This window comes from Pseudocoprococcus catus (assembly GCF_019734885.1).
Taxonomy (GTDB): Bacteria; Bacillota; Clostridia; order Lachnospirales; family Lachnospiraceae; genus Coprococcus_A; species Coprococcus_A catus.
Genome location: NZ_JAAXCM010000010.1, coordinates 1 through 57,671 on the forward strand (window position 1 = coordinate 1; position 57,671 = coordinate 57,671).

The window sequence follows — 57,671 nt, forward strand, 5'->3', positions numbered from 1 at the left end:
CTTTAAGACAACTGTTGCAGGAAGGACCGTTGCTGTCACACCCTTACTGTCAAATCCGCCCAAAATATTTTCTCCATTAGAATTCATATAAGCACGGACTGTGTAAGTATAAGCTGTTCCGATTGTACCTGTTGTATCTGTCCAGCTGTTGTCATCCGCACTCTTTAATTCGGTTACACGTTTCCAGCTTTCTTTTCCACTCTTTCTGTAAACAAGATAGCCCTCTGCATAGCTGACTTTCTTCCAGCTGACATCAATGCCACCTTTATCCTTTGCTTTTGCAGCTGTCAAAGGAGTGGTAACAACTGTATCCTTCTGTGCAGTAAGCACTTCTCCACACTCAGAACAATGACTACCTTCTGTTTTGCCTGGTTTGTCTGTGGTTGCCGCAACAGCTGGATCTGTGACAATTGTGTGCTCATGCTTCTCTCCACCAAGGCTTCCCAACTTCGTCGGTGCATTCGTTACATCCCATACAGAACCATCTGTACGGAGAGCATATACTTTATTCTTATCCGTCCAGTTAACCGTTACATAATCGTCCCAGATTGTCGTTACATGATCAAGGAATACTGTATCATATCGTACAAAAGCACCCTCATGACCATCATAATTGTTGTATAATCTATATCTATCACCATTTAATTGCATTATAAGAGCCGACGATACTTCTTTTATTTCGGAACCATTTGTTTTGTAATAACAATTTTCCTTCTGATACTGCCAATATTCATCAATTGACATCCAATTTCCTGTATCGCTGACATGATTAAGTGCTTTTGCACCAGAATCAATCTTCTTTAACTCCTCCTTGTCTTCATTATATGTATAGATATCCCCTTCTTCTGTCAAAATAAGATCATAATAATCTTCACCTTCACTAAACCAGCTCATATCGGCCACTGTTATTTTTCCTAAATTACAATCTAAATTTAATGAATGAAGATTTTCCTCCTGATCATAATAGGTACTTTTATAATTTCCAAACGACGTTGCAGTCACATTTTCATTGTGAGACGAACAACCACTTGAATAATAAGCCTCTACTACAATAGTTCCATCTGCTTTAATATATGCGCCTGTGTAGTAAGACCATTTTGTGATATCCAATACTTTATCACAAATTATCTCAAAAGATTCAGTATCTTGCCAAACATTTCTGCGCCATAAGGAACCATCTGCCTTCATCAAGTATGTGAATGTTGATCCAGCTACCCACTTTGTCACGCCACTAATCGGCTGCGGGTTATCACTATGTAAATCATAAAAATTACCTTCACTATCCATAGCTCCGCCGCTGGCTGCCTCTATGATATTTTCTGCAATTTTTATATCATTGTCTGACCACAGTGTATTATCCGCATCCAAATAATAACCCATAAACTTCTTTACAGCGCCATTAGAGCCATTTTTCTCATACACATAATCTGCGACATACTGCTTGACGCCTGTATGCGTTTTCTTCAATTCTGGTGTTGTCGTCCACAGATCTCCATTACTGTCCAGAATCTGAGATACATCAAAATCATCCGCGGACTTTACTTCTACCTTATTTTCATAATCACTGCCTACAGTCTGATCTTCCCCTGCATTGATCGTAATGGTAATATCTGTGCTGAACTTTTCTTTATAAACCAAATGCATCTTAACTGTTCCCTGTTTTAATGCAGTATATGAACCCCAGTCTGAATCAGATATGCACTCCTCGCCTTCTGAAATAGTAGTGTTCAAATCCAATAATAAGTTAGCATATCTTGGAATTTGAAATTTATCTCCAGGAACAACTGTCAAATCCTGAATATTGGCAAAATCCCATTTATCCTGATCAGAAACGCCTGATTCAGACAGTGTTAATGAATTTAATTTTTCTAACACAGCTAACGGCTTAATATTAGTTAAATTTTTTGTTTCATCAAGAGACAATTTCTCTAATTTCTGCATGCCGCTTAACAACTTTGCATTTGAAAAATTCGTTCTTCTTAATGAAAGTTTTTCGAGATTTGTTAACTTCTCTATGCCTTCCCATGACCCAACCTGGCAGCCATCCAAATAGAGCTGTTCAAGATTTGTGCAATTCGAAATTCCTTCCAAATTATCAATATTAATATCTAGAATATCCACATCTTTTAACTTTGAAAGCTGCCCCAAAACAGTAATGTCTGTAACATCAGAGCCCTCTGATAAATAAAATGACGTTGCATTTGTTATCTTTTCAAGTCCTGCCAGACTCTTAACCTGCTCACCATAATATGAACCACTAATTTCTATATCTCTTATGCTTTCTACTTCTTTAGTACTAAGATAACCATCTGAATTATTATCATAATCTTCAATCAACTGACCTTGAAGAGCTTCATCTTCAAATACAACAGCATCATCCGGCAGTTGTTTGACGGTAACATTACATTTAAACAATATTGAACCATCTGCATCCTTAACTGCAATGACTGCATTTCCTGGCTGAATGCCCTGAATTTTCAGACAAACATTCTGTTCTTCTTCATATCCATATTTTGGCTTTTCTCCATATACTTTTAAAATCTTGCATACAGATGAATCGCTGCTTTCTGCAGTTAACTGATCTTTATCTGAATATTCCCAATCAAACTTATATTCTCCTTCAGTTCTATCATAATATTTGTTGGAAATCATTAACCATCTGTTGCCGGTAGCTATTGTTTTCTCATAAGTTTTCATTTCTTTAATTTCGAAATTAACACTTACAGAACCTGTATATTTTCCAATACCTGTTACAACAACTGTACCTGTTCCAACTGTATGATTATTCTCATAAGATAATGTATAATCCGTTCCTTCTACCAGTTTCTCTGAATTAAATGCTACATAAACACCTGGCGTTACAGCATTGCCGTCATAAAAAGCATATTTCGGCACTGTTACATTACAGCTGCTTATTGGCACTACCGGATTATCCTTATCAATGAAATTAATATTATTTTCATTGGCATATGCTTCCGCTTTAGAGCCGGATTTTCCAATAATATAAAATGCATCTATCAAATTACCAGATTCATCATATCCTAAGGCACTTGAACCAATGCTTTCCACAGATTCAGGAACATCAATACCTTTAAATCCACACCTTTTAAAGGCACCACTTTCAATTGTTTTTAAAGAAGAAGGCAAAACAACATTTTTCAGTTTTTGACAGCCATTAAATGCATAACTACCAATTTCCAGCAAACCTTCTGGCAATTCTAAAGACTCCAACACTCTAAACTCTTCAAAAGAATCATATGGAATAGTTGTTACATTTTTTCCTATAATCAATTTCTTGGTATCACTCTGAAAACTTCTCCACAAATCTATTCCATCAACTGCTGCCTGTGTCAAATCTGTACCATCTATTGTAAGAACGCCTTCATCACTCAGATTCCATGAAACACCATTTATTTCACCTGTAGTTTCTCTTTTCTCAATCGTTATTCTTACAATTGTATCACTACCTATTTTCGATTGTACTTCTAAATCATATTTATCATCTGCATATAGTTTTTCAACTGGTACGATAACCTTAGTTGTATCCCATGAATTAGTATATGTAGACACCCCAGATGACCTGAAATCTTGTATAGTTTTATCACCTAAAGAATCCATTTTAAAAGTATAAAAGCCATCTTCCTCAGGTTTAAAAAAGACACTCGCCATATCGGTATTACTGTCACTGCCTATACTAATACGAACATAATTATCTCCAACTGTTAACTTATCCGAAATCTTAACAATCTGAAATTCAAGTTTTTCCTCTCCTGTATAGATATTTCCAATACCTGTGACAGTGACCGAAGCTGTACCAATATCCTGATTATTGGCATACTCAACCGAATAGTCTTCACCTTCAACCAGTTCTATATCTCCATCTCTAACAGTTACCTTTGGAGTTTTGGCTGTACCATCATATTCCACTGCTCCCTGTTCTAATGTAATATCACAAATCTCAATTGGAATTACAGGATTTGCAGCATCCACAAATCGAATATTATTTTCATTCGCATACCTTTCAGCTTCAGATTCCTTATACCCAAGAATATAAAAATTCTTCGCGCAATCTGCAAAAACATCGTATACACTAATATATGTCACAGTAGACGGTATCACAGCTTTCAGCAATGAAGAACACCCCTGAAAGGCCCAGTCATCAATTGATTCCACTCCTGCCGGTATATCAATTGTCTTTAAACTTCTACACCCTGCAAAACAACTTGACGGAATCGTTTTTATGGTAGACGGCCATTGAACAGAAACTAACTCTGTACTGTTTTGGAACGTAATATTATCCAAATCAGTAATTCCCTCTTCTATCACCAGCCTTCTTATAGTTTCTCCCTGCCATGGGGCACTCGTAACTGCGCCTTCACCACTAATGGTCAATGTACCCTCTTCATCCAGGGACCATATTGCATTATCACCACATCTGTTTGATAATTTTTCCACTGTAACATTTATTGTTCCTGTCTTGCTACTACTATAATATTGGGCACAGATATAATAAGTCTTACCCGCTTCAAATTGATATGATAATTTAAAGTTAGTATTTTCTCCCCCATCATCATCATCAGTCAAATATTCCATATCACTATCATATAAAGTTGCCTTTGTATCCTCATCCCCTGTAGAATAAATAAAATATTTTCCACTTTCTTCAGGCGTAAAAGACACTTTCACAGAACTGCCTTCCTCAGTAATTTCAACAGCATTTTTCCCCTCATTCAGTGCCATTACTGAATCGGCATACTCCGCTGTCATTGTTTCTGTTTTCTCTGTGACAGTTTCTATTTCCAGCTCCATCGATTCTACATCTGTTTCTGCTGTTTTCTCAGTTTCATTCTCCACAGTTTCTTCTGATACTTTAGTTTCAACTGCTTCTGTTGATTCAGCTAAGGTTTCTTCCGGCACTGTATATTCCTGCGCATAGACTGTTTGTCCAAAAATCATACTCAATGCCATCACAGCTGCAATGAATTTTCTTTTCTTCATAAACCTTTCTCCTTTGCATCATAAAATCTCTATCTTTATCCGAAAAGCTGCCCTTTTCGGTTATTTTTTAGTTGAGTTTAATTCAGCTGAATTCCTTCCAATTTTTGAATGTAATTCTGTATATTTTCATCTAATTCAAAAGATGGCTTTTCATACAATTTCCATGCCCGATCAGATGTCCGTTTTTTCAACTGATCTATCTTATCGGGAACATTCTGGATTTCAGCCAAAATAAGCTGTCCGTTTTCCAAATCTCCATCTCTGAGTGCTGTATCCAAAACATGACTTAAACAAAGCACTGCCTGATTATAATAATACAAATCATATCCCGCACACTTCAGCATCTGATTCTCAGCATCCAACGCTGTTTCATAATTATTCTCCTCTACAGCCTGCTGTAATCTTACCTCCCATGCCTCGGCAATCATTCCGTTTTCCTTAATGATTCTTTCTGCCGCCTGATAAGAAACATCACTTTTCATTGACAACAGCTCTTTTCTCGCCATCGTATTATAAGGATACATTGCTAATGACAAATTCACATTGCCGAAATAATCAGCTCCCAGAGCCACTGAAAAATAAACACAAATGCATCCTGCTGCTCCAATTACTCCACCGACTAATCTGGAGGAAATCTCCTTCTGTTTACCTTCAATTGGCAAACACATAACAAAAATACATGCCATTACCATAAATTCGAAATCAAAATCAAATAAACTATGGAGTACCAGAACCAGCAAAACCAATTTATTCCTTTTACTGTTCTTTTTACTATACAAGCCATACCCTACCAAAATTATCACAGAAATTGCAGCAGCCATTCCGTTATCCATAACACACTGCAGAAGATCATTATGAACAGTTTTGGTAAAATAGTATCCTGTCTGAATCTGCGGCTGTATGAAATAATAATTCATATAACCAACGCCCATCGGATGACGTACAATCAAATTCATGGCATCCTGCCAGTAAAGCAATCGACCATTAAATGTGCTTGAATTCATAGAAATTTCTGCCAATCTTCCTATATCAAGCCCCATCACCATCTGTACAACAACAAGAATCAAAACCGTCAAGCCAGCTGCCAGCAGCTTAATTTTCTTATCTGCTCTGCTTTTCAAAAAAATCCATCCGCCAAACACCACTGTCAGAACAAATACACTTCGACTTCCTGTCATGATAATGCCGACCAATAAGATCACGGCTTCAGCCCATTCCTGATAGGATACTTTTTCTTTACATAATAGAATAATGATTCCAATCAGCAAAAATAAAGCCCATGTATTCGCATACTGCATGCTTCCCCATAATCGGCCTGCACTATAAAAATAACTTCTTATTTCTGGAACAAACCATGCTGCAAAAGCAATGCTATTGATACATGCTCCTGCGAAGGGTATCGCATCAAATACATCATTTCTGGAATGATCTTCTAAATTCATCCACAGCAATCCAAAGATGAAAACTGCCGCAATTCTCACAATGCCCATCCATGCAGCTCCGTTATCAAAAGCAAATGCGCATGTAGCTAAGGCACTACCTCCAAAGAGGATGCCACTGTATAAAATGATATCTTTGGGCATCAAAATCTTTTTCTTCCCATGAGGCAGAATTAACAATAAACCTGCAAAAACAGCACCCATCGCCATGGCTGCAAAATCAAAAAAACCACCCCAGAATAATACACAGCAAAAAGTTATTCCTGTAATAACACACTTACTTTTCTTTTGGCACATAATATTGTCCATACATCTTTTCTATCAACTTTGAAATACCCACTGTTGTTATACCACTCTGGTAAAGATGAATAATCATTTCTTCCAATGGATCTTTCCTTTTTTGATTTACCGGAAAATTTTCATTATTATTTTGATAAATAACGCCATTCTGATCTTTGCACTGCTCTAAACTATCAAAATCACTTGTTTCAATCAAATCCCGTGCCCATATCACATTTTCGCGAATAATTTTTGCCGGACTGCCTGCCAGGACAGCGTTTGTTGGAAATTTTCCAGAGGTAACAGTTCTGGCTCCACATACACAACCATCACCGATTTCTGCCCCGGCAAGAAGTTCTACTTCACGGCCAATCCAAACATGATTTCCTACAACAATATCTTTCGGATAGTTAATTCTTTTCTTTGTTGTTCTGTCAAAAATTAAATGCTGATCGGACTGCATGAGCGAAACAGCTTTCGCTAACATACAATCTTTTCCAATTATAATTTTTCCATATGTATTAACAACAATAAAAGCAAAAACAACTGTCGTTTTTTCACCAATACTCAGATAACCATGATGCCCCAGCATTTTAATTTTCAATCTTTCTTTGACACTGATATTCTCTATATGAATATCGGCATTCTTACTATTTGAGACATCTATAAAAATGTTATCTGTTGCTCTTTGTGAAATAGAAATTGTATTCTGATTCCAATCTGTATATTTTCCACCAACAGCTTTTAAATACTTACTGCTTAATCCATTTTTATTAAACAAAAACTCCATATGGCAATACGGTATCTTCTTATCCCTGCACCATTTTGCAGCCATACTTACTTCAGAAACACTTGCCAGACAAATAATTACAAATGGATTTTTCAATTCTAATATTTTTTCCTTATCAGCTAAGAGTTTATAATCCTCTTTGTTTTTTATGTAATCCAGATTGCCAAAAATATACTCTACTTTGACCTTTTCACGAATCAATTCAATATGCTCATTAAAGTACTGATATCCTCCCCAAGCTACAATACTATAGTCTTTTAACATTTACTTTCAGCTCCTTTATTGTTCTACTAATGCTTCTCTGACCAGAGGAATATCTTTATAAGGGGATTGATTATAATAGGAATCATATAATTTAGAAAGATATCCCATATCATACTTCCATGGTTTTTCATGGCTTCCCAAATGAAGAATTCTTGCATAGTCAAAAGCCTCTCTTTCTGTATCCGGCAAAATCTCACCATAAAATACAGATAACTGTTTCACATCCCACCATTCATAAAACTTATTCAGAAAATTATATCTTGGTGAAACATAGACAAGCTTTCTTCCCAGCACAACATTCAATGCATCCTGATCCATAAAATGATTGATACCATGAATTCGATAATCTACCATCTGATCACTAACATTATCTTTACGCATTCTTGTCAGATTCATCAGCATCATTCCTGAATTAAAGTAATAGCGATGCGGATATTTCAAAAACTTCATATGTTTTGGATTTCTTTCCGGCAAAATGTCTTTAACAACTGCTGCATATTTTCCTGTTATATCTGTGTTATAAAGTTCAAGCAGATCTCCCTGTACAAGAATATCCCCATCCAAATAAAGAACCTTTCCTACTTTATTGAGAATAGATGGTATCTTAAATTTTAAAATAGCAGCTGGTGTAACATGTCTATCCCCATCACCTTTTACATAGTTTTTAAACTGCTCATCCTGTTTTACATCAATAATATCCAGTATAAAATTATCTGCCGCCAACGAATTAATTTTCTCTCTGCTGTCATCAGATATTTCTGATGCTAATATATGAATTTTGTAAACAGTTTCCGGTCGCTTATTAATTTTCAAGGATGTCAAAGCTACTGTAGTTGGCATACAATATCCTTCATCTGTAATAAATACAATATGACAAATATTGTTTTTCTTTAATGTCTGCTCATATTGTTCATCATATAATTGCTTATCCTTATTTTTTCTTGACATCCAGGTCAAGGCTCTTCCCAGTTTGTAACTCGTAGAATGCCACATTTCAAAATTATAATCACTCTGAGATCTTCTCTGATTTTCACACATATTCAGCAAATATTTTAAATCTTCATTTTTCTCCTTCAGTTCCCGTATCTCATCTTCATACTTTTTATGAATTTTATCTGATTCCTTCTTTAATACATCCTTTGCAAGAAAAGCAATCGGATTATTCAGAACGCATTCCAGTTCTTCTCTTTCTTTTTTTAAGAACAAACTCCAGTCTATCTCGTGCTTTTCATTTGCCTCAACTAATTCTTTATGAAACCGACTCAGATATTCCATTTTATATTCAGGTGCTACACGATTATATGTAAACATATAATTCAGAAATTTTTTTCTGCTGTAAGGATAAATATAGTCTTTTTCCAATTCCGGTTTTTGATTCATAATATTTCTGATAAATTCGTATTCTTTATTCATACAGTAAACCTTGTTTTTGCTGTAAACCGATGAATTTGGATTATCTCTACGATTGTAGTAATATGGTTTATTATAGAAATACACCCGCTTTGCATACATCATCGTCTGGAACCAAAAACCGTTGTCCTGATAACTAGCGCCCGCCGATTCATGATGCCGTATACAATTTTCTACAAGAAACTGCTTTCTGTAAATTCCGCTCCAAGTCTGCATAACAAGACTAAAAACTCTCTTGTCCTTCATTGGATCAATTACCTTGTTGTAGCAATCTTTTGCTCTGGCAGCTATATCAATATATTGACATTGAAATTTGCCATTCTCTTTAGCAAATCGATTAAAGTCTGCTTTAATAAAATCTACCTTTTCTTTTACGGCAATTTTGTAGAGATCTTCAAACATATGTAAGTCTACAAAATCGTCACTTTCAACTATGCCTATATATCCCCCTCTGGCATTATCTATGCCAATATTCATGGCATGGCCATAACCGGCATTATCTTTATCAATAATACGGACTCTTGAATCTTTTTTTGCATACTTCATTAATTTTTCCAACGAGTAATCTTTAGATCCATCATTGACGCAAATAAACTCTATCTCTTTCATTGTCTGATGTATCAGACTCTCCATACATTCATCTAAATATTGTTCCACATTACAAACAGGAACAATTACAGATACTTTAATGCCTGTATCTGATTCCTTATCAAAATTAACCCACTGATGCACAGTTACTTTACTTCTTGTTTTCTGCACCGCATTTTCCCATGTTTCTTTGCTGCTTACTTCCTGCTTCATAACTATCTTCCTCGTATTTTTTTTATTATATTTTTCAATCGTGAATCGTGATAGCGTTCTTCTTCTATTAACTGCTGTATTTCAAGCCACTCATTCGGTAAAAAATAGGATTCTTTTATGTCCCCTATTTCATAATCCTGCCGCCATTCACGTTTAATACATTCTTTATATTGATCTATATTCTCTGAAGTTGCTCTATTTAAGTTAAATTTATATGTCTGATATTTTTTTATGGCATATGCATCTATGAATTTTTCCATTCTTTTGTTTCCTCGAATGAGATTTCTAATAAACCTATATTCTTCATTCGCGCAATACAAATTATTCGGATTATTCACAGATGATTGCGGATTATCTCTTCTGTTCATGTAAAAGGGAACATTCACATACATTATGCTTCTACAAAAGCACATCGTCTGAAACCAAAAACCATTATCTTGAAATGACGCTCCCGGCGATTCATTGAATCGAATATTATTTTCTTCAATCATTGTCCTTTTGTAAATGCCGCACCATATGTTCATCAAAAATCTGAAACATATACGTTCTTCCTCCGGAATAATCAAACGATGATAAAAAGAATCATCTTCTGCCACTGACTGATATGCCTTTGCTATTTTACCGTTCTTTGTTCTAAATCGATAAAAATCTGACTTTACAATATCTGCATCATATATTTTTGCAATATCATAAAGATACTCTAACATCGGTCTTTTTATAAAATCATCCGGCTCCACAATAGCAATATACTCACCCGTTGCCAGATGAAGTCCCTCATTCATTGCATGTCCATACCCATAATTCAAATTTTCAATAATATGTATTCTAGAATCTTTCTCTTTCAAATAATTGAGTATTTTTCCTGAACTATCCGATGAGCCATCATTGATACATATTATTTCAAGCTCAGACAGCGTCTGATCTAAAACGCTTCTCAAGCATTGATACAAATATTTCTCTACATTATAGATTGGTATGATAACTGAAACTTTTGTATGCATTTACTTTCTTCCTAACTCAAGTAATATATTCTTCTAATTTCTTTCTATATATCTTTTTTGTAGATGTTTCTAAATATCTCTTTCTCATCATCAAACCTTCCACCAAAAGTTTTCTTCGGCTCGTAAATTGACTCATTTTTCTTGTTAATTGCGCTACATTTTCAACTTCATACAGGCAATCCGAATTATCTTTTAATACATATTGAGCACCTACATTTTCAGACATTATAACTACTTTTCCCAGCATAGCTCCCTCTAATGCAACTAACGAACATGCCTCATCTCGTGAGGAAACTACAAAAACATTCATCTTTTTATATAATTCCATTCTTTCACGTTCATTCTGAATTTCACCGTGAAAAATAATTCTTTTATTATTCTTTGGAACAACCTGCTCCCAATAATCATGCGACCATTCCGGTACTCTTCCAACAATATGTAGCGTTGTTATAGAACGAAGTATTTCCGGCATATTCAGAAAAGCCTGTACCGCAATATCTATCCCTTTCCTATATTCGACTGTTCCTGAAACTAAATAATGGATCATTGAATCTTTCACCCAATTCATTCTATGAAAAGATTCATCTTTCACCCAATTATGAATTACTCTTATGTTTGTAGAATGGCATTGCAAACGAATCATTCTTTTGGCATAATCACTCACACAAAATATTTCATTTATATTTCTTAACGTTTTTTCGCTTATACCGCATTCTCGAACTAATTGTGATATGTTTCCAGCCTCTCTTATAAAAAGAATGCTCCTTAATATGCATTGGGCTCTGACACACAATTCAGCCGTAAAAACAGTATTAAAAACAGCTACCTGATATTCCTTTAATTTATATAACCATTGACTATTTTCAAAATCTATAAAATCAACTCTATATCCTTTCTTGTTAAACTCCTCTTGAAACTCCCCCCTTTTACAAGTCCATATATCCACTTGCCATCCTAATTCACGCAATACATCCGCCATATTCAGCAAACTCCTTGGGGCTCCTGTATACGTTAATTCATGGGATACCAACAAAATTGATTTACACAACATTGGTTTCATCCAATATTTCCTCTATTATTTTTATAAATTCTGTGTTTTCGTTTTGTTCTAAAAGCTGCATCGGTGCATAAGCATCTCTGCCGCTTACAGTTCTTAATTCAGGAATATTATGTGTCATTTTTTTGTATGCCTTCACAAAATCAATTATTCCCCTTTGTATTCTTCTTATAGATTCTTTGTTTTTAGGCGGTGCATTCAATCTGCATTTTATTTTCCCAGTATGATCAGAATAAAATCCTCGGAAACTTCCATTGTACGAACTCATCAATGCCTCCCACAGCAAATTGTGCTTCTTATTCGGATTATGAAATTTCCATAAATCCCTATTCTTTTCCTGAGAATACATATAGCTTATTAACTCACCGCTTTTCAGAAAAGTTTCACTTGAATCAGGTTCTGCATTGTTAGCTGTATTCGTACCGGCAATAATACCGGTCACATCACAATCAAAATTCCAAATCTCTTTAAACAAATATGTTAATGTTATCGCTCCACTCCCTGCCCATCCAATATCAACTACAACAACAGCACGGCTATTTTCTACAATAGGTTTAAAATATTCCTTTCCAGCATCAACCTGTTCCTTATAACTGTTTAAAATATATTCCCAATTTTTTTGTAAATATGCTTTAATACCATCAACATTTTTATCAGTCAATATCGTTTTTGCCTGCATATTATTCTCTTTGCAAATATCCTCCAACATCCATGTCAAATCCATTGTCTTCAGAACATCCGCCAAAGTATAATCCTGATTAACTTTATGATAAAGAAACCTTCTAAAAAAATCATATTTGAACCTGCTGGACGCCATCTTGGTTGCTGCAATTCGAGACCAATAGACATACGCTATTTGATCCATTTCATCTGGATATAATATTTCCCATGCTTTTCTTAAAATATCTCCATCTCTTGCTAAAAATAATATTTTATCCACGTTATGATTGGCTACATATTGATGTATAAATTGGCAATACCCTACAATAAATAATCCTCCATAAATATATCCATACTCATAAAATCTTGAGTAATGGCATAATCCATTATACAAATGTGCATTAACTATCCCCCTGTACAAGCTTCCAGTAATAACTGACATGTCCTGACACCTGAAAAGATTTCCTAACTCATTTACATTCTTATAGTAGAAAGTATTAATTCCTCTTTTTCTTGCCTGTTCAATATCGGATATTTTATTATCTCCAATATGTATCCATCCTTGTCGTTTAACACCTGTTTTCAAAAGCCAATCATACATATCCCCCTGACTCTTTGATTTCAAACAGTCACAAGATATAAAGCTTGCCATTGGTTTAGGATAACCACATTTTTTCAGTAGTAATTCAATCACATTCTGATCCAGATACATATCTGAAACAACCATATACTTTTTCTCTTGTTTATCTAACTCACGAATGACTTCCAGCATATATGGATTTGCAAAACAAAATTCTTTCTCCGTATTTATCTCATTTTCTATTCCTTCCACTTTATCTATACCACATTCCTTTGAGATAATTGTATAGATATCATCTATATTTACTTCGTAGCTTCCTGTTTCTTTATATTTTCTTTTTCTGGCCGTTTCTTCCATTTCCTCACGAATACGTTTATAATCCGGATATTTCATTTTATATCCCAATATATAGAATAAATCTGATGGTTTGGAAAATGGTCTGAAAATCAAAGTATCAAAAACATCAAAAGAAATTGTTTCAAATTTCATTAACTTGTGTGCTAATGTTTTTGGATCTGGTAAAATTTCTAATGTTGACTCACTGTTTTGATCGCATAATTTCTTTATTTCGCTTTTGCAGGAATTTCTCTCGTTTCGGAATCCTTCGGGCAATAAATACCATGAGCAATTTAACCTCAGCAAATAAACCCAACAGCCTATTCTTCCTATGCCCGATACTTGTCGACGTTTTTCTTGATATTCTGTTCGAATTTCCGGCACTTGATTAACTAATAATTCATATAATTCGTTTTTCATTTTCTCGGTCCTATTCACCAAAAGCAATCAAATTTTATTTAAGCAGTTCCCATCTTTTCGTATGCATCACATACAGTTTTTGGATCTCCGATCATACGTAAATGACCTTTTTCAATCCAGATAGCTTTTGTACAATTGCTTTTTATAACCGATGTAGAATGCGATACAATTAAAACAGTAGAGCCCGCATGCATCATAGATTTTATACGTGCTTCACTTTTTTTTCTAAAAAACATATCTCCTACACTTAATACCTCATCCAAAATTAATATTTCAGGTACTTCTCTAACTGTCGCAATTGCAAATGCCAGACGAGAAACCATTCCCGACGAATAATTTCGCACCTTTTCATCCATAAAACCTTCTAGCTCTGCAAATTGAACAATTTCATCATAATGCTGATCAATATACTTTTTATCGTATCCTATGATGGCACCATTTAAATATACATTTTCTCTGCCCGTCAATTCATAATCAAATCCTGTTCCCAATGTCAATAATTGTACCTTATTTTTGTCAACAAATACTTTTCCTTTGGAAGGTATCAATGCTCCCGATATGATCTTCAGTATAGTACTTTTTCCGGAGCCATTTGTGCCTATAATTCCAACCACTTCTCCCTTATATATTTCAAAACTAATATCATCTAATGCTCGGAATTTTTCACACTGATACTGACCTGTTACTGAACGGATTGCTAATTCTTTCAAACTAGTTGCCTCATCTTTCTCTCTCTTAAAATCCATTGTTATATTCTGGACTTTAATTTCCAATTCAGGAACATCTAATTTACGTATTCTTTTTTGTTCATTATTCTTTTTTTGATTCAGTTGACTTCTTTGTTTTTTTCTATTTCGTCTACCATGCCATAATATACCTAACGCCGCACAAGAGACTACCAGCATTAATAAACCTAAAATTATCGTAATTTCAATCAAAAAATCCATGATTCTCTAACCCGCTTTATATTTTCTGCATAATTGTATTTTTATTTTTTTTGAATATGTATTGTCCAACAAGAAAAGTACCTATTCCCCATGCAAACATTTGTATCCATTGATAAACTGTTGGAAATTCAGCATTTAATACAATCGCTCTCATAGATCCAACATAAGCATAAATTGGATTATTTAAAATACATATTTTCACAATTCCACTCAATCCATCAACAGGATAAAATAAAGCCGACATATACATCCATAGCGTAAGTACGACTGAATAAAGATATTTTACATCACCAAAAAATACATATGCAGCCGCTAATACAAACGAAACCCCCATTGCAAATAGCAACAATAGAAAAACAACTATTGGTATACACAACATTTTATTGGTTATATCAACTTTAAACACAAACAGCATCACCACGTATGCAACTAACGAATACAAAAAATTAACTAATGCTGTATAAATCCTAGCCAAAATAAATATATCCATCGGAAATTTAACTTTTATAAGCATCATTTTATTATCTACCAGTGATGTCATTGCAGAATTTGTTGCACCTGTAAATAACTGCCACAATATATATCCAGAGAGATAGTATATTGGAAAATTCTCGATACTTCGTTTGAATATCTGGGAAAAAATCAATGACAACACAACCATTGTTAAAAGTGGATTTAAGACACTCCAAATAATTCCTAATTTTGAACGCGAATATTTTCTCTTAATCTCTCTTGACGTCAACTCTCGTATTACAAAAATATATTGCCTTCTTTTATTTTGTTCTGACATATCTGTATGCTCCATAAAATTCTTTTTTTATATATAGTAGTGATTTATATATAATATAATTGGCCCAATGTATCCATCTCCAATGACTTCTTACAATACTGCCTTCATACCACGCACTTTCGCAGCAAGACTTCTTAGATATTCCGTAACTTCTTAAAATCTTCTCCATTAAATGATTTTGAATTAATTCAATCTCATTCATTTTCCGCGCTAAACATACAGCATTATCGTCTACAATGTCATCTGAAAATTTCATTCTTCCTAAAACAAATGCTTCCTTTATTGTTGGACAGCTCATTAATCTGGTCAAATTTTTACTGATCACTCTTTTTTCTTTTTCAAAATCTATGTTTGAAAAATCTATGTTTTTCATTCTTCTTTTTATCTGTACTAAATAGGCATCTAAATTTTCTTGCTCAATTCTGATAATTTCTCTATTATAAATGCTGATCTTTCCACACTTTGGTATAATTCTTCCGTCTTTCTCTATATACCCTTTAGTCATTCCATACGGAGCACTAACTAGTACTTCAAACAGACAGTTTGAAAAAAATATTTTTCTTTTATATCCCTTTTCCGGTGTAAAGTAAAAGCTATGATACATCTCCCGTTTACTCCCAGAAGGGATCTCATACAATCCCCAATAATATCCGTCTACCTCTTCTTTTTTTCCCGATGCCTTTAATACCAAATTTAATGTCTCTTGAATAGACCCTGTCCAACCACTATCAACAAATGCAGCTGTCCCATCGTCCATCAAGCCAACCTGGCTCAAATAGGCCTGCATTATAGAATACTTTTTCTTTGAATGCTTTTTTACGCATTCAATAAAATATGCACAATCTTTTAATCCCTTTTTCACTTGTTTCAATTGTTTATAAGGTATAGGTTCAGTATACTCATACGGCAATTTTATATACTTTAATACAACTGCTATCTCTTGTTTACTTAGCCCTGTTCTGCCCATAATTTTCTTCAGATTAACATCTATTCCACCTCTGCAAATATGATCCAATGCAGAATCCATATCTAAGTAATAACTCGCCAAGCGTAATGAAAATCTAGAACAATATATATACTCACATTCAATTTGTAAGTTCCACAATGTACAATAAAATTCTGCTATACGATGCATAAAATAACCATCTCTAGCAAGAAAGTACAATTTTTGCTTTCTTTTTTTTATTGCATCATTCAATACCCAAAGTACAAACAAGTTAATCGATGGATGAATTATCAATCTGCTAATCTCTGATGTTAGTTCATCTTTCAATTCATTGTATTGTCGTGACCGTTCAACGAATAGCATCGAACTTCGACTCAGTTGTTTCTCGTACCAAACTAGTCGCTTCTTTTCCTTTATCCCAACCATTCACATTCTTCTCCCGTATTACATCGTGAAAGACTCTTATATAAGCCCGATTTTCTTCGTATGTCAAAGGATTTAACGATCTTAGCCGCATCTTTTTATACAATAAAATAACATTTCGCGGAATGCATATCGTGAATAATGGTCTTAGTATATATATACCTCTGCTTACTAACGGTAAAGACATTTTTGAAAAGTTATTCTTTCTAATCTTCATTTCATTACATCTGCTTTTTAAAGTTCTCTTCTGATAGCTATCTGATCCTTCTCTATACATAAATAAACATTTTTGAATATTGTATCCTCGGTATCCTTGTTGATATAATCTCATAAACAGTTCATAATCTTCGCACCGTAACGTTTTTTCATCTATATTATATTTATTATCTTTTTCAAATAATTCTCTTCGAAACATAACTGATGGATGAATAAATGGTGAAAATGGCAAGAAGTTATATTGATTTGGTATCTCAGCCATTCTTCTAACCCCCATAATTGTATAATCGGACACAATAACTGCATTGCATCCTACCCAATCATATTCACAATGTTGCTCAAGAAATTTCATTTCTTCTTCCAACCGTTCCGGAAAAGATATATCATCCGCATCCATTCTTGCCAAATACTTTCCTCTGGCCACATGAATACATTGATTTAAGGCAAATCCTAAGCCTTTATTATCCTTTTCTCTGATGACCCGAATTCGGCTATCCTTTTGCTTTATCCTTTCTATGACTTTTGCAGTCACTTCATCATTACCATCGTCATAAATAATAAACTCAAAATCCTTAAATGTCTGATTTAGAATTGAATTTACAGCTTCTTCCAGTTGATTATAATCGCTTGGATTATATACTCCCATAATAACTGAAATTAACGGTTGTGTTTTTGTTCCCATAAATCCTTTTCCATCTTTTTATATGCTTTCTTCATTATCTTATCTGTGTTTTTTAAATCATAATTTTTTACATTATGCTGACTCATAATTCCCATCTTTTCTCTTAATTTTTCATCGTTCCATAGACGCATAATCGCTTTGGAAAACGAATTTTCATCATCAGCCTTACAAATAAATGCATTTACATTGCGTATTGCATATTCCTTTGTTCCCCTATTATCACTTACAATTAAGGGTAACCCACAAGCCATTGCTTCAATAGCTGCCATTCCAAATCCTTCACGATACGATGGAAACACAAAACAATCTGCTGCCTGATAATAATCCAGAATTTCTGATTGATAGCCACACAATATAACATCTTCTTCTAAATTTTCTTTTTCAATCAATTTTTCCAGCTTTTTACGTTGCTTGCCCTCTCCGCAAATCAAATATTTTATTGAACCATTCATTTCTTTATCTTTTATCTTAGAAATAGCCCTAATAACTGTTGCATGATTCTTATTAGAATTTAGTTCCCCCACAGATAAAACAAAAAATGTGTTTGAATCCATCCCATATTTTTTTCGAATATGATTGCTCTTTTTCTTTATTGCCCAAAATTTTTCCGTATCTACTCCTGTACCCGGTATTCTCACCACTGAAGCAACTTTTTCATCTACAATTTTTCTTGCTATAACTGCATCCTCATTATTAATTGTAATAAATTGATCTGTATACCTAGCCAATAATTTTTCGACAGGATAATATATTAACCAATTTTTCAAAGGTGCACCTCTATAGAAATGAAAACCATGAGCAGTATACATAACATACAAAGACTTAACAAACACTTTGCTAAGCCTCCCTATTACACCTCCCATAGGATTGTGGCAATGAATTGCGGAAATATGTTGAAAATGCACGATGTTCAACACTTGCTTTAACGCTTTTAAATTTGATATTAAATATACAGGTGATTTTTTTATAGAAATATGATGGCATTGAATTCCTTTTTCTTTCAACTCATCAATATCACATTTATAAACTGGGTAATCAAAATTAGACGCATAATGAACTTTCCACCCATATGACTGCAAGATAGCCACATCATTCATTTCAAATTTTTGCAAAAATCCCCCAATGGATGTTAATATCAAAATATTCTTTTCTCTTTCCATGTTTCATCACCAACTTAGCTCTATATAACAAATCTATTTTATCATTAACTTGCTTTTACTAGTTTAGCTTTACATTATCTGCTCATTTTTTGTCACTTTTTGTTATTTTATAAAAAAAGGCCCCTAAATAATTCCGTTTTAGAATTATCTAGGAGTCTACCCTTACTTATCAGCTACTAACTTTTTAATATAACATTAGCAATAGATGCTTCTCTTCTTCACCCACTGCACATATTCTTTTTCTGCTTTTCCCCAATAGCTCCGACTGATATCAATCACCTGTCCATTTTTTAATATCAGTTTTTTCTTTGTACATGCCTTCACATAAAAGAAATTAACCAGGAAGCTGCTATGACACCGAACAAAATCTTCACTCATCATTCTTTCTTCAATTTCCTTGATTTTTTCATCAACGATGTATCGATACTCTCTTGTTACAACATTTGTCACCCGGAGATTTCTCTCAAAGTACATAATGTCCTCAAGCTTTAATCTTACAATCACCCCGCCATGGCACTGGAAAGCCATCTCTTTACTGCCGCAGGCTTTCAGCTGTCGAATTGCTTTATCCATAATACAAGGCAGTTTTTCTTCAAATTTTTCTTTCAGAATATAGTAGATATGCTTCGTCTCATAGGCATCCATGACATGATGAAAACCATCACTTACATAAACCACCTGGCATACAGGCCATTCTCGGTTTACTTTCTTGACAATTTCAATTTCACTATTGTCATCATTTTGAATATCCACAAACAGGATATGCAGATATTTCCGTTTTACCCCCCCCCCACATTTCTGAGGCGTTTTGAAAGCTATGGATTTCTATATTGTTTTTCAGGTTTTCCCCATAATTTTCAAGTATTTCTCTTGAATTTTCAAGCCATGCAGGCTCTGTACTATAAATTCCAATTTGTAATTTTTTCATACTCCCAAGTCCGTTTCCCAATTTGATTTTTTCTTTTGATTTTTATTCTATTGAATCCTATAACATTGCCGGACAGCTTCCCATCTTTATTTTTTCTTCGGATGCCGCAATCTGCTGAGATATTCCGATCGTATTCCCAGGAATGTGGCAATCTGACGGTTGCTGGCAATTCTGTCAACTTCCGGCCATTTTTCACAAAACCAGGCATAACGCTCTTTTCCTGAAAGATACAACCGTTTATAATTAATCTCATTCTGGAAATTCAATGCGTTCTGGAGACAATGGGCATAGATCCTGGCCAGCTGCGGATAGCGCTGCAGCACGACAAATAATGGATCTGCATCGATTTCCAACACACTGGCATCTGTCAAAGCTTCCATACCGACGAATGACGGAACCCTGTTGCTCTCTATAAAAAAGTCCGCCGAATTGGCCGCCATAAAACGATCTGACATAAAGCAGTCTGTAATATCCGAACGTGTATCGTTGATTAAGTAGCATCGCAGAATACCATCCAGAAGTAAGTACACTTTTGACTGTACCTCCCCTATTTCATACAACTTCTCGCCCTTCTGATAAAAGGTGATCTTTGAAATATTTTCTAATGCTGCAGCTAAATCCGGATGGCCTGCTGCACCAAAAATCTGAAGTAATTCTTCTATCTCTTTCATTATCTTATTGCCTCATAACTGATGTTTTTTCCCATATTTTTCTTATATCCAGATAATCGGATTGTAAGTCTTTTGAAACCAGGACATTTGTAATAACTTTATTGTCTTTTTCATTTTCTTTGACCTGCCTTCTTAATCTGCTCAGTGACTCCGGACGGATTCTTAAAAATGAGGCAATTTGCTGATTGCTGGCCATTTTGTCTATGACCGGCCATTTTTGACAAAACCAACGATAACAATCTTCCGCCGAAAGGTTCATACGCTGATTATTCACGACACAAAGGTACATCATCATTTTCTGCAGCCCCTTGATATATCTCCAGATCAACGCAGGATACTTTTCTGATAAGCATTTTGCCTGTTCCACCGGTATCACACAGACTTCCGTATCTACTACAGCTTTAGCTCCGACACGTGTTTTCACGTCAATGCCTTCTATGTTCAATAAGTCAAATTTTTCTGAAAAAAAGCAGGTTGTATTCATCTGATGCTTCTTATCCGGCAAATAAGTATAAGCAATGCCGCTTGCAAGAATATAACATTCTTCCTGCTCGATTCCGTAATCATAGATAACCTGCCCTTTGCTGTATTGTTTAATTGACGAAATATTAATCAACGACTGAATCAACTGCTGATCTTCCCCTTGAAATAACGTACCGATAACTTCCTCTACCGTCATAAACTTCCCTCTCACACCAAACCTTAACGTTTATTTATCATTTATATTAACATTTTTCAATTTTCTTTTCATTGACATTTGTTAGTTTTGAGATACTTTAAAAATTTTTTCAAAGGAATCAACACTTACTTTTTCCATTCAAGTCTCCATTGGCAAAAAAATGTGCCTTACTTTCTGCACATTCTGCACATTCTGCATCCTGTAAAACACATTTCATTCGGGTGGTTATCAATTACCCCCCCAATCTTATTTTCCTTTTCTGATGTCTCAGCCTGCTCAATGATTCTGAACGAATACCGAGAAATGTGGCTATTTGATGATTGCTGGCTATCCGATCGACTTCCGGCCATTTCTCGCAGAACCACTCATAGCACTTGCTTCCCGGAAGGTAAAGCCGCTTATTGTTGATCTCATTCTGAAATTCCAGTGACTGATGCAGACAATAGATATATAATCCCACCATCTCAGAATACTGTTGCATCATCAAAATAATTCTTTTAACTGGTATCTCACACACCATCGCATCCGCAAGTACCTCCACACCGACCACCGAAGGCGTCTCACCTTTGCTTTGAAAAACTTCAGGTGTATTCGCTATCAAACCTTTTTCTGTCATAAAACAGTCTGTAATATCTGTCTGAAATTCATCAATAAAATAGCACCTCAAAATACCGCTCCAAAGAATATAAATCTTTTTCTGCATATCACCGACATCATAAATATGCTCACCCTTCTTGTAATGGTGTATCTCCGCAAAATGTGCAAGCATTGCAATTAACGCCGGATCTTTCAGCGGAACAAGTGCTTCTATTATCTCTGTCTTAATCATGTTATACCTTCCCCTATACCGTAAAGTGAACTTCATCATCAATTGGATAATCAATGATGAAGTTCAGATGCTAATATTCAGCATTCTCTTTCTTCTCCATAATCTGCTTGATATCCATATAATCCCACTGCAGATCCTTGGTTACCAGAATATTGGACAATGCTTCATTCCCACTGTCACATTGCTTCAACTGTGATTTCAAACGGCTTAATGATTCCGGACGAATCCTCAAAAATGTTGCAATCTGTCGGTTGCTGGCAAGACTGAGTGCCTGCGGCCATTTTTCACAAAACCACTGATATCTCTGATTCGAAGAAAAGTACATTCTTCTATTATTCACCACACATAAATAGACCATTGATTTCTGCAAATAGTTTGCATATTCCCAGGCTAATCCCGGCAGCTCTTTAACCGCCGTCAATGCAGCCTGGATAGGAACCGCATAAACTTCCGTATCCATCAGGGCTTTCATCCCCATAGATGCTTGCTTATCATAGGCTTCGATATTTAGAAAATCATATTTTCTGGAAAAGAAACAATTCGTAATGAAACGGTTCTGCTCATCACAAAAATAAGTATACGTTAATCCCTGAATAAGAATGAAGAAGTATGTATACGCCTCCCCAATAGCGTATATCTCTTCTCCGCGTTTATAGGATATCACCTGAGAAATCTCACTTAATTTTCTGATCAGCCTTTCATCTCCTGTATGAAAAAATTCTCTGGTTAATTCTTCCGATACCATAAAAACCTCCCGCCAACGACTATATATAGTCGATATCGGTTCATCATAACATTATATAGAATATTTTTCATTGACATTTGTTAATTTTTTACTTGTTTTTTACAAAAAGCAGGCTATCCCCAACGTTTTGTTTCCACTTTTTCAAAGCGGTATTGCTGCTTCACATCAGGATATTTCACCCGATCCACTTCACTCATAAACATGCTGTAAGGTCTGGCACAGGTTTTATACGGCGGATAAAGTGCTTCATAAATCACCAGCTTCTCTCCATTCTCCGTATGCTGTGCAAAAGCAAGCACCTTATACAAATACTCTGCACTCTCCTCAGATACCCACTCCCGCTTAAAATGACGAACGATATCTCCAACTTCAATGTCTCTTTCCGGAACATCTTCCTCATCTGATTCATCTGCCGTCGGCTCCGAGCTTCCATGTTTCAATTCTGAATGTACTGTTTTTGCTGTGTCATTCACTGGTCTTTCCTGTTCATCCAGTTCAACATACTCATCACGGTCAATAGACACCGGGATGCCTGTCTTTCCTTCAATATGAACACCGCCGTACCAGGTACCTGTCACTTTACAGATATCTCCCACTTCGTATTCCATTGTATAATCGTCTTTTTTCTTTATGATTTTTACCTGTTTCATGTCCTTCACCATTTCTTCTGAAGCATTTTATTTCTTCTAATGCATTCTATTCCTGTTGTTCCGTGCCGCTTCATTCGCTTTTGGTTTCACCGGATTCAGCCAGACACCTTCTTCAGTCAACTACCTGATTCAATCAGACACCTGATTCAATCAAACGCCTGATTCAGCCGCGGCATCAATACATCCAGAATTTTCTTTGCAACTGCCAGTTTGTACGCCAGTCTTGTGGGCTGCGGTTCCAGCTCAATAGAGTAGGCCTGCATGTCTCCATTCATCACAACTGCAAAGTACACCTGTCCCGGAACGGAAGCATCCGGGTTGACCGGATCTATATTCCCCATAGTGCCTGTCACACCAATGCCGATATTTGCTTCATAGGTTTTCGCACATGCTGCTGCCATTGCTTCTGCTGTTTCTTTTGAATAGACCGTATATTGTTCCAGTATTTCTGCCGGTACCCCCTGCATCATCTTTGCCTCATTGCAATAGGTCACAAAAGCTCCTTTGAGTACTGCAGAAGATCCCTCTGTATCTGTGATCAATGATGCAATCTGACCGGACGTCGCACTCTCCATAGTTGTGATCGTCATCTTTTTCTCAACCAAAAGTCTTGTTAGCTTTCTATAACCGTCTCTGACCGCTGCCTCATCGTATTTTGCTCTATTTGCTGCAGCAGACTCATCCGTACTCACGGAATTGATGCATTCAACACTATTTTCTCCGCTCCCAGCCTCTGAGACAGGCTCTTTATTTTGCGCATTGTTTTCAGAAGACTTTCCACATTGACGAACTCTGTCAAGAAAATCCTGTTCAACCTCCTTGTACGGACGCTCTCTGAAATCCGGTTCAGACTTAAGCTCCGGCACTGGTCTGTTCTCTTCCCCAGGCATCATCCTGTGTAGCTCATGCGCCATCATCTCATCATCAATCTGCTTGCAGCATTTCTTCTCTTCTTCTGTCAGGTCCGCCAAACCAAAATAATCATAAATGACGCTCATGATCTGTGCTTCTATATCCAGATAATTACTCAGATACGGTTTCACCGGCCGAATAATATCCGCAATATACGCCTCACTGGCATCATGCAGCAGACATGCCAACACGATTCTCTTTGACCATCCCTTAGCCGCCGCCTCATCGGCACAATTCATTGAATGCTGTGCCACCGAAAAGAAATATCGGATATGTCCGCCGCCCCGGCAGACCAGACTCAGTGCATGGGCAATATCTTCCACACAAACATCCTGCTTCGTCATCTTCAGCGGATCAAAAATCCGTCCGGTAAAAGTATTCATTACACTCATTGTTTCTTTATGTCCTTTACTTCATTTTTGTTCTAAATTCCTCTGTTGTCATATTCATTCGTTTAGCAGCCTCTTGCATATTCAAAATACCATCTTTAACTAAATTTGTTAAAATCTCAAGTTTTCCTTCAAGCTTTCCTTCTTCACGCTCTATACATGCCCGCTCTTCTATCATATCTTCTATAGCCTTACACATATCGATCGTCTCCTCTCCATCGGAAATTTCTATAGACATATTCGTCATTACCTCTATAACCCGAGCCGCCATAATATCCATATTCATTCTTGGATTATCCTTCATGAAATTCCATAACTTCTCTTTATCTTTTGAATATTTTATGCATCCCAAAACTTCTCTCAGACTGGACTGAAATTTCTGCAAATCTTTATCCGAAATACCATATGGCTGAATCAAATGAATCTTATAATCCTGAACATACTTCATCAATGTCGAACTCAACTTTTCCATCATATCAGTTAATTTTACCGGTCCATCCCACTCATCTGACCCAAAATAAACAACTAACGTCACCACAGGCACAATCCTATCTGTTTTATAAAAACCTGATAAAAATTCGGCATGACTTCTTACTTTATCCTTCTGCTTTCGATGCCGTGCCGCTATGTCTGACACCTGTTTTCCATACTGTAAAAAATCATAAATACCATTTCGTACTGGCATTGCATAGTGAATATCCGTTTGATTTTCTATTCCCAGTAAAATATATGCAGCCTGAGAATCCTGCATAATCACTGTTGATTTGAGCACATCCCTGTATTTCTGGACTGCTGCATTCTTTTTCTCATCTTTATTTTCATCATATGTATTAAATGGAATAATAATCTCTGTCGTATCTACTTCCTTCAATTCTTCTGGATTGACAACTTGCCTTCCCCCATAAATCAAATAATTAAAAGCATCCGCAAATACAGCATTTTCTCTGATGTAAGCCTTCGTAATCGTATCTGCTGCTCCTATCGTTTTCACCCCTTCCAATTTAACTTCAATAGGAGTTATTACTTTGCTTACTTTTCTCTGTATTCACCATACTATCATCAGTTATTTGATTAATCAAGTCCCTTTCCTATTCAATTTTCCTCTTATTCTACCCTGTTCGATACCCTTCGGCAAATTCTGATATTCTTCGACAGTAATTATTCATAAGCTTAATTCCGTTCAATCGAAAAACACAAAAATAAAAGCCCGATCGATGAATTTTCCTTCGACCGGGCTTTTAATGAATTTCCTGTAATTTCATTTAATACACCTTCAACTTTCATAGAATTCGATTAAAAAATTATGTTCCTTTTGGACTATACCTCCTATTCATAAATTTGCATGTCCACTATGGGCCTCTGCCTTTCTTCATAATCATCATCTCCTCTGTTACATGTATAGCTGTTAACGACATCTATGTAAACTCGTGAGAGATTTTTATTCGATTTGATTAAGACTTCTTATGCCATTGGACTGTCCTCCTGTTCTAAGACTCGACTACTTCTAACTATCCTCTTGGTCTAATACTGGAATAAACTTCCCTGGTTTCTGTTAGGCATCTCCTCTTTGTTGTCTTTATAGTAGCACAGTTATCTTATCATGTCAATAGTTTTCTTTATATTAATCTCGTAATTATAAATATTCAGAATTTTCACTCACTTCAAATGTAAACACTCGCTAAATACGGCTTCATAAAGATTCTCTTCGCGCTTCCTGCAAAAACCTGTCTTTCTTCTGACTAATACAAAAAGCGAAACTGCCCTGCACACAAATAAAAATGCCTTTCAGTTTCGCTTTAAATCTACAAAGATTTGCAAATCTCTTATATCTATTACATCTTATATCTATTACATCTTTATGATGGCATTAATTTTGTCTTTTAGCAGATCCGCAAATATCTGACCATCTTTAGCTTCACCTGCTACCGAACCATAGTGTGTTGGTATCGCAGCTTTCGGATGAATGATTTCTGCCAGCTTGGCTGCCTCTTCTGCTGTCATTGTATACGTTCCGCCGACAGGAATCAAAGCCACATCACACCGGACTTTCTTCACATCCTCGTTGATATCTGTATCTCCGGCAATGTAATAGATCACATTATTCATTGTCACAAGATAACCTACCCACTGATTTGCCTGTGGATGGAACTGTTTGCCCACATTGTAAGCAGGCACTGCTTGAATTCTGACACCATTGATCTCCATCTCATCTCCCGGAGCCACCAATTCTGTAAACTCCTCGGAAATGCCGCTGTTACTCAATGCATCCTTCATCGTCTTCGGACAGACAAGAATCGTTGCCGCATTTTTTACCTTTGCCAGATCTTCCGGTGAATAGTGGTCAAAATGATCATGGGTCACACAAATAATATCTGCATCATGTGGTTCTCCCTCCACATTAAAGGGATCAAAATAAATGATCTGATTTCCTGCAATACGAATACTGCTGTGGGTTAAAACCTGAACTTCTTCATACATTACCTGTTACCTCCTTGCTTTTTCTCTATTCTACCATATCCGGCATTCTCTGTCTTTATGAAGCAGAATTTTCTTTTACTTTCTTGAAAGCCTCATCCAATGTATGCCATCCAAGGACTGCACATTTTACTCTGGCAGGCATATGAGCGATATCTTTCAATGCAGAGGCTTCTTCCAGCTGGTCGATTTCCTCATCCGTCGCTTCTCCCTGAATCATACGCAGGAACATGTCACCAAGCTTCAATGCCTCTTCCTTTGTTTTTCCAACGATCATTCCCAGCATAATATCTGCGGATGCCTGAGAAATGGCACAGCCGTCCCCCACAAAGGCACCATCCTCGATGACGTCGTTTTCTACTTTTAATTTCAGGAAAATATCATCTCCGCAGTTCGGATTCACACCTTCCAGAACAATGTTTGCATCCGGCAGATCATGCTTATACTCCGGCCGCAGATTATGTTCTGTCAATATTTCATTATAAAAACTTCTACTCTCCATATCCCATTCTCCTTCTTATGCTGGCAACACTCTTCACAAAAGCATCAACCTCTTCCAGTGTATTATAAAACATAAAGCTTGCTCTTGTGGAAGAATTGACACCCAGATAAGTAAGGAGCGGCTGTGCGCAGTGATGACCGGCACGAACATCAATGCCGTCTGAAGCAAGGATTTCACTGACATCGTGCGGATGAACACCCTCTATTGTAAAAGATATGATACCTGTATGATTTTCAGGATTTTCTGAGCCCATCACATGTACACGCGGTATCTCAGCCAGTCCTTCCATGGCATGGCGTGTCAATGCCAGTTCCTGCTCCTGAATAAAATCAAATCCTACCTGCTGCAGGTAATCAATGGCTGCTGCCAGTCCTGCTGCACCGGCAGCGTTCACCGTTCCGGCCTCAAATTTATACGGCAATTCCGCAAAAACTGCCCCTTCTCGTGTTACGGAATCTATCATTTCGCCGCCGGTGAGAAATGGCGGCATTTCTTCAAGCAATGCCTTCTTTCCATATAATACACCGATTCCCATCGGTCCCATGAGTTTATGCCCTGAAAATGCCATAAAATCCACATCCAGTTTCTGCACATCCACAGGCATGTGCGGTACGCTCTGAGCACCGTCCATCACAACCACTGCGCCCACTTCATGAGCTCTGGCCACAATTTTCTCTATCGGATTGACACATCCTAAAACATTGGATACCTGAGCCACCGCCACCAGTTTTGTCTTCTCATTGATCACCCTCTGAATGGTTTCATCTGTCAATGTGCCGTCCGGTTCACACTCCATAAACTTCAATTCAGCACCCGTCTGCCGTGACACCATCTGCCACGGCAGGAGATTGCTGTGATGTTCCATAATGGTGACTGCAATCTCATCTCCGGCTTTCAGATGGCTGAGGCCATAGCTGTAGGCCACCAGATTCAGCCCTTCTGTTGTATTTCTTGTAAAAATAATCTCTTTTTTGGAAGCCGCATGAATAAAATCACGTACTGTCCCTCTGGCGCTCTCACAGCTCTTGGTAGCCTTCAGGCTGAGAGGGTAAAACCCTCTCAGCGGGTTCGCATTTTCTGTCTCATAAAAAACTCTGACCGCATCCAGTACAGCCTGCGGGCGCTGGGCTGTTGCTGCATTATCTATATAAATCGTATCCTCATTCTGCAAAAGAGGGAAATCTTTTCTGTAATCACTGGCTGTCATTGCTCATCACCTTTGTAAGCTGATCTGCTACAATCCTTTCTGTTTCTTCATCCTGTATATGGTGGTAAAGTACTTCAAGTTTCGCTTTTGTCATAATATCTTCGGCTGTCTCCTGATCGATGCCTCTGGCCGCAAAGTAGAATAATGTTTCTTCATCCAGTTCACCAATGGTTGCACCATGACTGCCGTCCACATCCTCTTCTGCACAAAGAATCAGCGGAATCGTCTTATTCTCTACATCATCCCCGAGAAGCAGTACATTCTCAGTCTCTGCGCCTTTGGATCCCGATGAACCGCGTTTAAAATCAATGGAACCTCTGAAAACTTTCTTTGCGGCATCCTTTAGTGTACCGTCTACCTGAATGTCACAATTTGTCTTCTTTCCCCAATGATTAACAACCAGATTCATATCCAGTGACTGCTGCTTCTGTCCGATATAACCGATCTCCGTATGAAGTTCAGACTGATCGCCTTCCAGTTCTGTCTGAATGCCATTATAAACATCTCCCCGGCCGATAAACATCTGAAGGACATCCAATTTGGCTGTCTCATCGCAGACAGAACCTACCGCATTCAGTAATCGTTGTCCTTCATCCAGCATATTGATCTGTATCAGACGGATCGTGCTGTTTTTCTTCGCATAGAGTTTTGTTCTGAATGCCAGATCACTCTGAGCCTTTTTGCCGGATATAAACTTCTCGATCACCGTCACATGGGCATTTTCTTCTGTTGCAATATAAACAGTTCCTGCGGCATTTTCCTTATCTTCACCGCTGATATCCAGGCGGATGATCCGCTCCCCATCTTCTGCTTTTGCTGTCAACTGCAGCACCGGAAGATTCTCATCTGAAAATAATGTATCAGCCTCAGCGCCAGCGCCTGTTGTCATTTCCTTTATATTCAAACCAGCTTCTGATACCTGTTCCGGTTCTTCTGTTGTCACCATGCAGGGCTGCACGTTCCCGTTCCATTTCACCGTTGTATCATTTAAATGAAGCCAGTACCATGTTTTGGATGGCAGCGGATTAATCTTTAATGTCTCATTCTCTTTCATCTTCAAATCCTCCTTACCTTATCCAATACTGCCTTTCATCTCAAGATGAATCAGATTGTTCATCTCAAGGGCATACTCAAGAGGCAGTTCCTTTGATACGTTGTCCGCAAATCCGCTGACGATGCATGCTCTTGCATCTTCCTCGCTCATACCCCTGGACATCAGATAAAAAACAGCCTCATCACTGATACTGCCAATCTGTGCTTCATGACCTACATCGGCATTCTTGGTTCGGATATCCATGGCAGGGATCGTATCTGATCTGGATTCCGAATCCAGCATCAGAGACTGGCATGAAACAGATGATTTGGCATTTTCTGCACCTTTATTCACAACAACGGATGAACGGAATGTACTGATACCGCCATCCTTTGAAATAGATTTTGTATTAATATAAGAGCTTGTATTTTCTCCAATATGAACAACCTTTGCCCCGGTATCCAGATTCTGGCCTTTGCCGGCAAATGTAATGCCTGTAAATTCCATCTTGGAGTCACGGCCTTTGAGAATGCTCATCGGATACAGATAGGAAACATGAGAACCAAAGGAACCGGATACCCATTCAATGGTACCGCCCTCTTCTACCAATGCTCTCTTTGTGTTCAGATTATACATGTTCTTGGACCAGTTCTCGATGGTGGAATAACGAAGTCTTGCATTTTTGCCTACAAAAAGCTCCACACATCCGGCATGCAGATTGGCGACGTTATATTTCGGAGCTGAACAGCCCTCAATGAAATGCAAATCTGCACCTTCATCTACGATAATCAGTGTATGTTCAAACTGGCCGGCACCCGGCGCATTCAATCTAAAATAAGACTGCAGCGGAATTTCAACAGAAACACCCTTTGGTACATAGACAAATGAACCGCCGGACCAGACAGCCCCATGAAGTGCGGCAAACTTATGATCTGTCGGTTTCACCAGTTTCATGAAATGCTTCTTCACCATATCTGCATATTCACCGGTCAGCGCGCTTTCCATATCGGTATAGACAACCCCCTGTGCAGCGACTTCCTCACGGACATTGTGATAAACCAGTTCAGAGTCATACTGGGCCCCGACACCAGCCAGGGATTTTCTCTCTGCTTCAGGAATACCCAGACGTTCAAATGTATTCTTGATATCTGCCGGTACATCGGACCACTTAGCTTTCATCTTTGTATTCGGTCTGACATAAGTCACAATCTGATCCATATTCAAGCCTTCTATAGATGGCCCCCAATCCGGCACTGCCATCTCATTGTAAATTTGAAGAGAATGCAGACGAAAAAGTTCCATCCATGCAGGATCATGTTTCTCTTTGGACAATTTCTGCACAATTTCAGGCGTCAGTCCTGCTTTAATCCTGTATGCGTCTTTTTCATCATCTTTAAAATCATATATGCTTCTATCTATATCTTCAACTTGACTCTTTTCTTTCACCGTCAGTCACTCCTTTCCCACGCCGCTTTTACTGCTCCTGAGTTTCATAACTTCCGAATCCGTTTTCATTGATCTCTTCAACAAGGGATGCATCTCCAGTCTTGATAATCCTGCCTTCAACCATGACATGGGTATAATCCACATGCAGTGCTTCCAGAATTTTTGTACTATGTGTAATAACAATTAAACTGCCTTTGCATGTCTTCTGGTATTCTTCAATACCTGCTGAAACTGTACGTACTGCATCCACATCCAGGCCCGAGTCTGTCTCATCAAGGATGGCCAGTGAAGGTTTAAGCATCAGAAGCTGAAGGATCTCTGCCTTCTTCTTCTCACCGCCGGAAAAGCCCACATTCAGATCACGTTCCGCATAAGACGGATCCATCTGCAAAATAGCCATTGTCTTCTCAAGATCTTTCTTGAAATCCCACAGTTTGATTCTCTTGCCGGTTTTCTGTTCCAGTGCATTTCTAATAAAGGAACTCAGTGTCACGCCTGGAATCTCAAGCGGATTCTGGAAAGAAAGAAAAATACCGTCTTTTGCCCGCTCATTGACTGGTTCCGCCGTAATATTCTTGCCTTTAAACCAGATTTCGCCGGACTTTACGGTATAACGCGGATTGCCCATCAGTGCATAACCGAGGGTAGACTTACCTGTACCGTTCGGTCCCATCAAAACATGCGTCTCCCCTTCACCAATGGACAGATCCACGCCATGAAGGATTTCTTTATCTTCAACATCAACATATAAATCTTTTACATTCAATAACTGCTTGTTCAACATTTTTATGCCTCCTACTTGTTTCTTCTCTATCATAATTATGCTGTATTATTATGCTGTATTTTCCTGTGTTATCTGTATCTATTCATCGAAACGGCCCTTCCCAGCCACATCAGCCAGTGTCATATTATCCAGATAATCTGTGATAACATTCGACAATCCCTGCCATACTGGCAGCGTGCAGCAAAGCTCTGCTCTCCCGCAAGGTTCTGCATTATCCTTGAGACAGGATACAGGTGCCAGTGTTCCTTCGGTCAATCGAAGAATGTCACCGACTTTATACGCCTCCGGCTTTCTGGTCAGACGATAACCGCCACCTCGGCCGCTGGTTCCTTCAATATAGTGTTCCTTTGACAGCATTCTGGCAATACTCTCAAGATACTTCAGAGAAATACTCTCCGCTTCCGCTATCTCTTTCAGTGGTACAAACTCCCGGTCTGCATTGACCGCCAGATACGTCATAACCCGCAGTGCATAACGCCCCTTTGAAGAAATCATTATCATCCTATATTCATTCCTTTCCTTTTTCTATGGGTATGATATACCCATTTACCTACTATGTCAATAGGCAATTAAAATAGTGCGTCATCTAAACTAAAAAACACCCGCCGGATTTATTCCAGCAGATGATTTTCATTCTGTATGCCGTATTTAATTTCTTGAACACTTCTCTGCGTCTATCGCCAGAACAAACATCAGCACATATAATGCATCTTCCGGATTCACGATATCCATCACGTAAGTGTCCGTCATATGAAAAAGCTCCTTCGAAATTGCAGCAATCCTCTGTCCGCCCGGTCCAACAATCGTATAGTCCCATTCCATATAACCGCCCTCGATATGCCAGCCGTTAAAATCAATATCGTATTTCGGCTTCAAAAATGTCAATTCTTTCTGGATGCAGCCAATATATCTTTCTTTTTCATAGACTTCAAACTTCGGAAGCAATGTCAACACCTTCTCTTTGACTGTCCCGACTTCTTCACCGTAAACACTGAAAATCTTCAGACAATGTCCCCAAGCCAACTGCCCTTTAACAACATAAACTGTCTGTTCCGTTTCATCATATATATCATAACTGTCAAACCATGAAAACAAACGCTGCTTAAACAATAACTTCGTTTCGAACACCTCCCTTTCATACTCCTGATTATAGCACAGTTTAATATACACAAAAAGACTCCCGAAAGAGTCTTTTTATTTTATACTGTTTCATCTTCAAGATGCTTATACATCTGAACATGTCCTTCAAGATCTTTCCAGACAAAATCCGATCCTTCCCAAGTCATATACCCATGATAACTGTTTTCCTTCGGGATGGATACCGAACCCGGATTCATATAAATATAGTTCTCATGCGCCACACACTTCGGCACATGGGTATGACCGTGCAAAAGAATATCACCTTTATGCAGCGGCGGCAGATTTTTCTCATTGAAAACATGCCCATGGGTTGCAAAAATCATCCGCGTACCCGCTGTCAAAATTGCATATTCTGCCATCACCGGAAATTCCAACACCATCTGATCAACTTCCGCCTCGCAGTTTCCCCGGACACAGAGAATATCGTCTTTCATTCCATTCAAAAGTTCAATAACTCTTTTTGGCTGATATCCCTCCGGCAAATCATTGCGGGGCCCATGATATAAAAGATCACCTAACAACAGCATCCGATCTGCCTTTTCCTGTTTGTAAGCCTCAAGCAACTTTTCCAGATAAGCGGCCGAGCCGTGTATATCTGATGCAATCATCCATTTCATCTCTTCTTCTCCTTCCGACAATTTTTATTCCTCCAAGTCTATCTTCTGATTCATAGTCATCCTATTAAGCTCTATTGTATCACCTGCAAAATAAAAATATCATTGAATTTATCTATTGGTCGTTATAAAAAAATTTTTTATTTCTTTCCTCTATCTAATGTTATATAATAGATATATCGTATTGAATCTTCTATTACTTCGAAAGGACGTGATAACATGCCTTTACCAAAGCACAAAAAATATACGATTGATGATATTTTTGCCCTTCCAGAAGGAAAGCGTGCAGAACTGATTGACGGACAAATATATAATATGGCCCCACCAAGCCCATTTCATCAAAAATTAGTGATGGAACTTTCTGCCACTATACGAAATTATATCAAAAAGAACGGAGGCCCTTGTGAAGTTTATCCGGCACCTTTTGCAGTCTTTTTAAATCAGGACGCACACAATTACGTTGAACCTGATATTTCCGTTATCTGCCATCCTTCCAACTTGGATGCCAGAGGTTATCAGGGTGCCCCCGATTTTATTATTGAAATCGTATCACCAAGCAGTCAACGCATGGATTATCTGACGAAGCTATTCAAATACCGAACTGCCGGTGTCCGAGAATACTGGATTGTAAATCCACTCACACAAACGGTTCAAGTTTACTCCTTTGACGGGACCGAAGATTCCACGCAATATACATTTGAACAGGAAATCCCTGTTACCATCTATCATGATTTAAAAATATGTATTTCAGAGCTTTTGAAATAACTCCAGATAAAAAGGCCCGGATTTCCCAAATGAAATCCGAGCCTTGCTTTTTAACATTTCTTAGAACTTGCCAGCTCTTGCTGCTTCCTCAACGCTTACCGCTACGGCTACTGTAGCGCCGACCATTGGGTTATTGCCCATACCAATCAGACCCATCATTTCAACATGGGCCGGAACAGATGAAGAACCTGCGAACTGAGCATCAGAATGCATACGTCCCATTGTATCTGTCATACCGTAAGAAGCAGGACCTGCAGCCATGTTGTCCGGATGAAGTGTACGGCCTGTACCGCCACCGGATGCAACGGAGAAGTATTTCTTACCCTGTTCGATGCATTCTTTCTTGTATGTACCTGCTACAGGATGCTGGAATCTTGTAGGGTTTGTAGAATTACCGGTGATAGAAACACCTACGTTCTCGTGATGCATGATTGCAACACCTTCCTGAACATCATCAGCACCATAACATTTAACAGATGCACGAAGGCCTGTTGAATATGGTTTTTCGTATACAACATTCAGTTTTGCAGCCTTATAATCATACTGTGTTTCAACAAATGTGAAACCGTTGATACGAGAAATGATCTGAGCAGCATCTTTGCCAAGACCGTTTAAGATAACACGAAGCGGTTTCTGACGAACTTTGTTTGCTTTCTCTGCGATACCGATGGCACCTTCTGCAGCTGCAAAGGATTCATGACCTGCCAGGAAACAGAAGCATTCTGTTTCTTCTTCAAGAAGCATCTTGCCAAGATTACCATGGCCAAGACCAACTTTACGATGATCTGCAACAGAACCCGGGATACAGAAAGCCTGAAGGCCTTCACCGATTGCTGCTGCTGCATCGGAAGCTTTGCGGCAACCCTTCTTGATTGCGATGGCAGCGCCAACTGTGTATGCCCAACATGCATTCTCGAAACAGATCGGCTGAATCTTCTTTACCTGTTCGTATACATCAAGACCTGCGTCTTTTGTGATCTTCTCTGCTTCTTCGATAGAAGCGATACCGTAGCTATTTAAAACAGAATTGATCTGGTCAATTCTTCTTTCATATGATTCGAATAAAGCCATTTTAGATTACTCCTTTCTCGGGTCGATAATTTTAACTGCATCTGCTACACGGCCATACTGACCTTTTGCTTTCTCCCATGCAGTATTAGGATCATCGCCATTCTTGATAAAGTCAGTCATCTTTCCAAGGCTTACAAACTGATAACCGATAACTTCGTCATTCTCATCAAGGGCAAGGCCTGTAACATAACCTTCTGCCATCTCAAGATAACGAACACCTTTGGCCTTTGTACCATACATGGTACCAACCTGTGAACGGAGGCCTTTACCAAGGTCTTCAAGACCAGCACCAACTGCAAGACCATCATCAGAGAATGCACTCTGTGTTCTGCCATATACAATCTGAAGGAACAGCTCTCTCATTGCTGTGTTAATTGCATCACAAACAAGGTCTGTGTTCAGAGCTTCCAGGATTGTCTTACCCTGTAAGATCTCAGCTGCCATTGCTGCAGAATGTGTCATACCTGAACATCCGATTGTCTCAATTAAAGCTTCTTCTATAATACCCTCTTTCACGTTCAGTGTCAGCTTGCAGGCACCCTGCTGTGGTGCACACCAGCCAATACCGTGTGTAAAGCCGGAGATATCTTTAATTTCTTTGGAATGAACCCATTTGCCTTCTTCAGGAATTGGAGCAGGCTCATGTTTTGCGCCTTTAGCTACAGGGCACATTAATTCTACTTCATGTGAATAAATCATTTTGTGACTCCTTTCAAATATGTATCATGCAAAATTACATCATATCTGCTACTATTTTCCCATCAATTCCCGATGAAGTCCAGTGTTTTTTGCTCATTTTTTTATTTTTGGCAACTTTGATAAACTTATGACAAAAACAGATTGTTCTTTCATCAATACATCTAATATTTATTATTGTCATAGCAATATGTAGAAAAATCATAAAAAAACTGTATTGATATAGGTTAAAATCAGGGCGATTATCACAAAAAGTACACTAAAAATATCTAAAATTCTTCCTTTGCTGCAGTCATTTTTCATAGTACGTCCATTGATACGAAAGGTACTGTAGATCAATATGCCATTAAAAAAAAGAAATACCGTCAACACAACGGCCATTGTTACCAACTGTCGGCATGATACTGCTGACAATGTCTGTGATACCGATTCCGTAGTCTTGGAAAGCTGCTGATTCACATTGCCGTATGATGTCATCATCCGATCAGCTATAAAATTGATGGTTACATTAAATCCATTCAGCAAAAAATGCATAAGCATGGATGTATAAATCGAACCGGTTGCCTCCACCATCAATGCAAATACAATTCCCAGATAGACAGCATACGGCATCTGATTGAAGTTCAGATGAAGAAGTCCGAAAATCAGCGCACTCAGAAAAATTCCTGCCTTCTTGGAATGATGTCGATAAGCACCGTACAAAATACCGCGACATAAAAATTCCTCATTCAATGCCGGCATCACTGCCATCACCAGAAGCATTGGAAAATATCCCAGTTTCATCATATACGGCATGACTGCTGCCACTTGATTTTTTACAAAAAGCATTGAGAAACTGTTCAGAATTGCTATCACCGGATAAGCCGAAATGATCACCGCAACAGCCATTTTGATGTTGGCATTGGATATCGGTACAAAAAGCATTCTTTCTGCTAATTGTTCCTGCTTCTTTCGACAGCAGACAAAGTACCGCAAACCACCGGGAAGGACAAGCATCACCTGCCCCATAAGCATATGAAATATAACATTTTTAATTGGTATCCACTGCATGAGCCACTGGTATCCCATATACAGTACAAATGTTACAATCAATATCAAATGGGCCTCTGTGATCCTCCTTTGCATGCTATGCCTCTTTCTTTACAATTCGATCCTGCGCTTTGAATATATGAGCAGCCGGCACATAACCACGAACAGATGATGTTGGATAAACATTGACATTCGGTCCAAGCACTGTGCCTGGATTTAAAACACTGTTGCATCCTACTTCAACACAATCTCCAAGCATCGCACCGAATTTCTTAAGACCGGTCTCAATGTTTCCTTCGCCTGTGTGTACAACAACCAGCTTTTTATCTGACTTCACATTGGATGTAATAGAACCTGCTCCCATGTGTGCCTTAAATCCGAGAATAGAATCTCCCACATAATTATAGTGCGGTACCTGAACCTTATTGAAAAGAATAACATTTTTAAGCTCTGTTGAATTACCCACAACGGCACCTTCACCTACAATGGCATTGCCTCTGATAAATGCACAATGTCTGACTTCTGCGCCTTTACCGATGATAGCCGGTCCATGGATATAAGCAGACGGGAAAACAACCGCATCCTTTGCAACCCATACATCATCACCTCTGTACTCATATTCTTCTTCCGACAGTGTCGGCCCCAGTTTCTTAATGAATTCACCAATTTTTGGAAGTACTTCCCATGGATAGGTGACTGAAGATAATAATTCTTCTGCAATAGTTTCTGATAATGTGTACATGTTCGCAATTTTTAAACCTTCATACATATTGATTGCCTCCTTATTGACCTGATGACAACGACTCTGCTGTCACTTTCTCTGTATTTTGCTCTGTATCTGCTGATACTTTCTTGCCGGCCGAATCCTTATCTTCCGGCGCTTTCTTTGATGTTTTCCTTTTTGCCGCAGGCCGCTGTTCTTTCTTATAAAATACAGCACACCGGTCATAATTTCCCCTTAGCTGGTACTGATTATGCAGAACCATGACTCTGCCTGTACGATCTGAAATAAATCTTTCCAGTTTCTCCATATAGATATCTGATGTAATGCTTCCCTCAGCTACATAAGTCAGCCCCTTCTCCCAGCTGGCAGTCAGTTCAGGATTCAGCAGTGAACGTATTGAATTGTCTACAACCTCATAAACCATTTCACCAAGCTGTGTCGGTGTCACGATCTGAGTCTTCTTATTCAGTGACAGATAACGGATCGTGACGAGTTTTTTGAGGATTTCTGCACGAGTTGCGCTGGTTCCGATGCCTGAACCTTTGATCTGTGCACGCAGCTCCTCATCTTCGATCAGCTGTCCCGCATTCTCCATAGCCAGAATCAGAGATCCTGAATTATAGCGTTTTGGCGGAGAAGTTTCTCCTTCTTTGATCATCAGCTTCTTCACCGGCAGGCGTGACCCCTTTTTCAGATTCTTCAGCATATCCAGAAATGCTGCATCGCACCCCACATCTTCAGTTTCATCCTCTTTCTGGGACTGTGTATTTTGTACCTTCTTTGGCATACCGGCTACTTTCAGATATCCCTCTTCTGTCAGGACTTTGAAACTGGCATAAAAACTTTCCGTACGGATCTTTAATGTCATAGACAGCTTTCTATACTGTGCAGGCGGGTAAAAGATACTGAGAAAACGTCTGCATATAGCTTCATAAACACTTCGAGACTGCGGATGAAGACTCCGAAGTGCCCCCAATCCCTGACCTGTAGGAATAATCGCATAATGATCCGTGATTTGCTTATCATTGGTATATCTTGTAGACGCAATATTCTTATAGCTTCCCATAGCCAGGACTTCATCTGCAAAGGTCGAAAAATCCGGTACCTGCTTCAAGCCACTGATATTTCTGCTGATCTCTTTCGCAACAGCTGTCGAAAGCACTCTGGCATCCGTTCTCGGATAAGTTACTAGTTTCTTCTCATACAGCTCCTGAACGATTTTCAATGTCTCATCCGGGCTAATCTTGAACATACGTGAACAGTCATTCTGAAGTTCCGCCAGATTATATAAAAGCGGCGGATTCTTTTTCTCTGTCTTTCTCTCAATAGCAGTAACCTCCGCCTCCATAGGCTGCACGCGTTCAATATAAGTTATCAGCTTAGCCGCATCTTCCTTTGTTTTGAAACCATTTTCCTTATATAAGACCGGCTTCTGCCAGGCAACAGATTCTTCTGTCACACGCCATTCTGCTTCCACTTCCCGCCCCATCACATCGGCAGCGGCCAATACACGGTAAAATGGGGTCTTTACAAAATATCGTATTTCCCGCTCACGCCTCACAACCATCCCAAGTACGCAGGTCATCACACGGCCAACAGAAATGACCGTATACTTTGTACCCAGATAGTTGGACATAGACTGACCATACTTCAAAGTCAGAAGTCTTGAAAAATTAATGCCCATCAGATAGTCTTCTTTGGCTCTCAGATAAGCCACATCAGCCAGATGATCATACTCTGCCAAAGGTTTTGCTTCCCGGATACCCCTTAAAATTTCTTCTTCAGTCTGAGAATCAATCCAGACTCTTCTCTTATCCTTGTCCCCAACATGAGCCATCTGATCTACCAGACGGTAAATGTATTCTCCTTCTCTTCCCGAGTCGGTACAGACATAGATGCAAGTCACATCTTCTCTATTTAATAAACGTTCCACAATGTGAAACTGCTTCTTTACGTCATCAATTAATTCATATTTAAATTCTTCAGGTAAAAACGGCAATGTATCCAAAGACCATTTTTTGAGTTTCGGATCATAAACTTCCGGATAACTCATTGTCACCAGATGCCCGACACACCATGTCACAACGGCATCAGCTGATTCAAGATAACCATCAGCCGCACGCCCGCTGACATTCAAAACTTTTGCAAATTCTTTGGCCACACTGGGTTTTTCTGCTATATATAACGATTTACACTGCACACTTTATTCTCCGTAAATTTTATTCTTGCTATTTTATCATTTCTTTCTGGTTATCACATATTTTCCGGCAATTGTCAAGTAGTGAAAAATTTTTCCGCATATCTTTATGTTCATGCTATAATAAAATCAGCTGAATTCTGATAGAAAGGAATCAGACAACAGTTAATTATCATCCATTACAAGGAGGTTTATCATGACACCCAAACAACAATATTATAAAAATCTTGCAGATACTATGATTTCTCATCTCGAAAAACGAGGCTTTGAAGCCAGCTTCGTACCTGACAGACAAGCAGCACTTGAAGCCATCATGCCTTACCTTACCAATGGCAATACTGTCTCCTGCGGTGGTTCCATCACACTTAATGAAATTGGTTTCAATTCCGCTGTGAAGGATGCCAACTGCACTTTTCTGGACAGAACCACAGCCAAAACACCTGAAGAAAAGGATGCCCTTTATTCCAAAGTTGCCGTCTGCGATTACTATTTCATGAGTACCAATGCTATCACAACAGACGGACTTCTAGTGAACATTGATGGAACCGGCAATCGCGTTGCTTCCCTCATCCATGGTCCTAAAAATGTGATCATTATCACAGGTATGAATAAGGTCTGTCCGGATCTGGATTCAGCATATAAACGTGTAAAGCTCTCTGCTGCACCGCCGAATACCGTCCGTCTGGATAAAAAAACACCTTGCGCTGTAACCGGCAAATGTGCTGACTGTCTGAGTCCTGACTGCATATGTACACATACTGTTATCACCCGCCGTTCCAATATTCCGGGAAGAATCAAGATTCTCCTTGTAGGTGAAGAACTTGGATACTAAAATGCAGCCGCAGTTACTTTTCTTTGATATCGACGGAACTTTACTCTCCAATGTTACACACCAAATTCCCGAAAGTGCCCTCAATGCAATTGCTGCTGCCCAAAAGAACGGTCATCTGGCATTTATCAATACAGGGCGAACATTCCGAACCATGCCTGCCTTCCTGAAAGATCTGGGATTTGATGGTTTTCTCTGCGGCTGCGGCACAAGAATTGTCTGCCACGGTGAAACCTTGCTGGCTCATTCTCTTTCCGAAGAGGAACGTAGCCGCATCATTGATCTGATAAAAGAATGGCAGATCGAAGCCTTTCTGGAAGGCTCTGAGGATGTCTACTGTCAACGCAGCGATTATCGGCAGAAAGTCATGAATATCGTCCGCGCATCCTTCAACAAAAAAGGGCTGGGACTTTCTAAATTTATAGAAGACCGTAATTTCGTCTTTGATAAATTTGTCTTTGTCTCCGACAACCCTGCCAATTCAGATGCATTTATCCGACGCATTACATCTTTTATAGATGTTATTGATCGCGGCAAAGGCATGTATGAATGTGTACCGAAAGGTTTTTCTAAAGCTTCCGCCATGCAGCTTCTGTCCGAACATCTGAATATCTCCATGGACAATACATGGGCCTTCGGTGACAGCAGCAATGACTTGCCGATGTTTGAAGTAGCTGCTCACGGCATTGCCATGGGGGATCATTCTTCCGTCCTTGAACCATTTTCAGAAATGATCACAGATACGGTGGACAATGATGGCATCGCCAAAGCACTTTCGCATTTCGGACTGATTTAAATTATCCATAACCCCTTCGATGCACCAAAGGGGCTGATGCGGATAGAAATATCCGCATCAGCCCCTTTTTGACAAATTGAACATCAGATATTATTCATACAGCGGATGTTTATCTGTCAGTGATTTTACAATAGCCATTGCTTTATCTTTGTTTCCGTCGAAATCTTTTAAGGTTAATGCAATCGCTTCTGCAATCTGATCCATATCCTCTGCATCAAAGCCTCTAGTTGTTGCAGCTGGTGTACCAAGTCTTAAACCACTTGTAACAAATGGAGACTGTGGATCATTTGGAATGGTATTCTTATTGCATGTGATATGAACTTCATCAAGCATCTTCTCAGCCTGTTTACCTGTAAGTCCAAGATTCTGAAGATCAACCAGCATCAGATGATTATCTGTACCACCGGATACGATTGTGATACCTCTCTTCATCAGACCATTAGCCAGTGCCTGTGCATTCACAAGAATCTGTTTCTGATAATCCTTGAAATCATCACTGAGTGCTTCTTTTAATGCAACTGCCTTTGCTGCAATCACATGCATCAGAGGGCCGCCCTGTGTACCTGGGAAAATAGCTGAATTCAATTTCTTTGCATATTCCTCTGTACCGCAAAGGATCATACCACCTCTTGGACCACGAAGTGTCTTATGAGTGGTTGTTGTAACAACATGTGCATAAGGGATTGGACTTGGATGAAGACCGGCAGCCACAAGACCGGCGATATGTGCAATATCAACCATCAGGATTGCATTGACCTTATCTGCAATCTCTCTGAATCTCTTGAAATCGATTGTTCTGCAGTATGCACTGGCACCTGCTACAATCAGTTTTGGCTGACATTCAAGGGCAATTCTTTCTACTTCATCATAATCGATAAAACCTTTTTCATTGACACCGTAAGGTACGCAATGGAAATACTTGCCGGAGAAGTTCGCTGAGCTTCCGTGTGACAAATGTCCGCCCTGATCCAGAGCCATACCCATAAATGTATCGCCCGGTTTCAGAAATGCCTGGAAAACTGCCATATTGGCCTGAGCACCTGAATGTGGCTGAACATTCGCATAAGCAGCACCAAATAACTTCTTTGCCCGTTCAATTGCAAGATTTTCTACAATATCCACATACTGACATCCACCATAATATCTCTTGCCCGGATAACCTTCTGCGTATTTATTGGTCAGAGGACTTCCCATTGCTGCCATAACGGCTTTACTTACAAAGTTTTCTGATGCGATCAGCTCGATATTCTGGTTCTGTCTTCCTTTTTCTAACTGGATAGCTTCTGCAATCTCGCTATCTACAGCCTGAATTTCATCAAATGTGTACATTTCGCACTACCTCCTTTGTTGTCTGCGGGAGCGCAATGCACTCCCCCGCTTACCCTTTATGTCATTTATAAAAAATGTAAATAACCTTTATTCTTCTGCCCGCTCAGTCTCATTCACACGGATACCAAGCTCTTCGAGCTGCTTCTCATCAACTGTATCCGGTGCATTTGTCAGAAGGCAGGATGCATCTTTTACCTTAGGAAAGGCGATGACATCTCTGATACTATCCACTTTGGCCATCAGCATAATCAGACGATCAAGACCATAGGCCAGGCCTGCATGAGGCGGAACACCATATTTGAAAGCATCCAGAAGGAAACCAAACTGTTCATGTGCTCTTTCCTTAGTAAAACCAAGGGCTTCAAACATCTTCTCCTGAATATCATCCTGATGGATACGGACGCTGCCGCCGCCGATTTCTGTACCGTTAAGAACAATATCATATGCTTTTGCACGGACACGGCCGGGATCTGTATCGATATACTGAAGATCTTCTTCCATAGGCATTGTAAATGGATGATGCATTGCCTGGAATCTGTTCTCTTCATCAGACCACTCTAATAATGGGAATTCTGTTACCCAGAGGAAGTTATACTGATTCTTGTCAAGCAGTCCCATCTTGTCTGCCAGTTCAAGTCTCAGGGCACCTAAAGATGCATATACAATCTTATTCTTGTCCGCTGCGAATAAAAGAAGGTCTCCCGGTTCACCCTGCATCGCTGAAATCAATGCCTGCATCTCTTCATCTTTCATAAATTTTGCAAATGAAGATTTAATAGAACCATCCGGCTGAATTGCAATATAAGCCAGACCCTTTGCACCGTAATCCTTTACAAAAGCAACCAGTGCATCAATCTTCTTACGTGGCATTGTGCCCTGTCCCTTTGCATTGATACCTCTTACAGAGCCGCCATCTGCGATCGCATTCTTAAATACTGCAAACTCGCAGTCTCTGACAACATCTGTGACATCGTTCAGTTCCATACCGAAACGTGTATCAGGCTTATCTGAACCAAAACGATCCATTGCTTCCTGCCATGTCATTCTCTGGATTGGCAGCGGCACATCCACACCAATAATCTCTTTGAAAAGGCGTGCCAGCAGACGTTCATTGACATCAATAACATCATCAACGTCTACAAATGAAAGTTCCATATCCACCTGTGTAAATTCAGGCTGTCTGTCTGCACGAAGATCTTCATCACGGAAGCATCTTGCTAACTGGAAGTAACGATCATAACCGGATACCATCAGCAGCTGCTTGAATAACTGCGGTGACTGCGGCAATGCATAGAAAGAGCCCGGATGAACACGGCTCGGAACAAGATAATCTCTTGCACCTTCCGGTGTACTCTTTGTCAGCATCGGTGTCTCGATTTCAAGAAAACCTTCTTCTGTCAGGAAGTTTCTGATAACCGCACAAGCTCTGCTTCTCATCATAATATTCTTCTGAATATCCGGTCTTCTTAAGTCAAGATAACGATATTTCAGACGAAGCTCTTCCTTTGTCTTGCTGTTCTCTTCAATATGAAATGGCGGTGTCTCTGATTCAGACAGAATTCTCAGCTGCTCTGCAATAACCTCGATTTCACCTGTCGCAAGGTTCTGATTCACTGCACCGGCACGTTCACAAACCTGTCCTGTAACAGCAATAACAAACTCACTCCTAAGCTTGCCAGCCTTCTCAAAAATCTCCGTACCGCATTTATTCTCTTCAAAGATAATCTGCAAAATACCGGATCTGTCTCTTAAATCGACAAACACAACGCCGCCTTTATTTCTGCTCTTCTGTACCCAGCCCATTACTGTGACTGTCTGTCCAACCTGAGCTTTACTTAATTCTGCACAACGATGGGTACGTTTCATACCGCTCATTGATTCAGCCATATTAAAACTCCTCTCTGTTCTTTTGTACTATTAATTAATCATTATAAACTTTTTCGAATTCTTTGAAGCCTTCTGCTTCCAGTTTTTCAATCTGCTGCTTCATATTCTTGCGCATTGGCTGGATAGTTACAGTTGTTCCTTCTGCACGAAGTGCCTTTGCACGCTTAAAGATTTCAAGTTTTCTGTCAAGGGATACATTCTTGCCAATGAGAATTGCCAGATTCTTCTCTGAAACAGGTGTCACAGTCTCAAGCTTATCCTTCAAAATAGTGATAATACGCTCAAAGCCGATGGAGAACCCGCAGGCACTGACATCCTGTCCGCAGAACTTGCCAATCATCTTGTCATAACGGCCGCCGCCTGCGATAGAAAAATTGTAGCCGTCAATACTGATTTCAAAGATTGTACCTGTATAATAACCCATACCTCGCACAAGTGTCGGATCAAATGTAATCTTAACATGCTCATTGATCATCGCTTTCGCACATGAAATGATATCATCAACTCCATCAACAACCTTTCTGTCCAGATACTCTTCTGCAATATCCTTACAGAAATCACCGCATGTCACATCACCCTGAAGTGACTCATAGATAGACAGGTAACGTGTCACAACCTCTTCTGCATAACCATTCTCTATCAATTCCTTTCGGATACCATCAAGGCCGATCTTGTCATACTTATCAAGAGAGATCAGCACAGAACCGATTGCCTCTTCATCAAATCCTGCCTGCAGCGCTGCTGCACGAAGAATCTGACGATCATTGATATGGATCGTAAAATCTGTGATGCCTACTTCGCTGAAAATCTGAGAAAGCATATCTGAAGTTGCAGCTACAAGCTCGATCTCTGCCAGATTCGTGTCATCACCGAGAATATCAATATCACACTGTGTGAACTGACGGAAACGACCTTTCTGAGGATTATCAGCACGCCATACATTGCCGATCTGCAACGCCTTAAAAGGTGTCGGCAGTTTCTCCTTATTGTTCGCGTAATATCTTGCCAGCGGAACAGTCAGATCATATCTAAGACCATTGTCTGCAAACTCCTGCTTACCGGCCTCGATGGCTCTTGTCAGGTCAGCACCTCTCTTCATCACCTTGAAGATCAGCTTCTCATTGTCACCGCCCTGTTTGGATGTCAGGTTCTCTATATGTTCCATAACTGGAGTTTCAATCTGCATAAAGCCATAGGCCGCATAACTGGTCTTGATCATCTGCAGAATATGTTCTCTGAGACGCATATCTGCAGGAAGCATATCGCACATGCCTTTTACAGGTGTTTTAATAAACTTCATTATATCCTATACACTCCTTCTAATTATTCGATCATAACGTTTATCATCGCATCTGAAAAAACGCCTGTATACATTCTAGCCTATATTGCCACGAACCGCAAGGTCTGATTTTAGAAAGTTACAAGAATAAATTCCAAAAATATCCGTTATGCGGCAATAATCAGCTTATGACTGTCATATAAATAGCGATAAACATGATTTGAAAGAATTTCCTCATCCGAGACAATCTGATGATTTACCGTCTCCACAACTTGCCGCATATCCCAGGCGCTCACATCCTCATCCACAGGAATCAGCAATACTTCATGGATACTGCTTGGCAGTACAAAAATATCTCTTCCCACAGAATCTGCAAAACTTTTGAGACAGTCTGTGTAAAATAAAACCGAAGCCCCATTCAGCCTGATTGCATTGGTCAGCACATACAAAGGCATCTCTCTGGCTCCTTCATTCTCTTCAAGAAATACACCATACTCTTCTGCCATCTGATCATCTGCCATCTCAAAGATCATATCCTGTACCGGCTCTACTACCCCCTCCCACAAACGCTGCATATTCGCCACTGCCAATTTATAAAGATCCGAAGCCGTCACTTTCCATCTTCTCATCAGATCATCCGATATCAGCACCGTTCCGATCTGACTTGACTCCTCCTCAACCAATATCCGAAATGTCAGTGCCAGATCCAGCTTTCGAATAAATGGGCAATGTTCAAGTTTCTGACGATTCTTCTCATAATTCACTACTCTGAGGATAATATGATCGCTGATATTCTCAAAAGCCTCAAACCATTCTCCTGTCACAGGCAGTGTATAGACATTACACTGTCTGCAGATGACGATGATCTGATCAATCAGATCATCCGCTGCTGCACCTCTTAAATACTGCTCATAAATATCCCTCATATAAAAAACAGGTGCTGCGTTCTCTCCTTCTCTCTGGATCGTCATGATTTCAGACATCACACCATTATTCTTTGCAATCTCCGACAGAACAACCTCTGTCTCTCTGTCATCGGCCAGAACAGACTCCACGTTCTCCCGTATATAAGTCACAAACTCCCCATATGATAAAACTGACTGATGCATTATATTCCTCCCCATATGATTGATTTCGTCCCGGCCGTGAACAGTTATGTTTCTATTATAATCACGACAATTCTCCTCATCAATGATGATTCATCGACACTTACCAAAGCCAGCCTGCATCAGTCAAATTAAATCGACAATGGTTGTCTTCTTCCTTTTCAGGCAACACGAAACGAACCGGTACAGTCTTCCTCTGTACCGGTTCGCATCTCTCACTAAAACATTAAGCTCTTACAGCCTTCTTTAATAAATTTTTTAATTCGTCCACATTAAATTCATAATGCTTGCCGCAGAAATGGCAATTCACTTCTATCGGCTTCTGATCATCGATCATGTCCTGGATTTCTTTCTTGCCGATACTGACAATCGCTCTCTCCACACGTTCTCTTGAGCAATCGCAGACATAACCCGTTGGCGTTTCTTCATAAAATTCAATATCAAAACCATCCAAAACGCGGCGGATCATGCCTTCCGGTGTCTCACCCTCCTCAAGCATCGTTGTCACAGAGGGCAGTTTCTTCACATTCTCTTCCAGTTTATCGATCACCGCATCATCTGTAAACGGCATCAACTGAAGGATAAAGCCGCCGGCCTGTTTCACTGTATTATCCCTTTCCATAAGAACTCCCAACGCCACACTGGAATTAATCTGCTCACTGGTCGCATAATAGTAAGTGAGGTCCTCTGCAATCTCGCCTGATACAAGCTGTGTCTGACCAACATATGGCTCTTTCATGCCCATATCTTTGATCACACTTAACACACCGAGATCCAGGGCGCCTCCAACATCCAGCTTGCCCTTGCTGTTCGGAGGCAGCATTACATCCGGATTATTGACATAGCCTTTCACTGTACCGTCTGACTTAGCAGTCACTGTAAGCCCTCCAATCGGACCGCTGCACTGGATCTGAAGTGTCAGAAGATCCTTCTCGCCTTTCATCATACTGCCCATCATAGCACCTGCTGTCAGCAGTCTTCCAAGAGCTGCTGTTGCTACAGGACTTGTATTATGTATCTCTCTTGCTTTTTCTACTAAATCTCTTGTTGATGCTGCAAAAATTCTGACCTGATTGTCAGCTCCTGAAGCATGTACGATATAATCAGTCATTTCTATTCCTCCATCTGTCTTAAACAGTCTTTTTGCCGTGTTCTCTCGCCACAAAATAAACCCTTTCACTATCAGGCTTCGGTTTATTATACGTAAAAGCGTCATAAATTGCAAGTACTTCCATACCCGCTTTCTCAATCAGTGTTTTTACCGTTTCAAGGGAATAGGCCCGCTGATAATGTGTCTCACAGTAACGTCTGAACAGCTCCCCATCTTCCTGAACAAAAATCGTCAGATCATATTCATTGATCATCTCTTCTTCATCGTAAAAATTATCCCATATAAAACTGCATTCTTCACGATCCTCGGCAATAGTCTGCTCTCCCAGTATTTCCTGATATTTGTAAACCGTATTCAGATCGAATACAAAAATACCGCCCGGATCCAGATAATTATTCACCAGAGAAAAAACCTGCAGCAGATCCTCTTCCTTTAAAATATAATTCATACTGTCGCAAACACTGACAGCTGCCCGCATCGTTCCGTAAAGTTCAAATTCACGCATATCCTGCAGTAAATATAAAATATCCGGCGATGATTTTTCCTTTGCAATTGTCAGCATTTCTTCTGACAGATCGATGCCCGTCATGTCATAACCATGGGCATCCAGATATCTTGTCATCGCACCTGTACCGCATCCCATATCCAGCACAAGGCCATCCTCCACACCATATTTTTTCAGCAATGATACCAGATATGCCCCCCATTCATCATAGGGCACATTATCCATGAACGTATCATAAACCTGTGCAAATCCTGTATAAGCTTCCATTTGTTTTATTCCTTTTTCTTTTGACTGTTTTTCTTTTTGATGATGCCTCCGATTCTGCCGGATTCACTGGCTGTCAATGCACCCCAGCCTTCTTCTATAATTCTGTCAAAAAGCCCAAGTTCCTCGGCAATTTCATATTTAACCTGTTCATCCGGCTTCAATTCCCGAATCGGCACCTGTTCACCATTTTTCTTCGTTATTTTTCTATCCAGAAATCTCTCATCACTCATCTGTATCGTCTCCTTTACAGAATCAGAGTATCTCCAAATCTCAGGGACTTATCCCTGAAAAATACTATTCTCCTGAATTATAATCGATTTTTCAAAAATCAATCCATGTCTTTAATGCAAATGAATAAATCAATTTCTGTCTGACCTTTTTCTGAAGAATCTGCTCTAATGCATACTGATAATCATCCAGCTGACGCTGATAACGTTTCTGCAATATTTCAGCACCATTCCGGATTGGAACACGATCCGTCTTATAATCCAGAAGGATCACTGCATCATTTTCTTCAAAGTAGGCATCTATGATTCCCTGTATCAGAACTGTCTCCTCTCCGGCTATCCCCGGGCGAACAACTGAAACCGGAACCCCCATCACAAATTGTGCCTCACGATACAGCTGATGACGCCTGTCTGCCTGTGTCATCCGCCTGCCAAGATCAGAAAATACCATATCAGCCAGATTTTTTACACTAATACTTTTTCTCTGCTCAGCTGCCAGTCGGCCGCTTTTCTCCATTGCAGATAGCTGTGCCCGCAGCCATTTTTCATCTCTCTCATCCGGACACCCTGCAAAATCCAGCAATTCAAGTACACGATGATAGGCTGTTCCCCGAAATGCACCGATATTATCCCCCGGCTGCATTTCCGATTCATCGACGTCTTTCATAAAATCCGGCAATTCTTCATCACCTTCCGGTATCTCCGAATTCTTCTCCAGGTCCGTCAATTCTTCTGCTTCCTGAATTTCTTCCATAGCATATTTTTTTAATTCAGAAACAGAATATTTACCTTTCACGGAAAGCAATTCAAGCTGCGCATACTGCCACTTGACATCCCGCTCAAGTGCCTTTGCCATTGCACTCTCCTGATTCTGACTTACAGAACGTTCAAGCAATTCTTCTTTCTGCCAGCGTTTTTCAATGGTTCTTCCCACTTCACGTCCCGCCAGCTCTCTTATATCAACCATTCTGACGATAAAATCGTCTTCCGCGTCTTTCCTCAATACTGCCGGCATGATCCAGTCCAGATAGGATTTTGCTGATGTCAGCATCCAGTCCGGAAATGCTGCATCAGCACTCTCCCCGCGCCTTCGCCATTCATCCAGCTTTTCCTCTATCTTCTTTGAGCCGTCTGCACCTGTCATGACCAGTTTTTCTTTTGCACGGGTCATGGCCACATACAAAATCCTCTGTTCTTCCGCCAATGTCTCAAGATTCAATCTGGATGAAAGATACTTTTTGTATGCAGAGGCCATTTTCTTTCTGCTCTGAAGATTGACCGCATCTATACCGATCCCGGCCTCTGAATGCAGGATCATTTTGCTGATACTGTCTTTAAAATTAAATTTTTTGCCTAATCCTGACAAGATAACAATCGGATACTCCAGACCTTTGCTCTTATGAATACTCATAATTTGCACGCGGCCTTTGTCACCCTCCGGCATAGCAGCCTCTCCGAAATCAATCTGATTCTTCTTAAGCTGTTCAATATAACGCATAAAATCAAATAAACCGCTGTAGCTGCCGGAAGCATATGTTACTGCCCGCTCCTGCAAAAGATCCAGATTAGCCTTACGGCGCTCTCCTCCCGGCAGGGCCTGTACATAATCATAATACCCTGTTTGATCATAAATATATCGGATCAATTCGTATAATTCCATATAAACAGAAGCTCTACGAATATCCGTCAGCAATGTCAGAAACTTCCGGATTTTGTCATAACCTGCCAACTCCCGACCACATCCGGTACAGGCTTCAAAAAGATGTTCTTCCTGATTTGCAGAACGTACCATGGCCAGTTCTTCTGATGTCATTCCGACAATCGGCGAACACAGGACAGCTGCCAGCGGAATATCCTGTTTTGGATTATCCACCACCGACAGAAACTGAAGCATTGTCTGTATCTCGATCGTATCAAAAAATCCCGCAGACATTTCAGCGCAAGCCGGAATATTCTCGGCTGTCAGTATATCTACAAACTTTTCCGCCCATCCTGTCACCGTTCTAAGCAAAATAACAATATCCTTATATCCGGCCTTTCTGTAGATTCCCAAATCACTGTCATAAATATCAAGACCATGTTCGCTATCCGTCAACTCACGAATTCTGGCAGCAGCAAGCTTTGCTTCCAGAGAAACTGTATCCACCTCCTCTTCCGGATCTGCTTCCTCCGAATCTGCTGTCAGGAAAAGCACTTCCGCAGAGCCGGCAATATTTTTGCCGGGTGCTTCAGGATATTCCATTCCCGGATAAAGTGCTGCATGCTCGTCATAATCAATCCCGCCAAGACTTTTCTTCATGATCCTGCGGAAAATATAATTAATCCCTGACAGAACACTTTCCCTGCTTCTGAAATTCCGTGAAAGATCAATTCGCTGCATGTGTTCATCCTCTGACGCATCTGCATAGCGATGATATTTATCCATAAAAATCGCTGCATCTGCCAGTCTGAACCGATAAATACTCTGCTTAACATCACCGACCATAAAACGGTTGTACTGACCTTTTCGCTCCCTTGACAAAAGACTCAGAATCAGCTCCTGCACCTGATTACTGTCCTGATATTCATCACAGACAACCTCTTCATAAAACTCGCAAAGCTCATCTGCTACTGACGTAGGCGTTACTCTCATCCGGCCGTTTTCATCCTCCGAAAAATCAGCCAGAAGTCTCAGCATATCATGTTCCAAATCTGAAAAATCCAGCATATTTCTATCCGCCTTTGCTGCTTTAAACTGCTGTTCAAAGGCATTCACCAGTTCTGTCAGCATTTTCACAGATGGATAGATATAGGCCATTTCCGCTTCCAATTCTTCCAATGGATGAACAAAATAACCTGTACGCAGATTTTCCACCGCTGTCTTAAAATCAGCATGAATCTCTTTCACCTGCTCTTTGATTTTTGCATCAACTGAAGATGATACCCGAGGCAGCCGCTTCCATGTCACCTGCTGCAGAATTTCTCTGGCTCCGTCATAAGTTTCGGCCTCAGTTAATTGCCCCAGCCACTTCATATCCGCATCAATAACCGGTAAATAGGGTTCCACACCATCCGGTATCAGACACAGCTGTCTGGCCTGTTCCAAAAGAATATCATATTTGGAAAGCATATTTTTTAACTGCAGCATGGAAAATGCCGTTACTGCACAGGCACCATTTTGACTGCTCTCACCGGAATAGGCTGCCAAACACTGCTTCAGCCAATACTCCGGCCATGGAAAACCTCTGGAATAATCATAGAGCTGTATGATCATTTCTGCAATGCCCTGATCGGCCTTACCGCTGGCATAGCGATCCACAAAATCTCGGAATGCACGATTCTCGGAAGCATAATAAGTTTCCATGACATCTTCTGCAACATCCGCCTTCAAAAGCTTCAGCTCCGCCTCATCACCAAGTCTGAAGGAAGGATCAAGTTCCAGCACTTCAAAATGCTCCCGAATTGTTTTCAGACACAGACTGTGAATCGTCGAAATCTGTGCACATGGCAAAAGAAGTTTCTGTCGAATCCACCCGGTGTTTTCAGGCTCCTCCTGCAGTTTTTTATCAAGCCCCTTCCCGATTCGTTCCCTCATCTCAGCGGCGGCTGCATTGGTAAATGTAACCACAAGAAGGCGTTCAATCTCCACCGGATGTTTTTTGTCCGTCAGCTGCTGTATCAGCCTTTCTACCAAAACTGCCGTTTTGCCTGATCCGGCTGCCGCAGAGACAAGCACTGAGCACTCTCGTGCATCGATAACCGCCTGCTGCTTTTCACTCCACTGAAAACTCATTCTCCCGCCTCCTTTCTGATCATCTGCCATATTTCATTCTTTTTCATTTTTCTCAGTCGATGCCAGTCAAACCCTTCAAAAGACGGATCAAATCCACAGATAGCTTTGAAACTGCAGTAATCACAGGCTTTTTTCTGTCCATAACGATATGGATGAACACTGATATCACCTGAAAAAATACGTTTCCCCAACTGTCTTGTTCTTCGTTTCACATGCCATGACAATATTTCAAAATTCTCAGGCGGTGCAGCACTCGACAATGCCGATAAAGAGCCGTCTTTTTTTAATGTCACCGGCAATACTTTCGGCGGCATCTCCGGATGCTGATCCATATGATGAATGATCTCTGTATCATCTACCACAAGACCATCCACCGCCAACTGCTCAAGAATTGCCGTCTCATCATTCTGTTCTCCAACAAAATCTTGAAAATTTCTGGATGCCACCAGAGGATCATCAATGTGATAATAAAGAATACCCGCCGGAATGACAATGCATTTTTGATCTTTTCGCCGCTGTTCCTCACAGGCAGCGTTCATATAGACCATCAACTGAAGCTGAAGGCCATGAAAAACAGATGTCAGATCAAACTTGGTACTGCCGGACTTGTAATCAATAATTTTCAGAAAGACCTTCTCATCCTCTTCACAGAGATCCATTCGGTCGATTTTGCCATTGAGGGTCATCACACCACGATCACCGTAGAAAAGGTGCATATGATGATTCTCAAGTTCTGTTGTGAAACGCACTTCGTAGCCAACAGGCTCAAAATCACCCTTCTTCAGCTGCTGCTGCAGAGCCCATATCGTCCGTTTTGTCATACGCATAATTTTCTCTGTAAGATACTGCGCCCTCATACTGTCCTGCATAACTGAGTGATTATATTCAAGTACAACACTCTCCACGCATTCTTCCACCAGACGATCTCTTGTTTCATCCGGAATCGTACGCCACTGGTAACCGCTTCTTCCTATCCTCAGAGAAAAACGTTCAATTGCCTGATGAAAAATCATACCGATGTCCGGTGCCTGTACCTGATAAATCTTTCTCTCCTTCAGATGAAGCCCGTAAGAAAGAAAATGTGCATAAGCACAGGCTGCATATTTTTCCAGCATCGTGACACCGCCGGTGAGCTGACCGCCGTAAACAGCCTTCACAGCCGCCTGGGATAAAGGATCCCCCGTATAATGATAGAAAGCAGCCTCCACCAGCTGCCGGGTCTTCTCCTTATACTCCGGATTGCTGTAAAACCAGTCATAAACCTCCTGCCAGTTTTCCTGAATCTGTCCGTTTTCACTGATTTCCCGAAGCCCTCGGATCAAGAACTGATAATTATGCCAAAAATCTGTATTCTGTTCCTCATTCATACGAACTCTCTGAAGCTTCATTTGAGGAAAAACATTCTTGATCCGGTTCAATATAGAAGAAGGCCGCTTTTCTTTACCGGAAGCATCCTGCTCTGACCAGGTCAAAATCAACTGTTCCGACGGTTTGGTCATATTCATATAGAGGTAAAACTGTTCCGTACATGTGTTTTCTCTGACACTGGGTGCCAGATGAATATGATGCAATGCCAGCTTTCCCCTCTCAATCTCCGTCAGAAGTCCCCCGCCATTTTCCATAAGCGGTACAAGTCCATCATTCATGCCTACGAAAAACAATACTTTGACGTCTTCCAGTCGTGTACGCCGTATATCACCAAACGTCACCTGATCCAATCCCGGTGGGATGATACCAATTCGAACATCGCTGATCCCTGCTTCAAGCACCTCTGAAAATATCTGTATTGAAAGAGGTTCCTCTCCCAGAATCAGATGCATTCGCTCCAGCAGACCGATGGCAACATCATAAATCTGCTCATATTCCCTGGCCCTTGACAGATCACCTCTGCTTTCAAAAAAGGAAGTCCACGCTTCCAGCTGCCTGCGTATTGACAAATGCTGCATGTAACGATAAAGTGCCCGCATAAAATCAACATTTCTTGCTTCTTTATTCCGGCTCACACTATCCAATTCTTCCATAGGCAAAATCAGACGTTCCCGAATGCCATTAATCCTATCCAGTTCCTCATCTGTCATTCCCTGCATCCTGGCCGTCCAGACTTTCGTCCATTTGGCATGACCGCGTATACCCAGTGCCAGCACATAATTTTCCAGCAGATCAGCCTCTTCTTCTGCAATACCGGATAATCCGCTTCTGATATATCTGAAAACAGCGGCATAGCTGTACTTCTGAACAAAAATACCGCAAAGAGAACGAAGCCATTCGATCATCATATTGCCTGAAATATTGCGTCTGCCATCAAAGAAACACGGAATCTGATACTTATCAAACCAATACTGTGCACTGCCGCGATAAAGATTCATATCACTGGCCACCACTGCAATATCTCTGTAGCGATAATTTTTGACAGATACATATTCATGAATCTTCATGGCTGCATAGCCCATCTCCTCATTAGGCGTCTCTAATCCATAAGCCCGGATATTCTCCGGAACATTCTCCCATGGCACAACTTTCTCCCTGAAAAGATTTTTCTCAAGAGACGCCAGTTCTTCACTGTTTCTGAATCGTCCATTTTGACTCTCCTGTAAAAGAATATCCTTGTCTCTTGATATAAGATTCTCACGACAGATCCGTTCCAGTTGAAAGATCGTATCCTTCGGCAGATAAAATAAATGCTCCACAGAAGAAACCTGATAGGGATTCGCAGCAGCGTCCACATTCAATGTCATCACCACTTTCGGTGCCAACTGCAGAATTCTGGTCATCAGACGATACTGAATCGGTGTAAAGCCTGTAAAATCATCCAGATAAACCGTCACATTCCGAATGACCGCAGATTGTTCGATCACATCACATAAACGATCCGGTACTTCTTCTGTTGTCATATATTTTTCGTGGATTTTCTCCAGAAAAGCTTCATAAATAACCGTAATATCCTGTAATTTGGCATACAAAACAGATTCTGTCCCCATCTCCATGCTTCTCTTTTTGAGCATCTCCGGTGTGACCCCATACTGCAACAGCTCCGACAGCATTGATTTGACCTCGTCTACAAAGCCTCTTTTGCGGATGTTTCCTCTGAAGGCCGAAAGTTCCTCTTCATGTTCTGTCAGAAGCCGCCGTATAATTATGCTCTTGCCTGTATCTTCAAGTATTTCCTTCTGGTTCATTCCCAGTTCTTCAAATATCCTGTAAGCCAGACGTTCAAAACTCAATACATCCACATTCATGACTCCGTGACGGGGATGATGGGTCACAATATTCTTCTGAGCCTGCATGGTATTCTGTTCCGGCACGATCAAAAAAATCTTTTCATCAGGAAACTGCACCGACTGCCTGACGATCATCTGATACAATCTGGTGGATTTGCCGGTACCGCTGCCTCCCAGGATCAATTGTAGTGACATACCTTTCTCCTCTCATATTTCTCATCTATTTTCATATACATATAGTAACATTTTTACGGAGGGATTTCCATGCAAAGTGATACCCGCATTTTTGTTTTCAGACTCCGCCAGCTGCTGACTGCCTTAGCAGTCGCTGTCATTCTTATACTTGCTGCAATTCTGGCTGTTTTTCAATTTATCCCAAGCAAAAAAGATGTGCAAACATCCCCGGCTTCTGCATACACCGCAGGTATTTACACATCTTCAATTACACTTGGCAGTCAATCTGTCGACATACAGGTCGTTGTCGACAAAGATCGGGTCAAATCAGCCTCCATTGTGAATCTGGATGAATCTGTCGCAGCCATGTATCCCCTGCTTGCAACAAGCATGGATAATATATCTGCACAGCTGGCCGCCGGTGTTTCTGTCGAAGACATCAGCTATTCTTCCTCCAGCCGGTACACATCACAGGTTCTTCTGGGT

General features: G+C 39.7%; 48 protein-coding genes (1 of these 48 running past the window's edge). 4 read left to right on the plus strand and 44 right to left on the minus strand.

Annotated features, from left to right (window positions below):
• The 30 genes from HED67_RS00950 to yfcE all read right to left on the minus strand — a co-directional run.
• Positions 1-4,998: leucine-rich repeat protein (locus HED67_RS00950; RefSeq protein ID WP_221717244.1), on the minus strand; the 4,998-nt coding region annotated here is incomplete at its 3' end.
• 77 nt (positions 4,999-5,075) lie between these two features.
• Positions 5,076-6,488 (minus strand): O-antigen ligase family protein, encoded by a 1,413-nt coding sequence (locus HED67_RS00955; protein ID WP_221717245.1) that lies wholly within the window; start codon positions 6,486-6,488, stop codon positions 5,076-5,078.
• A 226-nt stretch (positions 6,489-6,714) separates the two neighbouring features.
• The gene (locus tag HED67_RS00960; protein WP_221717246.1) at positions 6,715-7,770 is read right to left on the minus strand and encodes an acyltransferase; all 1,056 of its coding nucleotides are present in this window, start codon (positions 7,768-7,770) and stop codon (positions 6,715-6,717) included.
• Between the two features lie 15 nt (positions 7,771-7,785).
• On the minus strand, positions 7,786-9,981 hold the full coding sequence (locus HED67_RS00965; protein ID WP_221717247.1) for a glycosyltransferase: 2,196 nt from the start codon (positions 9,979-9,981) through the stop codon (positions 7,786-7,788).
• A 2-nt stretch (positions 9,982-9,983) separates the two neighbouring features.
• Positions 9,984-10,982 (minus strand): glycosyltransferase, encoded by a 999-nt coding sequence (locus HED67_RS00970; protein WP_221717248.1) that lies wholly within the window; start codon positions 10,980-10,982, stop codon positions 9,984-9,986.
• A gap of 16 nt (positions 10,983-10,998) precedes the next feature.
• On the minus strand, positions 10,999-12,042 hold the full coding sequence (locus HED67_RS00975) for a glycosyltransferase family 4 protein (RefSeq protein ID WP_221717249.1): 1,044 nt from the start codon (positions 12,040-12,042) through the stop codon (positions 10,999-11,001).
• Positions 12,023-14,035, minus strand: coding sequence for an HAD family hydrolase (locus HED67_RS00980; protein WP_221717250.1), 2,013 nt, complete (start codon positions 14,033-14,035; stop codon positions 12,023-12,025). Before HED67_RS00980 ends, HED67_RS00975 begins: the two co-directional genes overlap by 20 nt.
• 38 nt (positions 14,036-14,073) lie before the next feature.
• Positions 14,074-14,982 (minus strand): ABC transporter ATP-binding protein, encoded by a 909-nt coding sequence (locus HED67_RS00985; RefSeq protein ID WP_330656600.1) that lies wholly within the window; start codon positions 14,980-14,982, stop codon positions 14,074-14,076.
• Between the two features lie 16 nt (positions 14,983-14,998).
• A complete protein-coding gene (locus tag HED67_RS00990; RefSeq protein ID WP_221717251.1) occupies positions 14,999-15,772 on the minus strand; it encodes an ABC transporter permease in 774 nt (257 codons plus the stop codon).
• Entirely contained in the window at positions 15,756-17,012 is a 1,257-nt protein-coding gene (locus tag HED67_RS00995; protein ID WP_221717252.1) for a hypothetical protein, read from the minus strand. The genes HED67_RS00990 and HED67_RS00995 overlap by 17 nt, the downstream gene beginning before the upstream one ends.
• 55 nt (positions 17,013-17,067) lie before the next feature.
• Positions 17,068-18,039 (minus strand): glycosyltransferase family 2 protein, encoded by a 972-nt coding sequence (locus HED67_RS01000; protein ID WP_221717253.1) that lies wholly within the window; start codon positions 18,037-18,039, stop codon positions 17,068-17,070.
• The gene (locus tag HED67_RS01005; RefSeq protein ID WP_221717254.1) at positions 18,015-19,199 is read right to left on the minus strand and encodes a glycosyltransferase family 4 protein; all 1,185 of its coding nucleotides are present in this window, start codon (positions 19,197-19,199) and stop codon (positions 18,015-18,017) included. Before HED67_RS01005 ends, HED67_RS01000 begins: the two co-directional genes overlap by 25 nt.
• Before the next feature lie 195 nt (positions 19,200-19,394).
• Positions 19,395-19,952 carry a LytR/AlgR family response regulator transcription factor gene (locus HED67_RS17305; protein WP_221717255.1) on the minus strand — a complete coding sequence of 186 codons (558 nt, stop codon included), beginning with the start codon at positions 19,950-19,952 and terminating at the stop codon, positions 19,395-19,397.
• Entirely contained in the window at positions 19,936-20,148 is a 213-nt protein-coding gene (locus tag HED67_RS01015; RefSeq protein ID WP_221717256.1) for a hypothetical protein, read from the minus strand. The genes HED67_RS17305 and HED67_RS01015 overlap by 17 nt, the downstream gene beginning before the upstream one ends.
• 65 nt (positions 20,149-20,213) lie before the next feature.
• Positions 20,214-20,798 (minus strand): Crp/Fnr family transcriptional regulator, encoded by a 585-nt coding sequence (locus HED67_RS01020; protein WP_221717257.1) that lies wholly within the window; start codon positions 20,796-20,798, stop codon positions 20,214-20,216.
• A 4-nt stretch (positions 20,799-20,802) separates the two neighbouring features.
• The gene (locus HED67_RS01025; RefSeq protein ID WP_178441324.1) at positions 20,803-21,477 is read right to left on the minus strand and encodes a Crp/Fnr family transcriptional regulator; all 675 of its coding nucleotides are present in this window, start codon (positions 21,475-21,477) and stop codon (positions 20,803-20,805) included.
• Between the two features lie 232 nt (positions 21,478-21,709).
• Entirely contained in the window at positions 21,710-22,306 is a 597-nt protein-coding gene (locus HED67_RS01030; protein WP_221717258.1) for a Crp/Fnr family transcriptional regulator, read from the minus strand.
• Between the two features lie 70 nt (positions 22,307-22,376).
• Complete coding sequence (locus tag HED67_RS01035) at positions 22,377-23,051, minus strand: Crp/Fnr family transcriptional regulator (protein ID WP_221717259.1); 675 nt, start codon at positions 23,049-23,051, stop codon at positions 22,377-22,379.
• A 113-nt stretch (positions 23,052-23,164) separates the two neighbouring features.
• Positions 23,165-23,701 (minus strand): DUF1653 domain-containing protein, encoded by a 537-nt coding sequence (locus HED67_RS01040; RefSeq protein WP_221717260.1) that lies wholly within the window; start codon positions 23,699-23,701, stop codon positions 23,165-23,167.
• A 146-nt stretch (positions 23,702-23,847) separates the two neighbouring features.
• Positions 23,848-25,005 carry a nicotinamide-nucleotide amidohydrolase family protein gene (locus HED67_RS16955; protein WP_246612054.1) on the minus strand — a complete coding sequence of 386 codons (1,158 nt, stop codon included), beginning with the start codon at positions 25,003-25,005 and terminating at the stop codon, positions 23,848-23,850.
• Positions 25,006-25,021: 16 nt separating this feature from the next.
• Positions 25,022-25,993 carry an Rpn family recombination-promoting nuclease/putative transposase gene (locus tag HED67_RS01050; RefSeq protein WP_221717261.1) on the minus strand — a complete coding sequence of 324 codons (972 nt, stop codon included), beginning with the start codon at positions 25,991-25,993 and terminating at the stop codon, positions 25,022-25,024.
• A gap of 857 nt (positions 25,994-26,850) precedes the next feature.
• Positions 26,851-27,480, minus strand: coding sequence for an MBL fold metallo-hydrolase (locus tag HED67_RS01055; RefSeq protein WP_221717262.1), 630 nt, complete (start codon positions 27,478-27,480; stop codon positions 26,851-26,853).
• 55 nt (positions 27,481-27,535) lie between these two features.
• Positions 27,536-27,979, minus strand: coding sequence for a Fe-S cluster assembly sulfur transfer protein SufU (gene sufU, locus HED67_RS01060; RefSeq protein ID WP_215632959.1), 444 nt, complete (start codon positions 27,977-27,979; stop codon positions 27,536-27,538).
• Complete coding sequence (locus tag HED67_RS01065) at positions 27,969-29,186, minus strand: aminotransferase class V-fold PLP-dependent enzyme (RefSeq protein WP_221717263.1); 1,218 nt, start codon at positions 29,184-29,186, stop codon at positions 27,969-27,971. Before HED67_RS01065 ends, sufU begins: the two co-directional genes overlap by 11 nt.
• On the minus strand, positions 29,173-30,240 hold the full coding sequence (locus HED67_RS01070) for a SufB/SufD family protein (protein WP_221717264.1): 1,068 nt from the start codon (positions 30,238-30,240) through the stop codon (positions 29,173-29,175). The genes HED67_RS01065 and HED67_RS01070 overlap by 14 nt, the downstream gene beginning before the upstream one ends.
• An 18-nt stretch (positions 30,241-30,258) precedes the next feature.
• Positions 30,259-31,665 carry a Fe-S cluster assembly protein SufB gene (gene sufB / locus HED67_RS01075; protein ID WP_221717265.1) on the minus strand — a complete coding sequence of 469 codons (1,407 nt, stop codon included), beginning with the start codon at positions 31,663-31,665 and terminating at the stop codon, positions 30,259-30,261.
• 28 nt (positions 31,666-31,693) lie between these two features.
• Positions 31,694-32,449: a Fe-S cluster assembly ATPase SufC gene (gene sufC, locus HED67_RS01080; protein WP_117527518.1), complete on the minus strand. Its 756-nt coding sequence runs from the start codon at positions 32,447-32,449 to the stop codon at positions 31,694-31,696.
• Between the two features lie 78 nt (positions 32,450-32,527).
• Entirely contained in the window at positions 32,528-32,950 is a 423-nt protein-coding gene (locus tag HED67_RS01085) for an RrF2 family transcriptional regulator (RefSeq protein WP_221717266.1), read from the minus strand.
• A gap of 147 nt (positions 32,951-33,097) precedes the next feature.
• Positions 33,098-33,619, minus strand: coding sequence for an LURP-one-related/scramblase family protein (locus HED67_RS01090; protein WP_260702751.1), 522 nt, complete (start codon positions 33,617-33,619; stop codon positions 33,098-33,100).
• A gap of 29 nt (positions 33,620-33,648) precedes the next feature.
• A complete protein-coding gene (yfcE, locus tag HED67_RS01095) occupies positions 33,649-34,206 on the minus strand; it encodes a phosphodiesterase (RefSeq protein ID WP_178441326.1) in 558 nt (185 codons plus the stop codon).
• A 216-nt stretch (positions 34,207-34,422) separates the two neighbouring features.
• Here yfcE and HED67_RS01100 point away from each other — a divergent pair, with 216 nt between their 5' ends.
• Complete coding sequence (locus HED67_RS01100; protein ID WP_178441311.1) at positions 34,423-34,968, plus strand: Uma2 family endonuclease; 546 nt, start codon at positions 34,423-34,425, stop codon at positions 34,966-34,968.
• Positions 34,969-35,028: 60 nt separating this feature from the next.
• Here HED67_RS01100 and HED67_RS01105 read toward each other — a convergent pair whose 3' ends face one another.
• The 5 genes from HED67_RS01105 to HED67_RS01125 all read right to left on the minus strand — a co-directional run bounded on the left by HED67_RS01105 (position 35,029) and on the right by HED67_RS01125 (position 40,688).
• A complete protein-coding gene (locus HED67_RS01105; RefSeq protein ID WP_178441310.1) occupies positions 35,029-36,039 on the minus strand; it encodes a GGGtGRT protein in 1,011 nt (336 codons plus the stop codon).
• Positions 36,040-36,045: 6 nt separating this feature from the next.
• Entirely contained in the window at positions 36,046-36,738 is a 693-nt protein-coding gene (locus HED67_RS01110; RefSeq protein ID WP_015515437.1) for an iron-sulfur cluster assembly scaffold protein, read from the minus strand.
• Positions 36,739-36,936: 198 nt separating this feature from the next.
• The gene (locus tag HED67_RS01115) at positions 36,937-37,860 is read right to left on the minus strand and encodes a CPBP family intramembrane glutamic endopeptidase (RefSeq protein WP_221717267.1); all 924 of its coding nucleotides are present in this window, start codon (positions 37,858-37,860) and stop codon (positions 36,937-36,939) included.
• Between the two features lies 1 nt (position 37,861).
• Positions 37,862-38,533, minus strand: a complete 672-nt coding sequence (locus HED67_RS01120; protein WP_178441308.1) for an acyltransferase — start codon at positions 38,531-38,533, stop codon at positions 37,862-37,864.
• A 13-nt stretch (positions 38,534-38,546) separates the two neighbouring features.
• A complete protein-coding gene (locus tag HED67_RS01125; protein ID WP_221717268.1) occupies positions 38,547-40,688 on the minus strand; it encodes a DNA topoisomerase in 2,142 nt (713 codons plus the stop codon).
• Positions 40,689-40,881: 193 nt separating this feature from the next.
• Here HED67_RS01125 and HED67_RS01130 point away from each other — a divergent pair, with 193 nt between their 5' ends.
• Both HED67_RS01130 and HED67_RS01135 read left to right on the plus strand, forming a co-directional pair.
• Positions 40,882-41,517, plus strand: a complete 636-nt coding sequence (locus HED67_RS01130; RefSeq protein WP_221717269.1) for a lactate utilization protein — start codon at positions 40,882-40,884, stop codon at positions 41,515-41,517.
• A complete protein-coding gene (locus HED67_RS01135) occupies positions 41,507-42,310 on the plus strand; it encodes an HAD family hydrolase (protein WP_221717270.1) in 804 nt (267 codons plus the stop codon). The genes HED67_RS01130 and HED67_RS01135 overlap by 11 nt, the downstream gene beginning before the upstream one ends.
• A gap of 90 nt (positions 42,311-42,400) precedes the next feature.
• Here HED67_RS01135 and glyA read toward each other — a convergent pair whose 3' ends face one another.
• The 9 genes from glyA to addB all read right to left on the minus strand — a co-directional run bounded on the left by glyA (position 42,401) and on the right by addB (position 57,206).
• On the minus strand, positions 42,401-43,639 hold the full coding sequence (gene glyA / locus HED67_RS01140; protein ID WP_178441304.1) for a serine hydroxymethyltransferase: 1,239 nt from the start codon (positions 43,637-43,639) through the stop codon (positions 42,401-42,403).
• Between the two features lie 87 nt (positions 43,640-43,726).
• On the minus strand, positions 43,727-45,526 hold the full coding sequence (gene aspS, locus HED67_RS01145; RefSeq protein ID WP_221717271.1) for an aspartate--tRNA ligase: 1,800 nt from the start codon (positions 45,524-45,526) through the stop codon (positions 43,727-43,729).
• Positions 45,527-45,560: 34 nt separating this feature from the next.
• Positions 45,561-46,826, minus strand: a complete 1,266-nt coding sequence (hisS, locus tag HED67_RS01150) for a histidine--tRNA ligase (protein ID WP_178439493.1) — start codon at positions 46,824-46,826, stop codon at positions 45,561-45,563.
• 146 nt (positions 46,827-46,972) lie between these two features.
• Positions 46,973-47,914, minus strand: coding sequence for a DUF5688 family protein (locus tag HED67_RS01155; protein WP_178439490.1), 942 nt, complete (start codon positions 47,912-47,914; stop codon positions 46,973-46,975).
• A gap of 223 nt (positions 47,915-48,137) precedes the next feature.
• Entirely contained in the window at positions 48,138-49,022 is an 885-nt protein-coding gene (gene hslO, locus HED67_RS01160) for an Hsp33 family molecular chaperone HslO (RefSeq protein ID WP_221717272.1), read from the minus strand.
• Between the two features lie 19 nt (positions 49,023-49,041).
• Positions 49,042-49,794 carry a class I SAM-dependent DNA methyltransferase gene (locus HED67_RS01165; protein WP_221717273.1) on the minus strand — a complete coding sequence of 251 codons (753 nt, stop codon included), beginning with the start codon at positions 49,792-49,794 and terminating at the stop codon, positions 49,042-49,044.
• 5 nt (positions 49,795-49,799) lie between these two features.
• Complete coding sequence (locus HED67_RS01170; protein ID WP_178439481.1) at positions 49,800-50,024, minus strand: small, acid-soluble spore protein, alpha/beta type; 225 nt, start codon at positions 50,022-50,024, stop codon at positions 49,800-49,802.
• A gap of 91 nt (positions 50,025-50,115) precedes the next feature.
• Complete coding sequence (gene addA / locus HED67_RS01175; protein ID WP_221717274.1) at positions 50,116-53,793, minus strand: helicase-exonuclease AddAB subunit AddA; 3,678 nt, start codon at positions 53,791-53,793, stop codon at positions 50,116-50,118.
• Positions 53,790-57,206, minus strand: a complete 3,417-nt coding sequence (gene addB, locus HED67_RS01180; protein WP_221717275.1) for a helicase-exonuclease AddAB subunit AddB — start codon at positions 57,204-57,206, stop codon at positions 53,790-53,792. The genes addA and addB overlap by 4 nt, the downstream gene beginning before the upstream one ends.
• Before the next feature lie 69 nt (positions 57,207-57,275).
• Here addB and HED67_RS01185 point away from each other — a divergent pair, with 69 nt between their 5' ends.
• Positions 57,276-57,671 carry the 5' portion of a hypothetical protein gene (locus HED67_RS01185; protein WP_221717276.1) on the plus strand. 33 nt of this gene lie beyond the right edge of the window, so 396 of the gene's 429 nt are visible here — the first part of the coding sequence; it begins with the start codon at positions 57,276-57,278; the stop codon falls past the right edge of the window.

What these genes read in the sequence shown, in the direction of transcription:
- HED67_RS00955 (WP_221717245.1), bottom strand. Translation starts at nt 6,488, where the DNA reads ATGGGCATTGTGAGAATTGCGGCAGTTTTCATCTTTGGATTGCTGTGG.
- HED67_RS00960 (WP_221717246.1), bottom strand. Translation starts at nt 7,770, where the DNA reads ATGTTAAAAGACTATAGTATTGTAGCTTGGGGAGGATATCAGTACTTT.
- HED67_RS00965 (WP_221717247.1), bottom strand. Translation starts at nt 9,981, where the DNA reads ATGAAGCAGGAAGTAAGCAGCAAAGAAACATGGGAAAATGCGGTGCAG.
- HED67_RS00970 (WP_221717248.1), bottom strand. Translation starts at nt 10,982, where the DNA reads ATGCATACAAAAGTTTCAGTTATCATACCAATCTATAATGTAGAGAAA.
- HED67_RS00975 (WP_221717249.1), bottom strand. Translation starts at nt 12,042, where the DNA reads ATGAAACCAATGTTGTGTAAATCAATTTTGTTGGTATCCCATGAATTA.
- HED67_RS00980 (WP_221717250.1), bottom strand. Translation starts at nt 14,035, where the DNA reads ATGAAAAACGAATTATATGAATTATTAGTTAATCAAGTGCCGGAAATT.
- HED67_RS00985 (WP_330656600.1), bottom strand. Translation starts at nt 14,982, where the DNA reads ATGGATTTTTTGATTGAAATTACGATAATTTTAGGTTTATTAATGCTG.
- HED67_RS00990 (WP_221717251.1), bottom strand. Translation starts at nt 15,772, where the DNA reads ATGTCAGAACAAAATAAAAGAAGGCAATATATTTTTGTAATACGAGAG.
- HED67_RS01000 (WP_221717253.1), bottom strand. Translation starts at nt 18,039, where the DNA reads ATGGGAACAAAAACACAACCGTTAATTTCAGTTATTATGGGAGTATAT.
- HED67_RS01005 (WP_221717254.1), bottom strand. Translation starts at nt 19,199, where the DNA reads ATGGAAAGAGAAAAGAATATTTTGATATTAACATCCATTGGGGGATTT.
- HED67_RS01020 (WP_221717257.1), bottom strand. Translation starts at nt 20,798, where the DNA reads ATGAAAGAGATAGAAGAATTACTTCAGATTTTTGGTGCAGCAGGCCAT.
- HED67_RS01025 (WP_178441324.1), bottom strand. Translation starts at nt 21,477, where the DNA reads ATGACGGTAGAGGAAGTTATCGGTACGTTATTTCAAGGGGAAGATCAG.
- HED67_RS01030 (WP_221717258.1), bottom strand. Translation starts at nt 22,306, where the DNA reads ATGATTAAGACAGAGATAATAGAAGCACTTGTTCCGCTGAAAGATCCG.
- HED67_RS01035 (WP_221717259.1), bottom strand. Translation starts at nt 23,051, where the DNA reads ATGGTATCGGAAGAATTAACCAGAGAATTTTTTCATACAGGAGATGAA.
- HED67_RS01040 (WP_221717260.1), bottom strand. Translation starts at nt 23,701, where the DNA reads ATGAAACAGGTAAAAATCATAAAGAAAAAAGACGATTATACAATGGAA.
- HED67_RS16955 (WP_246612054.1), bottom strand. Translation starts at nt 25,005, where the DNA reads ATGAGTGTAATGAATACTTTTACCGGACGGATTTTTGATCCGCTGAAG.
- HED67_RS01055 (WP_221717262.1), bottom strand. Translation starts at nt 27,480, where the DNA reads ATGTATGAAGAAGTTCAGGTTTTAACCCACAGCAGTATTCGTATTGCA.
- sufU (WP_215632959.1), bottom strand. Translation starts at nt 27,979, where the DNA reads ATGGAGAGTAGAAGTTTTTATAATGAAATATTGACAGAACATAATCTG.
- HED67_RS01065 (WP_221717263.1), bottom strand. Translation starts at nt 29,186, where the DNA reads ATGACAGCCAGTGATTACAGAAAAGATTTCCCTCTTTTGCAGAATGAG.
- HED67_RS01070 (WP_221717264.1), bottom strand. Translation starts at nt 30,240, where the DNA reads ATGAAAGAGAATGAGACATTAAAGATTAATCCGCTGCCATCCAAAACA.
- sufC (WP_117527518.1), bottom strand. Translation starts at nt 32,449, where the DNA reads ATGTTGAACAAGCAGTTATTGAATGTAAAAGATTTATATGTTGATGTT.
- HED67_RS01085 (WP_221717266.1), bottom strand. Translation starts at nt 32,950, where the DNA reads ATGATAATGATTTCTTCAAAGGGGCGTTATGCACTGCGGGTTATGACG.
- yfcE (WP_178441326.1), bottom strand. Translation starts at nt 34,206, where the DNA reads ATGAAATGGATGATTGCATCAGATATACACGGCTCGGCCGCTTATCTG.
- HED67_RS01100 (WP_178441311.1), top strand. Translation starts at nt 34,423, where the DNA reads ATGCCTTTACCAAAGCACAAAAAATATACGATTGATGATATTTTTGCC.
- HED67_RS01105 (WP_178441310.1), bottom strand. Translation starts at nt 36,039, where the DNA reads ATGGCTTTATTCGAATCATATGAAAGAAGAATTGACCAGATCAATTCT.
- HED67_RS01110 (WP_015515437.1), bottom strand. Translation starts at nt 36,738, where the DNA reads ATGATTTATTCACATGAAGTAGAATTAATGTGCCCTGTAGCTAAAGGC.
- HED67_RS01115 (WP_221717267.1), bottom strand. Translation starts at nt 37,860, where the DNA reads ATGCAAAGGAGGATCACAGAGGCCCATTTGATATTGATTGTAACATTT.
- HED67_RS01120 (WP_178441308.1), bottom strand. Translation starts at nt 38,533, where the DNA reads ATGTATGAAGGTTTAAAAATTGCGAACATGTACACATTATCAGAAACT.
- HED67_RS01130 (WP_221717269.1), top strand. Translation starts at nt 40,882, where the DNA reads ATGACACCCAAACAACAATATTATAAAAATCTTGCAGATACTATGATT.
- glyA (WP_178441304.1), bottom strand. Translation starts at nt 43,639, where the DNA reads ATGTACACATTTGATGAAATTCAGGCTGTAGATAGCGAGATTGCAGAA.
- aspS (WP_221717271.1), bottom strand. Translation starts at nt 45,526, where the DNA reads ATGGCTGAATCAATGAGCGGTATGAAACGTACCCATCGTTGTGCAGAA.
- hisS (WP_178439493.1), bottom strand. Translation starts at nt 46,826, where the DNA reads ATGAAGTTTATTAAAACACCTGTAAAAGGCATGTGCGATATGCTTCCT.
- HED67_RS01155 (WP_178439490.1), bottom strand. Translation starts at nt 47,914, where the DNA reads ATGCATCAGTCAGTTTTATCATATGGGGAGTTTGTGACTTATATACGG.
- hslO (WP_221717272.1), bottom strand. Translation starts at nt 49,022, where the DNA reads ATGACTGATTATATCGTACATGCTTCAGGAGCTGACAATCAGGTCAGA.
- HED67_RS01165 (WP_221717273.1), bottom strand. Translation starts at nt 49,794, where the DNA reads ATGGAAGCTTATACAGGATTTGCACAGGTTTATGATACGTTCATGGAT.
- HED67_RS01170 (WP_178439481.1), bottom strand. Translation starts at nt 50,024, where the DNA reads ATGAGTGATGAGAGATTTCTGGATAGAAAAATAACGAAGAAAAATGGT.
- addA (WP_221717274.1), bottom strand. Translation starts at nt 53,793, where the DNA reads ATGAGTTTTCAGTGGAGTGAAAAGCAGCAGGCGGTTATCGATGCACGA.
- addB (WP_221717275.1), bottom strand. Translation starts at nt 57,206, where the DNA reads ATGTCACTACAATTGATCCTGGGAGGCAGCGGTACCGGCAAATCCACC.